The organism is Actinoalloteichus hymeniacidonis, from assembly GCF_014203365.1.
In the GTDB taxonomy this organism is placed as follows: domain Bacteria; phylum Actinomycetota; class Actinomycetes; order Mycobacteriales; family Pseudonocardiaceae; genus Actinoalloteichus_A; species Actinoalloteichus_A hymeniacidonis.
Genome location: NZ_JACHIS010000001.1, coordinates 2,008,394 through 2,066,064 on the forward strand (window position 1 = coordinate 2,008,394; position 57,671 = coordinate 2,066,064).

The 57,671-nt window shown below is 67.3% G+C and carries 48 protein-coding genes and 3 rRNA genes (2 of these 51 running past the window's edge); 38 read left to right on the forward strand and 13 right to left on the reverse strand.

Translation table 11 applies throughout. The features are described 5' to 3' along the window. The 6 genes from rplT to pheT form a co-directional block, all read left to right on the forward strand. A protein-coding gene (rplT, locus tag BKA25_RS09015; RefSeq protein WP_069850639.1) for a 50S ribosomal protein L20 crosses the window boundary here: on the forward strand, window positions 1–71 show its end. 313 nt of this gene lie to the left of the window's left edge; 71 of the gene's 384 nt are visible here — the last part of the coding sequence; the start codon falls outside the window, past its left edge; its stop codon occupies window positions 69–71. 41 nt (window positions 72–112) lie between these two features. Further along, window positions 113–925: a TrmH family RNA methyltransferase gene (locus BKA25_RS09020; RefSeq protein WP_069850637.1), complete on the forward strand. Its 813-nt coding sequence runs from the start codon at window positions 113–115 to the stop codon at window positions 923–925. Between the two features lie 106 nt (window positions 926–1,031). Beyond that, on the forward strand, window positions 1,032–1,535 hold the full coding sequence (locus BKA25_RS09025) for a serine hydrolase (protein ID WP_157421160.1): 504 nt from the start codon (window positions 1,032–1,034) through the stop codon (window positions 1,533–1,535). Beyond that, a complete protein-coding gene (locus BKA25_RS09030; protein WP_084643214.1) occupies window positions 1,427–2,302 on the forward strand; it encodes a serine hydrolase domain-containing protein in 876 nt (291 codons plus the stop codon). The genes BKA25_RS09025 and BKA25_RS09030 overlap by 109 nt, the downstream gene beginning before the upstream one ends. Before the next feature lie 355 nt (window positions 2,303–2,657). After that, window positions 2,658–3,725, forward strand: coding sequence for a phenylalanine--tRNA ligase subunit alpha (gene pheS, locus BKA25_RS09035; protein ID WP_069853860.1), 1,068 nt, complete (start codon window positions 2,658–2,660; stop codon window positions 3,723–3,725). 54 nt (window positions 3,726–3,779) lie between these two features. Then, the gene (pheT, locus tag BKA25_RS09040; protein WP_069850636.1) at window positions 3,780–6,365 is read left to right on the forward strand and encodes a phenylalanine--tRNA ligase subunit beta; all 2,586 of its coding nucleotides are present in this window, start codon (window positions 3,780–3,782) and stop codon (window positions 6,363–6,365) included. A gap of 77 nt (window positions 6,366–6,442) precedes the next feature. Here the strand turns inward: pheT and BKA25_RS09045 are convergent, their stop codons facing one another. Both BKA25_RS09045 and BKA25_RS09050 read right to left on the reverse strand, forming a co-directional pair. Then, a complete protein-coding gene (locus BKA25_RS09045; protein ID WP_084643213.1) occupies window positions 6,443–7,675 on the reverse strand; it encodes a YeiH family protein in 1,233 nt (410 codons plus the stop codon). Further along, window positions 7,675–7,818, reverse strand: coding sequence for a hypothetical protein (locus tag BKA25_RS09050; RefSeq protein WP_172803831.1), 144 nt, complete (start codon window positions 7,816–7,818; stop codon window positions 7,675–7,677). The genes BKA25_RS09045 and BKA25_RS09050 overlap by 1 nt, the downstream gene beginning before the upstream one ends. Before the next feature lie 359 nt (window positions 7,819–8,177). On the opposite strand from BKA25_RS09050, the gene BKA25_RS09055 reads away from it, so the two are divergent. Beyond that, window positions 8,178–8,699, forward strand: a complete 522-nt coding sequence (locus BKA25_RS09055; RefSeq protein WP_172803830.1) for an SgcJ/EcaC family oxidoreductase — start codon at window positions 8,178–8,180, stop codon at window positions 8,697–8,699. Window positions 8,700–8,732: 33 nt separating this feature from the next. Here BKA25_RS09055 and BKA25_RS09060 read toward each other — a convergent pair whose 3' ends face one another. Continuing rightward, a complete protein-coding gene (locus tag BKA25_RS09060) occupies window positions 8,733–9,605 on the reverse strand; it encodes an alpha/beta fold hydrolase (RefSeq protein ID WP_069853858.1) in 873 nt (290 codons plus the stop codon). A gap of 404 nt (window positions 9,606–10,009) precedes the next feature. On the opposite strand from BKA25_RS09060, the gene BKA25_RS09065 reads away from it, so the two are divergent. From BKA25_RS09065 to BKA25_RS09175, 23 genes are all read left to right on the forward strand, one after another. After that, on the forward strand, window positions 10,010–11,035 hold the full coding sequence (locus BKA25_RS09065) for a sigma-70 family RNA polymerase sigma factor (RefSeq protein ID WP_084643212.1): 1,026 nt from the start codon (window positions 10,010–10,012) through the stop codon (window positions 11,033–11,035). Window positions 11,036–11,254: 219 nt separating this feature from the next. Beyond that, complete coding sequence (gene argC, locus BKA25_RS09070; protein WP_069850632.1) at window positions 11,255–12,283, forward strand: N-acetyl-gamma-glutamyl-phosphate reductase; 1,029 nt, start codon at window positions 11,255–11,257, stop codon at window positions 12,281–12,283. Beyond that, entirely contained in the window at window positions 12,280–13,491 is a 1,212-nt protein-coding gene (argJ, locus tag BKA25_RS09075) for a bifunctional glutamate N-acetyltransferase/amino-acid acetyltransferase ArgJ (RefSeq protein WP_069850630.1), read from the forward strand. Before argC ends, argJ begins: the two co-directional genes overlap by 4 nt. Continuing rightward, the gene (argB, locus tag BKA25_RS09080) at window positions 13,488–14,405 is read left to right on the forward strand and encodes an acetylglutamate kinase (RefSeq protein WP_069850629.1); all 918 of its coding nucleotides are present in this window, start codon (window positions 13,488–13,490) and stop codon (window positions 14,403–14,405) included. The genes argJ and argB overlap by 4 nt, the downstream gene beginning before the upstream one ends. Further along, complete coding sequence (locus tag BKA25_RS09085) at window positions 14,402–15,622, forward strand: acetylornithine transaminase (protein WP_069850627.1); 1,221 nt, start codon at window positions 14,402–14,404, stop codon at window positions 15,620–15,622. Before argB ends, BKA25_RS09085 begins: the two co-directional genes overlap by 4 nt. After that, window positions 15,622–16,554: an ornithine carbamoyltransferase gene (gene argF, locus BKA25_RS09090; RefSeq protein WP_069850626.1), complete on the forward strand. Its 933-nt coding sequence runs from the start codon at window positions 15,622–15,624 to the stop codon at window positions 16,552–16,554. Before BKA25_RS09085 ends, argF begins: the two co-directional genes overlap by 1 nt. Then, window positions 16,551–17,138 (forward strand): arginine repressor, encoded by a 588-nt coding sequence (locus tag BKA25_RS09095; protein ID WP_084643211.1) that lies wholly within the window; start codon window positions 16,551–16,553, stop codon window positions 17,136–17,138. The genes argF and BKA25_RS09095 overlap by 4 nt, the downstream gene beginning before the upstream one ends. 362 nt (window positions 17,139–17,500) lie before the next feature. After that, the gene (gene argH, locus BKA25_RS09100; RefSeq protein ID WP_069850624.1) at window positions 17,501–18,934 is read left to right on the forward strand and encodes an argininosuccinate lyase; all 1,434 of its coding nucleotides are present in this window, start codon (window positions 17,501–17,503) and stop codon (window positions 18,932–18,934) included. After that, window positions 18,931–19,608 carry a DNA-3-methyladenine glycosylase gene (locus BKA25_RS09105; protein ID WP_069850623.1) on the forward strand — a complete coding sequence of 226 codons (678 nt, stop codon included), beginning with the start codon at window positions 18,931–18,933 and terminating at the stop codon, window positions 19,606–19,608. The genes argH and BKA25_RS09105 overlap by 4 nt, the downstream gene beginning before the upstream one ends. 38 nt (window positions 19,609–19,646) lie before the next feature. Beyond that, window positions 19,647–20,921: a tyrosine--tRNA ligase gene (tyrS, locus tag BKA25_RS09110; RefSeq protein WP_069850621.1), complete on the forward strand. Its 1,275-nt coding sequence runs from the start codon at window positions 19,647–19,649 to the stop codon at window positions 20,919–20,921. Window positions 20,922–21,845: 924 nt separating this feature from the next. After that, window positions 21,846–23,361: ribosomal RNA gene (locus BKA25_RS09115) — 16S ribosomal RNA — on the forward strand. Between the two features lie 380 nt (window positions 23,362–23,741). Next, window positions 23,742–26,853: ribosomal RNA gene (locus BKA25_RS09120) — 23S ribosomal RNA — on the forward strand. 148 nt (window positions 26,854–27,001) lie between these two features. Further along, a 5S ribosomal RNA gene (rrf, locus tag BKA25_RS09125) occupies window positions 27,002–27,118 on the forward strand. The 16S, 23S and 5S rRNA genes sit together here, the layout of an rRNA operon. Before the next feature lie 1,690 nt (window positions 27,119–28,808). Next, a complete protein-coding gene (locus BKA25_RS09130; RefSeq protein WP_184285082.1) occupies window positions 28,809–29,774 on the forward strand; it encodes a hypothetical protein in 966 nt (321 codons plus the stop codon). A 14-nt stretch (window positions 29,775–29,788) separates the two neighbouring features. Further along, on the forward strand, window positions 29,789–30,874 hold the full coding sequence (locus tag BKA25_RS09135; protein ID WP_069850617.1) for an HAD-IIA family hydrolase: 1,086 nt from the start codon (window positions 29,789–29,791) through the stop codon (window positions 30,872–30,874). 37 nt (window positions 30,875–30,911) lie between these two features. After that, window positions 30,912–31,124 (forward strand): hypothetical protein, encoded by a 213-nt coding sequence (locus BKA25_RS09140; RefSeq protein WP_069850615.1) that lies wholly within the window; start codon window positions 30,912–30,914, stop codon window positions 31,122–31,124. A 2-nt stretch (window positions 31,125–31,126) separates the two neighbouring features. Then, a complete protein-coding gene (locus tag BKA25_RS09145; RefSeq protein WP_069850614.1) occupies window positions 31,127–32,002 on the forward strand; it encodes a TlyA family RNA methyltransferase in 876 nt (291 codons plus the stop codon). Continuing rightward, window positions 31,999–32,892, forward strand: coding sequence for an NAD kinase (locus BKA25_RS09150; RefSeq protein ID WP_069850612.1), 894 nt, complete (start codon window positions 31,999–32,001; stop codon window positions 32,890–32,892). The genes BKA25_RS09145 and BKA25_RS09150 overlap by 4 nt, the downstream gene beginning before the upstream one ends. Window positions 32,893–33,003: 111 nt before the next feature. Continuing rightward, the gene (gene recN / locus BKA25_RS09155) at window positions 33,004–34,794 is read left to right on the forward strand and encodes a DNA repair protein RecN (protein WP_069850610.1); all 1,791 of its coding nucleotides are present in this window, start codon (window positions 33,004–33,006) and stop codon (window positions 34,792–34,794) included. A gap of 63 nt (window positions 34,795–34,857) precedes the next feature. Beyond that, on the forward strand, window positions 34,858–36,042 hold the full coding sequence (gene steA / locus BKA25_RS09160) for a putative cytokinetic ring protein SteA (protein ID WP_069850609.1): 1,185 nt from the start codon (window positions 34,858–34,860) through the stop codon (window positions 36,040–36,042). After that, entirely contained in the window at window positions 36,039–37,067 is a 1,029-nt protein-coding gene (locus tag BKA25_RS09165; RefSeq protein WP_069850607.1) for a copper transporter, read from the forward strand. Before steA ends, BKA25_RS09165 begins: the two co-directional genes overlap by 4 nt. Window positions 37,068–37,210: 143 nt before the next feature. Continuing rightward, window positions 37,211–38,920, forward strand: a complete 1,710-nt coding sequence (pyrG, locus tag BKA25_RS09170; RefSeq protein WP_375791849.1) for a CTP synthase — start codon at window positions 37,211–37,213, stop codon at window positions 38,918–38,920. Further along, window positions 38,917–39,576 carry an NUDIX domain-containing protein gene (locus tag BKA25_RS09175; protein ID WP_069850604.1) on the forward strand — a complete coding sequence of 220 codons (660 nt, stop codon included), beginning with the start codon at window positions 38,917–38,919 and terminating at the stop codon, window positions 39,574–39,576. The genes pyrG and BKA25_RS09175 overlap by 4 nt, the downstream gene beginning before the upstream one ends. A 73-nt stretch (window positions 39,577–39,649) precedes the next feature. On the opposite strand, the gene BKA25_RS09180 is transcribed toward BKA25_RS09175, so the two are convergent. The 6 genes from BKA25_RS09180 to BKA25_RS09205 form a co-directional block, all read right to left on the reverse strand. Next, a complete protein-coding gene (locus BKA25_RS09180) occupies window positions 39,650–40,216 on the reverse strand; it encodes a DUF1707 domain-containing protein (RefSeq protein ID WP_236750311.1) in 567 nt (188 codons plus the stop codon). A 10-nt stretch (window positions 40,217–40,226) separates the two neighbouring features. Further along, window positions 40,227–41,393: an acyltransferase family protein gene (locus BKA25_RS09185; RefSeq protein WP_069850602.1), complete on the reverse strand. Its 1,167-nt coding sequence runs from the start codon at window positions 41,391–41,393 to the stop codon at window positions 40,227–40,229. Then, a complete protein-coding gene (locus tag BKA25_RS09190) occupies window positions 41,390–42,538 on the reverse strand; it encodes an alpha/beta hydrolase (RefSeq protein ID WP_172803829.1) in 1,149 nt (382 codons plus the stop codon). The genes BKA25_RS09185 and BKA25_RS09190 overlap by 4 nt, the downstream gene beginning before the upstream one ends. Before the next feature lie 115 nt (window positions 42,539–42,653). Beyond that, complete coding sequence (locus BKA25_RS09195; protein WP_069850599.1) at window positions 42,654–43,349, reverse strand: response regulator transcription factor; 696 nt, start codon at window positions 43,347–43,349, stop codon at window positions 42,654–42,656. Continuing rightward, on the reverse strand, window positions 43,346–45,349 hold the full coding sequence (locus BKA25_RS09200) for a sensor histidine kinase (RefSeq protein WP_084643209.1): 2,004 nt from the start codon (window positions 45,347–45,349) through the stop codon (window positions 43,346–43,348). The genes BKA25_RS09195 and BKA25_RS09200 overlap by 4 nt, the downstream gene beginning before the upstream one ends. 98 nt (window positions 45,350–45,447) lie before the next feature. Continuing rightward, the gene (locus BKA25_RS09205) at window positions 45,448–46,053 is read right to left on the reverse strand and encodes a DUF1707 domain-containing protein (RefSeq protein ID WP_069850597.1); all 606 of its coding nucleotides are present in this window, start codon (window positions 46,051–46,053) and stop codon (window positions 45,448–45,450) included. A gap of 377 nt (window positions 46,054–46,430) precedes the next feature. Between BKA25_RS09205 and BKA25_RS09210 the strand changes: the two genes are divergently transcribed. From BKA25_RS09210 to BKA25_RS09245, 8 genes are all read left to right on the forward strand, one after another. Continuing rightward, window positions 46,431–47,411: a site-specific tyrosine recombinase XerD gene (locus tag BKA25_RS09210; RefSeq protein WP_236750988.1), complete on the forward strand. Its 981-nt coding sequence runs from the start codon at window positions 46,431–46,433 to the stop codon at window positions 47,409–47,411. Between the two features lie 93 nt (window positions 47,412–47,504). Then, on the forward strand, window positions 47,505–48,359 hold the full coding sequence (locus BKA25_RS09215) for an SDR family oxidoreductase (protein WP_069850595.1): 855 nt from the start codon (window positions 47,505–47,507) through the stop codon (window positions 48,357–48,359). Between the two features lie 242 nt (window positions 48,360–48,601). Then, on the forward strand, window positions 48,602–49,543 hold the full coding sequence (locus BKA25_RS09220; protein WP_069850593.1) for a ParA family protein: 942 nt from the start codon (window positions 48,602–48,604) through the stop codon (window positions 49,541–49,543). A gap of 12 nt (window positions 49,544–49,555) precedes the next feature. Beyond that, a complete protein-coding gene (locus tag BKA25_RS09225; RefSeq protein WP_084643208.1) occupies window positions 49,556–50,506 on the forward strand; it encodes a segregation and condensation protein A in 951 nt (316 codons plus the stop codon). Further along, window positions 50,503–51,339 (forward strand): SMC-Scp complex subunit ScpB, encoded by an 837-nt coding sequence (gene scpB / locus BKA25_RS09230; RefSeq protein ID WP_236750310.1) that lies wholly within the window; start codon window positions 50,503–50,505, stop codon window positions 51,337–51,339. Before BKA25_RS09225 ends, scpB begins: the two co-directional genes overlap by 4 nt. Continuing rightward, window positions 51,326–52,144, forward strand: coding sequence for a pseudouridine synthase (locus BKA25_RS09235; RefSeq protein ID WP_084643207.1), 819 nt, complete (start codon window positions 51,326–51,328; stop codon window positions 52,142–52,144). The genes scpB and BKA25_RS09235 overlap by 14 nt, the downstream gene beginning before the upstream one ends. Then, on the forward strand, window positions 52,141–52,749 hold the full coding sequence (locus tag BKA25_RS09240; protein WP_236750309.1) for a GNAT family N-acetyltransferase: 609 nt from the start codon (window positions 52,141–52,143) through the stop codon (window positions 52,747–52,749). Before BKA25_RS09235 ends, BKA25_RS09240 begins: the two co-directional genes overlap by 4 nt. A gap of 363 nt (window positions 52,750–53,112) precedes the next feature. After that, window positions 53,113–54,669: an aldehyde dehydrogenase family protein gene (locus tag BKA25_RS09245; protein WP_084643206.1), complete on the forward strand. Its 1,557-nt coding sequence runs from the start codon at window positions 53,113–53,115 to the stop codon at window positions 54,667–54,669. Between the two features lie 64 nt (window positions 54,670–54,733). Here BKA25_RS09245 and BKA25_RS09250 read toward each other — a convergent pair whose 3' ends face one another. The 4 genes from BKA25_RS09250 to BKA25_RS09265 form a co-directional block, all read right to left on the reverse strand. Beyond that, complete coding sequence (locus tag BKA25_RS09250; protein WP_069850591.1) at window positions 54,734–55,261, reverse strand: ArsR/SmtB family transcription factor; 528 nt, start codon at window positions 55,259–55,261, stop codon at window positions 54,734–54,736. A 4-nt stretch (window positions 55,262–55,265) separates the two neighbouring features. Continuing rightward, on the reverse strand, window positions 55,266–56,345 hold the full coding sequence (locus BKA25_RS09255; RefSeq protein ID WP_069850589.1) for a serine hydrolase: 1,080 nt from the start codon (window positions 56,343–56,345) through the stop codon (window positions 55,266–55,268). A gap of 172 nt (window positions 56,346–56,517) precedes the next feature. After that, entirely contained in the window at window positions 56,518–56,916 is a 399-nt protein-coding gene (locus BKA25_RS09260; RefSeq protein ID WP_069850587.1) for an HNH endonuclease, read from the reverse strand. Window positions 56,917–57,131: 215 nt separating this feature from the next. Then, window positions 57,132–57,671, reverse strand: the 3' portion of a protein-coding gene (locus tag BKA25_RS09265) for an MBL fold metallo-hydrolase (RefSeq protein WP_069850585.1). Its footprint extends 468 nt past the window's final position; the window shows 540 of its 1,008 coding nt (coding positions 469–1,008); its start codon lies beyond the right edge, outside the window; its stop codon occupies window positions 57,132–57,134.

The following is a 57,671-nucleotide window of genomic DNA, read 5'->3' on the forward strand; positions in this document are numbered from 1 at the left end:
CTTTCGCGGTGCTCGCGGAGGCTGCCAAGGCAGCACTGCCGATCGACGAGGACCAGGAGAACGCGGCCTGAGTGCCGACCAACGCACCACGCGACCCGGGGTCGTTCCGGACTTGTTCACGGAGCGAACGCCCCGGGTCGCTGCTGCGCGCCGACTGACGACTCGAAGCGGCCGCGACCGCGCGGACCGATTCCTGGCCGAGGGAGCCCAAGCGGTTCGAGAGGCCCTGGACTGGTCGGAACGCGGCGCGGGTCCGGTCTTCGAGTTGTTCGCGACGCCGATCGCCGCCGAACGGCATGCCGAGCTGTGGCAACGCGCCGCCGCTGCGGGAGTCACGACCAGCCTGATCACCGAGAAGGCCGCCGCCGGATTGTCCGAGACAGTGACTCCGCAAGGCTTGGTCGCGGTCTGTGGTCTCGTCGACATCCCGCTGTCCGCCGCATTGACCGGTCGTCCGACCTTGGTCGCGGTCCTGTCGGAGATCGCCGATCCGGGCAACGCGGGCACCGTGTTGCGGGTGGCCGACGCTGCGGGCGCAGACGCGGTGATCTTCGCGGGCTCGACGGTCGATCCGCACAACGGCAAGTGCGTCCGCGCCACCACCGGAAGCCTCTTCCACCTGCCGGTGACCCGGGAGCGCGACGTCGATGCCGTGCTCGCCGCCTGTCGCGCCGCCGGACTCCGCCTGGTCGCCGCCGACGGCTACGCCGACCAGAACCTGGACGCCGCCGATCGCGCGGGCGACCTTGCCCAACCCACCGCGTGGTTGTTCGGCAGCGAGGCCCACGGCCTTTCCGAACAGGTGCGCGCGCAAGCCGACACCGGCCTCGCGGTGCCCCTGTACGGCCGAGCGGAGAGCCTGAACCTGGCCACCGCCGCCGCCGTCTGCCTGTACGCCAGCGCCCGCGCGCAGCAGGCCCGCTGACGGGAGACCTCCCCTGCCTGTGCAGCACCTGCCCAGGCCGGCTACCTGGAATAGTCCGCCCTGCCAGCGAATCATTCGGAGAGAATTCGGTCTGAGGAGAAGGCCGTTGAGCGTTCGGGTGGCCGGAGCACCACAAACCCGTCGACGGGTGACGCTGACGGTCGTCGCCAGCCTGACAGTGCTGGCCACGGTGGCCGCCTGCACCGGGCCCGCTGACACCGAGACACCGCCGAATTCTGCACACGACCTCCCGGTTACACAGTTGACCGCGTTGTTGGACGACGCCATCACCGCGGGCGTGCCTGGGGGTGTGGTTCGCATCGACGACGGCTCCGGAGAACCGATCGAGATCGCGCGGCAGGCCGACTGGACCACCGACGATCACGGCCTTGCGGCCAGAGATCAATTCCGGATGGGATCGAACGCCAAGACCATGATCGGCGTGCTCGTGCAGCAGTTGGCCGCCGAACAACAGCTCGCTCTGACCGATCCGATCGAGAGATGGCTGCCCGGCGCGGTGCCCAACGGTTCCGAGATCACTCTGCACATGTTGCTGAACCACACGAGCGGCCTCGACGACTACATCTACGAGCCCGACGTACGGCACTGATCGCAGGTCACGGAACGCCGCCGCTGCCTGCCCGACTGCTCGAAACACCGGCGGGCCTTCCCGCATCGTCGGCCCCGGGGACCACCTACTCCTACAGCAACACCAATTACATCGCCCTGGGCATGGTGTTGGAGAAGGCAGGCGGCGAGAACCTGGAAACGTTGTTACAGCAACGAATTCTCCATCCGCTGAGGCTGGCTGACACCTACTTGGCCACCGACAGGGAGTCCCGCGACGGCGAGCGGTTGGCCGATGGATACGAACCGGACGCCGAGCACCTCGCACCCCTGCCGCCGTCCGGCACACCCGAGGACGCCGCCTTCGTAGGCGATGCCCGTGGTGATCACGTCCTGGTCACGTCGACCGACCCGTCTTGGGCATGGGCTGCGGGTGCGGTCGTATCCACTCCGCAGGACTGGCAGGAATTCCTACGCGCACTGCTGTCGGGCGAGGTGTTGCCAGACACGCAACTGGCCGAGATGAAGGAGACGGTCGCGGTGAATCCCGACGAACCTGCGGGCACCCGATATGGCCTGGGGCTCGAGCAGTACCAGAGCCCGTGCGGGGCGGTCTGGGGTCACACCGGCGGTATCACCGGCTATTCCAGCGTGAACTACGTCGATGAGGCGGGCACCCGATCGGTCACCGTTGTCACCACGACTCAGTTCGGTTTGCTCGATCCCGAGCGGCAGGCAGCCAACCGAGCGGTGGTCGACGGCGCCATCTGCACGATGCTGGGTCAGCCCCTACCTGCTGTGACCGAGTGAGAACGCCGGCCAGTCTCCTCGCGTGTCGGGCCTGCCTCGTGGTCGGCCACGATTCCTCTGGAACGCCCCGGTAACCGGGTGAAACCGGTTCCCTAACCCGACACCGAGCCTTCGCTCAATCAGCCCCGACTTCGGAACACCATCGGAGCTGGCCGAACCGCAGCGGTCGCCGGTTGCCGCCTGTCGTCGGAACCGCAGATCCGGGCGACGTCTCATCGAGTCCACGACTGCTTCGACGGCTGAGGTAATCAGGGTGCGGTCGGGTCTGGCTCGTCGGCTAAAATGGGCAGCTGCCTGCGGCATCGACGTTGCAGGTGCGATTCATCCTGTGACGACCCTGGGAGTGCCCGAGCTCATGTCCGGAGTCAATGACAGCTACGACCCGAAGGAGGTCGCCGCGCTCGCGCCGGAGACCCTGCAACTCGCGGTCGAAGCGGCCCGCGAGGCCTTCGCCAAGGCCGTCGACCTGGACGAACTCGGTGTCGCGAAGCCCGCCCACCTCGGTGATCGATCGCCGTTGTTGTTGGCGCGTCGCGAGATCGGCGCATTGCCGCCCGCCGCGCGATCCGAGGCGGGCAAGCGGGTCAACGAGGCGCGACAGGCGATCGAGGGGGCCTTCGAAGAGCGCAAGGCGGTGCTGTACGCCGAACGTGACGAGCGGGTCCTTCGAGAGGAGACCGTCGACGTCACGCTGCCGGTCGATCGACACACCGCGGGCGCCCGTCATCCCCTGACTGTGCTGGCCGAGCGGGTCGCCGATGTCTTCGTGGCCATGGGCTACGAGATCGCCGAGGGCCCGGAGCTGGAAGCCGAGTGGTTCAACTTCGATGCGTTGAACCTCGGCAAGGACCACCCGGCCCGCTCGATGCAGGACACCTTCCACGTCGCACCCGCAGAGTCCGGTCTGGTGCTGCGGACGCAGACCTCCCCGATGCAGATCAGGACGCTGCTGGCCCGTGATCTCCCGGTTTATGCGGTCGGTCCGGGTCGTACCTTCCGCAGCGACGAGTTGGACGCCACCCACACCCCGGTCTTCCACCAGACCGAGGGCATCGCGGTCGACAAGGGCCTGACCATGGCCCACCTCAAGGGCACCCTGGATGCTTTCGCGGCCGCGATGTTCGGCCCCGGAACGCGAACCCGGCTGCGGCCGTCGTTCTTCCCCTTCACCGAGCCCTCCGCCGAGGTCGACGTGTGGTTCGAGGAGCGCAAGGGCGGCGCGGGCTGGGTCGAATGGGGCGGCTGCGGCATGGTCAACCCCAACGTCCTTCGTGCCTGCGGCGTCGACCCCGAGGTGTACTCGGGGTTCGCGTTCGGAATGGGCCTGGAACGCACTCTGCAGTTCCGCAACGGCATCCCGGACATGCGTGACATGGTCGAGGGCGACGTCCGGTTCACCCTTCCCTTCGGTGTGCAACCGTGATCCGACGCCATCGATCAATCCGGACGACCCGGTCGACAAGAGAGGCCTGAGCAAGTGCGTATCCCGGTTTCCTGGTTGGTCCAGCATCTGGTGGAACCGCCAGCGGACATCACACCGGAGCAGTTGGCTGAGGCGTTCGTGCGGATCGGCCTGGAGGTCGAATCCGTCGACACGCTTGGTCCGGTCACCGGCCCGCTGGTCATTGGGCGGGTCGTCGAGATCGAGCAGTTGACCGAGTTCAAGAAGCCCATCCGGTTCTGCCGGGTCGAGGTCGGAAGCCTCGGGCAACCCGCCGGCGACGCGACTGCGGGCGGCGCGGACAACGACGCCGATCGGCCGTTCGAGGGCGACCCCAATCCCGCCGTTCGGGAATCGGGCGGCGAACCCGACATCCGAGGGATCGTCTGCGGCGCCAGCAACTTCGTCGAAGGCGACCTCGTCGTCGTCGCGCTGCCCGGAGCGGTGCTGCCGGGCGATTTCGTCATCAGCTCGCGCAAGACCTACGGTCGCATCAGCGATGGAATGATCTGCTCGGCCAAGGAACTGAACCTCGGCGACGACCACTCCGGAATCCTGGTGCTGCCCTCGGGCACGGCCGTTCCCGGCACCGACGCCGTGGAGAAGCTGGGACTCACCGATTCGGTCATCGAGTTGGCGATCACCCCGGACCGGGGTTACTGCTTCTCGCTGCGCGGCCTGGCCAGGGAGATGGCCTGCGCATTGGACCTGTCCTTCGCCGACCCCGCCGTGCTCGACCTCCCCGAGTCCGACGGCGATGCCTGGCCGGTGCGGATCGAGGACGAGACCGCCTGCTCCCGATTCGTCTTCCGCCGGATCACCGGCCTCGACCCCACGACGCCGACGCCCTGGGTGATCCGTCGTCGCCTCATGCTGTCGGGCATCCGGTCGATCTCGCTCACCGTCGACCTGACGAACTACGTGATGCTGGAGGTCGGCCAGCCGCTCCACGCCTACGACGCCTCGAAGGTGCGGGGCACGGTCGTGGTGCGCAAGGCGGTCGAGGGCGAGAAGTTGGAGACCCTCGACGGTCAGACCAGGACCTTGGACCCGGACGACATCGTGATCTGCGATGACACCGGACCGATAGGCCTTGCCGGGGTCATGGGCGGCGCTAAGACCGAGATCGGGCCCACGAGCACCGACATCCTGATCGAGGCGGCCTCGTTCGACGCGGCCAACGTGGCTCGGATGGTGCGCAGGCACAAGCTGCCCAGCGAGGCCGCGAAGCGTTTCGAGCGGGTCGTCGACCCGGCGCTGCCCGCCGTGGCCGCAGAACGAGTGGTCAAGACGCTGTTGCATTGGGCGGAAGGCGGCCTGCACCGGGGCCGGACCGATGTGGGCGACCCGCAGGTGCCCGCAGCGGTGACCATGCCGTTGGCATTGCCGGACGAGGTCGCGGGCGTGCGGTATGCGCGCGGCGTCACGGCGCGCAGGCTGCAGCAGATCGGCTGCCGGGTCGAGGTCGGAACCACCGATGACGGAACCGCCGTCGTCAAGGCGACCCCGCCCACCTGGCGATCGGATCTCGTTCAGGCCGCGGACCTGGTCGAGGAGGTGCTGCGGTTGGAGGGCTATCACACGATTCCCTCGATCCTGCCCTCCGTACCGGTGGGTCGTGGCCTCAGCGATGGCCAGCGTCGACGCCGTGCCGTCTCTCGCGCGATGGCCTCGGCCGGGTACACCGAGATCCTGCCGTTCCCCTTCGCGGGCAAGGCCGATTGGGACGCGTTGAACCTGCCCGCCGATGACGCGCGCAGGCGGACCATGCGGTTGGCCAACCCGTTGGAGGCCGACCGAGGCGAGATGGTCACCACGCTGCTGCCGGGTCTGTTGGACGCGGTGGTGCGCAACGTGGCTCGCGGACACCGCGACCTCGCGCTCTTCCACATCGGCCAGGTCGTGCAGCCCACCGAGGAGCAGGCTCCGATGCCGCAGGTGGGTGTGACGCAGCGGCCGTCCGATGAGCAGATCGCGGCGTTGTTCGCGGCGCTGCCCCCGCAACCGCTGCACGTCGCCTCGGTGTTGGCGGGCAAGCGTGAGCTGTCCGGTTGGTGGGGAGCGGGTCGCATCGCCGATTGGTCCGACGCCGTGTCGGTCGCCTTGCTCGTCGCGGAGACCGCCGGTGTCGAGCTGCAGGTGGCACCCGGCGACCTCGCACCCTGGCATCCGGGCCGTTGCGCCCGGTTCTCGGTCGATGGCACGGTCGTCGGTCATGCCGGTGAGCTGCACCCGAAGGTCGTCGAGGCTCTCGGATTGCCGAAGCGGACGTGTGCGATGGAGCTCGACCTCGATGCGATCCCGCTGACCGACCGCAGGCCGTCGCCGAAGATCTCCGCGTACCCGCCGGTGCTGCTGGATCTGGCGCTGGTCGTCGACTCGACGGTGCCTGCGGCAGCGGTGACCGATGCGGTTCGGGCAGGTGCGGGCGAGCTGATCGAGGATGTTCGGCTGTTCGACGTCTTCACCGGCGAGCAGGTGGGCGAGGGCAAGCGGTCGTTGGCCTTCTCGCTGCGGTTCCGGGCTCCGGATCGGACCTTGACCGTGGAGGAGGCGACTGCGGCTCGTGACGCGGCGGTGGCCGAGGCCACCAGCCGGGTAGGCGCGGAACTGCGGTCCTGACATCGCCAGATCGTCGGGTAGACCGGGGTGACTCCCGATCTACCCGACGATTTCTCGTTGGCCTGCTGCCGCGATGCTCAGACCGTCAACGAACTGAACAACAGGGTCGCCAGCCCGAGGCCTGCCAGCAGGTTCACCCCGGTCGCTGCTGCGAAGACGCCGATCGGCCGCCAGCCCGCCTCGCGTAGCGCACTGCCTCGGAACTCCAGGCCGATGCTGATGAAGGCCAGGATCAAAAACCACGCTCGCAGGTCGTTGACGACGCCGATCACGTCGCCCGACGTCGCCGGATCGGCCACCGACTGGTACCAGGTGGCGATGACCGAGGCGAGGATGAAGCCGAGCACGAACTTCGGGAAGCGTTCCCACAGTGCCGACAGACCGGGACGCGGTGCATCGGGATTCCGCTCCACCTTGAGGGTGAAGTAGGCGGTCAGCGCGACCGCGACCACTCCCATCAGCGCATTCTGGGTGACCTTGACGATGCTGGCGATCTGTAAAGCCTCCTCGCCTGTGAGGGTGCCCGCTGCGGTGACGGCCGCCGTCGTGTCGATGTTGCCGCCGATCCACGCGCCCGCCACGGCGGGGCTCAAGCCGAACGCCTCGGCGAGGATCGGCAGAAGGAAGATCGAGGGCAGCGCGAAGAAGATGACCAGGCTCGCCGTGTACGCCAGCTGCTCGCGCTTGGCCTGCACGGCTCCGGCCGCCGCGATCGCCGCGCTCACACCGCAGATGGACACCGCGGAGGCGAGCAACGCGCGAAGTCGGTCGTCCAGCCGAAGCCTCCCGCCCAACCACCAGGTGAATCCGAAGACCACGGTGATCAGCAGGACGGCCTGCGCGATAGCGGGGCCGGCCGCGCTGACGACCACCGCGAGATTGATCGATGCCCCGAGGAGAACCAGGCCGGTCTTGATGAAGAACTCGGTGCGGAAGGCACCGCTGAGTCGATCGCGGATCCCTGCTCTGGAGAGCACCAGATTCGCCAGCAGGCCAAGGAGGATCGCGTAAACGGGGTACTCGACGGCACCGAGGAACTCCTCGGCCGCAGTGCCCTCGACGGCCGCCGGTACCTGCTGTTCGAGGATCCGGACGAGGATCGCCAGCAGCACGACGACGATCAAGCCTGCCGCAGTCCAGGCGATCGTGGGTGTCGGATCCGGAGTGGACTCGTCGGTCCGCTCGGCCGGATCGGTGGTCGTCTCGATCGGGACAGCCGAGTCGGACTCGGTCGTCTCCGGCTTCGGCTCCGTAGGCGTCGAGGCGCTGGGGGAGTGGTGTGGTGGGCGTTCGATCCCCGGGTCGCTCATCACGGCACCAACCCGACCGGGATGACACCGAGCAGCGTCAGCACCAGAAGAAGTAGACCGAGGCCGGTCGCGGCCCAGTCCTCGTTGATCGTGAACCGGCGTTTCTCATCGTGGGGCGGGCCTGCATCGGCTACACCGCTCATGGGCTTCCCTCTTCGCCATTCAAGATGTGGGGTGCCGGTGAAACTACTGTCGAATCGGATGGCCGCCTAGATCGACGAGTCCCACGACCACATGGTGGAACCACTTTCCTCACCGACTGGCAACAAGCAGAATCGTCCGATGAGCTCGCCATGCGAAGGAGTGGTCACTAATCGCCCGTTGTGACGGTATTCGTTGCGGTATCCGCTAATCGAGTAATCCGAGAGTGCCGATCCACTTCGGTCGGAGGGTGTGGCGGCTTCTCTTGGGCACTCGTAGGCGGGTAAGGACAGGGTCGATCTCCGGGGGATGCCGGAGGCGGTCCGCCCGGTCAACCTGTTGAACTGGGAACATGACGGACATGTCGACCTTGCGGCGGCCCTGGGCCATCGACGGTGATAACGAGGAGGACCTCGCGGAGATCCGCGAGCTGTTGGCGGCAGCCACAACGGCATGGGCAGCGGGCAACGCCGTCGCCTACGCCGCGCTCTTCGCGCGCGATAGCGATCTGGTTGGGCCGGACGGAATTCTTCGCCGGGGCAGACTGGCGAATGAGCGATGGCATTCCCGACTGTTCTCCGGGAGCTTCCGAGGCACCGAATGGCTCAGCGACGTGGAATCCATTCGGTTTCTCGCCGCCGATGTCGCGGTGGCGCATGAACTCTCGGCGCTGGTATTGCCCTGGCGGCACCGGGCGCGGCCCAGGGCGGTGTCCCGAGGCACCTGGGTATTGATCAAACAGGACGGTCGATGGTGGGTGAGCGCCGTGCAGCACACGAGGTTGCGCACGACCGAGACGAGCGGCGGACGCAGCGTGACCTCGACGGTGGTGAACCTTCGAAACCGACTGGCCCGGCGGACTCGCCCCGGCCGTGCGGCCTGAGACCTATCGCCCTGTTCGACCGCGCGGCCGAGCTCAGGCCATGGCGGCCAGGATTCCGGCCAACTCCGGGGCACGGTGGAAGAATCCCACGTGGCTGGTCTTCATGGTGTGGACGTCGAACGGGTTGTCGGGAGTGAGCGCGTCGGCGTCGGCGATCATCCGATCCTGCATGGCCACGGGAATCGACATGTCCTCGGACAATCGGACGTAGCTGCGCGGGATCCGCCCCCAGGTCTCGGCCCGCACCTGGGATTCGGCCAGCGCGATGCTCATCGTCTCGTCCGGGTCCAGCGTGTCGAGCATGGCGCGGAACTGCTCATCGGTCGCATCGGCCGCCATGGCGGCTTTCAACGCCGCGAAGACCACGGCGTCATCGGTGCGCCAGTTGATGCGCATGGTCCCGATCCTCTCCGGATCGCCCACGGCCGGGATCGGCGCCGTGTCGAGCAGGTTCGACGCATGTTCCGGCAGTGCACTGCACTCGGCCAGGCTCGGGACGCTTGAAGGGCACCACGCCGACACATAGACGATGCGATGGATCAACTCGGGAACGGCGTTGCCGACCCCGCCGATCGTGGCGCCGCCCATGCTGGAGCCCACAAGGATCACCGGTCCGTGCTCGGCGACTCGGCGAACATTGGCGATGACGTGTTCGACCGTCTCCTCGTAGGTGACCTCGGCCATCGGTGACCGTTCGACGGCGATACTCGCCGCGTCGTGCGGATTCTGGTAGTAGGAGGCGGGGCTACCGGTGCCATGACCGGGCAGATCCAGCGCGAGGCTGCGATGACCGAGCAACGCCAGCTCGCGTTGCAGCGGACCCCAGCCCGCCGCGTTGCTCGATGCGCCATGCACGAGGACGTAGGTCGGCAGACCGGCGTTGGGGCCGACAGCAGTGGTGGACATAGACCATCCTTGTTCGCTTGATGGCAGGGTAGGCGGCGGATCTCGGCATCGATCGGCGCCGGGATCGGTCGCGATAGCGGTGCGGGTGCGTGAGAAGACGACATGGGCACCGGTGTGTTCGACGGTGCGGTCGATGGGATCGGGCCCGAGACTGCGCATCGATGACACACCGACGGCACGCGGCGTTATCCGAGGAGGGACCGGCCGATCGCGTCGAGCGGCACGACCGGGCACTGATTCCTAGAGACGCATATCACCACGCTAACAGTCCGTGCTGTTCGGTGTCGCAGGGTTTTCGCCGTGTCCGGGAACGGGAGATTGTCGGACCGATCCGATATACCTGGTCGACCTGGCGACTTCCTGCCGCCGCCTGAGCAGGCGACCACCCAGCAGAGGGCGACGCGATGACCATCCAGCTCGAGGACCCCGCGTGCGATCACCCCGAACCGGATCTGCTGAGCCGAATCGAGCCGTATCGCCGGGAACTGTTGGCGCACTGCTATCGGATGCTCGGCTCAGTGCACGACGCCGAGGACATCGTCCAGGAGACCTACCTGCGGGCCTGGCGCGCACAGGATGGCTTCGAGGGGCGGTCCAGCCTGCGGACCTGGCTGTATCGGATCGCCACCCGCGTGTGTCTGACGGCACTGGAGCAACGGAACCGACGACCACTGCCCGTCGGGCTCGACAATCGGCCTGCCGACCCGGCCGAGACGCTCATCAGCTCACCTGAGGTGCCGTGGCTGGAGCCGATCCCGGACGCCGCGTCCGTCGAGTACGCCGACCCGGCGGCGATCGTCGGGGCGCGCGCCGACATCCGATTGGCCTTCGTCGCCGCGCTGCAGTTCCTGCCGCCCCGACAGCGGGCCGTCCTCCTGCTGCGCGACGTGTTGTGCTGGCGCGCCGCCGAAGCCGCCGACCTGTTGGAATGCACGGTGGCCGCCGTCAACAGCAGCCTCCAGCGGGCTCGTGCCCGACTCGCCGCGCTCGATCTGCATGCGGAGGCCGAGCTGGTGCTCTCCGACGAGGACCAGCGGGCGGTCCTCGATCGCTACATCGCCGCCTTCGAGGCCAAGGACGTCCCGGCGATAGTCGATCTCCTGACCGCCGAAGTGGTGTGGGAGATGCCGCCGTTCGCGGCCTGGTATCGCGGCCCCGAGGATGTCGCTCGGCACCTGTCATTGCGGTGCCCCGGTGGTCCTGGGGAGTTCCGGCTCCTTCTCACCAGGGCTAACGGTTCTCCCTCGGTGGCGCTCTATCGGTGGGATCCGGCGGTCGGCCGCCATCGTCCGTTCGCGCTGCAGGCGTTGACCATCGCCGCCACGGGGATCGACCACGTGGTCACCTTCTTCGACCTTCGCCTGTTCGACGTCTTCGGGTTGCCCGCCGAGCCGCCGACGAGCGCCGAGACTGAGCCGTACCCCGTGTGACGCACGGGCTATGCGGTCCGCAGCCCGGGCCCTCTCCCCTCGAACAGGCTCACCGAGCGGTGCGCCGAGGTGTCGAGATGATGCTCACGGCGCACCCGTGAAGTCGATCTTTCCTGCTAGTCGGTCCGTCGGATGCCCGTGTCCGGCGGGCTGGTCTCGCGACGCCACCACCCGATAAGAGGATTGATTGAGTTTGCATTCTTGTGCATAATCATTCGCATGACGGTTCGGGTGGCGGTCGCGGGAGCCAGTGGGTACGCGGGCGGTGAGTTGCTTCGGCTGCTCCTCGCGCACCCCGAGATCGAGATCGGCGCGCTCAGCGCAGGCGGCAGCGCGGGCACGCCGCTGGGCAGACATCAACCGCACCTGACTCCACTCGCCGACCGGATCCTGGTCGACACCACCGCCGAAACGCTCGCGGGCCACGACGTGGTGTTCCTGGCGCTGCCGCATGGTCATTCCGCCGCGCTCGCCGACCAACTCGACGACCAGACCGTGGTGATCGACTGCGGTGCGGACTTCCGGTTGGCCGATTCCGATGATTGGCAGCGCTGGTACGGCAGCGAACACGCCGGTCAGTGGCCCTACGGGCTGCCGGAGCTGCCTGGTTTCCGCGAGGCACTGCTCGGCGCCCGCCGTATCGCGGTGCCCGGTTGCTTCCCGACCACCACGCTGCTCGCTGCCATCCCGGCCTTCGCTGCCGGCGTGGTTCAACCGGAGCTCGTCGTCGTCGGTGTCACCGGCACCTCCGGAGCAGGGCGGGCACTCAAACCGCACCTCATCGCGTCCGAGGTACTCGGCTCCGCCTCGGCTTACGGCGTCGGCGGAGTACACCGCCACACCCCGGAGCTGACGGCCAACCTCTCACGATCCGCGGGCACGCCGGTCCGGGTGTCCTTCACCCCGGTGCTCGCCCCGATGTCCCGGGGCATCCTGGCCACCTGCTCGGCCCCCATCGTCGGCGAGCTGGACACGGCCGCCGCCAGGGAGATCTACGAGCGCGCCTACCGCGACGAGCCCTTCGTGCAGCTCCTTCCCGAGGGCAGCTGGCCGACCACCGCCGCCACGGTGGGCTCCAACTCGGCGCAGCTTCAGGTCACGGTGGACCCCGACGCGGGCCGCCTCGTCATCGTCGCCGCATTGGACAACCTCACCAAGGGAACTGCAGGCGGCGCCGTACAGAGCATGAACCTCGCACTCGGCCTGCCGGAGACCACCGGCCTGAGCACCGTGGGAGTCGCACCGTGAGCACCACATTCTCCGCCGAACTCGGCGATCTTCCCCTCGACCGCGAGCTCGGCGTCACGGCCTCGAAGGGCTTCCGAGCCTCGGGGATCGCCGCAGGGATCAAAGCAGCGGGCGCCAAGGACCTCGCACTGGTCGTCAACGACGGCCCGGCCGACGTCGCCGCCGGGGTCTTCACGACCAACAAGGTGGCGGCCGCGCCGGTGCGCTGGTCCCAGCAGGTGCTCACTCAGCACCGGTTCCGCGCCGTGGTGCTGAACTCCGGTTGTGCCAACGCCTGCACCGGCCCCGAAGGCTTTCAGGACACCCATGCCACCGCCGAGGACGTCGCCGAGCAACTCGGCTTCGGCGCGATCGACATCGCGGTGTGCTCCACCGGGCTCATCGGCGAGCGGCTGCCCATGGACGCCGTGCGCGGCGGAATCCGCACCGCGGTGGACTCATTGGACGTCGACGCGGCGGCCGGGTTGGCCGCAGCCACGGCGGTGATGACCACCGACACGGTGCCCAAGCAGGTCGCCTACCGAGACCCGGCCGGGTGGAGCATCGGCGGTTTCGCCAAGGGCGCCGGGATGTGCGCCCCCAACATGGCCACGATGCTCGCGGTCATCACCACCGATGCGGTGGTCGATGCCCGCCTGCTCGACTTCGCCCTGCGCGCCGCCGTCGAGCGCACCTTCCACCGGCTCGACGTCGACGGTTCGACCTCCACCAACGACACCGTCCTGCTGTCCGCTTCCGGGGCCTCGCGGATCAACCCCGGCGCAGGAGCGTTCACCGGCGCCCTCACCGAGGTCTGCGCCGATCTTGTCGAGCAGTTGCAGATCGATGCGGAGGGCGCCACGAAACGAGTGCGCATCGAGGTGGCCGGAGCCGACAGCGAGGACTGCGCGACCAGGGTCGCCCGGACCGTCGCCGAGGATCACCTGGTGGGCACGGCACTGTTCGGTTCCGATCCGAACTGGGGCCGGATCGCGATGGCCGTCGGCCGTTCCGGAGCCAGGGTCGATCCGGATCGCCTCGACATCAGCATCAACGGAGTGCTGCTGTGCAAGAACGGCGCGAAGGCAGCCGAGCGTGATTCGGCGGATCTCTCCGGGCCGGAGATCGAGGTATACATCGATCTCCACCTCGGCGACGACAGCACCACGGTGCTGACCACCGATCTGTCCCATGCCTACGTCGAAGAGAACAGCGCGTACTCGTCATGACGGGCCCCAGCGATCCTCCGGCGACAGACCGGTCCGCCGACGCGGGCGAAAAAGCCGCCGTCCTGGTGGAGGCGCTGCCGTGGTTGCAGCGTTTCAGTGGAGCCACCGTCGTCGTCAAATACGGCGGCAACGCGATGATCGACGAGAAGCTGAAACGGACCTTCGCCCAGGACATGGTCTTCCTGCGGCTCGCGGGATTGCATCCCGTCGTCGTCCACGGTGGCGGCCCGCAGATCAGCGCGATGCTGGAACGACTCGGGATCCCGGGGGAGTTCCGGGGCGGGCTCCGGGTCACCACGCCCGAGACGATGGACGTGGTGCGGATGGTCTTGTTCGGCCAGGTCGGTCGCGAGTTGGTCGGTCTGATCAACGCGCACGGCCCATTCGCCGTCGGGATCTCGGGTGAGGACGCTCAACTCTTCACGGCAGCGCGCCGGGGTGCGGTGGTGGACGGCGAACCGGTCGACATCGGCCTGGTCGGCGACGTGGTGTCGGTCAATCCCGATGCGGTGCTCGACATCGTGCGGGCCGGTCGGATCCCGGTGGTGTCCACGATCGCTCCCGACGCCGACGGCGTGGTGCACAACGTCAACGCCGACACGGCCGCGGCCGCGCTGGCGGTGGCGCTGGAGGCCGCCAAGCTCGTGGTGCTGACCGATGTCGAGGGGCTCTATGCCAACTGGCCGGACCGCTCCTCCCTGATCGATCGGCTCGATGCCCAGGCGCTCGAGCAGTTGCTGCCCACCCTCGACAGCGGGATGCGTCCCAAGATGGAGGCATGCCTGCGTGCCGTGCGCGGCGGGGTCCCACGGGCGCACGTGATCGATGGCAGGTTGGCGCACTCCGTACTGCTGGAGGTCTTCACCAGCCAAGGCATAGGAACCATGGTGCTACCCGAGGAGGGCGACCGATGACCAGTCCTGAGTCCGGCAACGACGCAGGGGCACGGCGTTGGCGCGGTGCCCTGATGAACAACTACGGCACGCCCGCGATGACTCTGGAACGTGGCCAGGGCAGCCATGTCTGGGACGCCGACGGCACCAGGTATCTCGATCTCTTCGCGGGTATCGCGGTCAACGCGCTGGGACATGCGCATCCGGCGGTCGTCGAGGCGGTCACCCGACAGATCAACACCCTCGGTCACACCTCCAACTTCTTCAGCACGTCACCCGCCGTCGAGTTGGCCGAGACACTGCTGGAAATCACCGGTTTCGGCACGCAGGGCCGGGTGCTGCTGTGCAACTCGGGGACCGAGGCCGTGGAGGCCGCATTCAAGATCGCGCGGCGCACGGGCAGGCCGAAGATCATCGCAACCGAGAACTCCTTCCACGGCCGCACCATGGGGGCGCTGGCCCTCACCGGTCAACCGGCCAAGCGGACACCCTTCGAACCGTTGCCGTCCGGTGTCGTGCACATCCCCTTCGGCGATGTCGAGGCCATGCGGGCCGCCGTCGATGCCGACACGGCCGCCGTGGTGATCGAACCGGTGCAGGGCGAGGCCGGAGTGGTCCTGCCCCCCGACGGCTACCTGCGTGCGGTCCGGGAGATCACCGCCGAACACGGTGCGCTGCTGGTGATCGACGAGGTCCAGACCGGCATCGGCCGGACGGGCTCGTGGTTCGCCTACCAACAGGAGGGCATCGTGCCGGATGTCCTCACCCTGGCCAAGCAACTCGGCGGCGGCCTTCCGATCGGGGCCTGCATCGCGGTGGGCCCGGTCGCCGAGCTGCTCGGCCCCGGCCAGCACGGGACTACCTTCGGCGGGAACCCCGTCTGTTGCGCTGCGGCGTTGGCCGTGCTGCGCACCATTGCCCAGGACGGCCTGCTCGACCAGGTCAACCGGGTCGGCAAAGACCTGGTGACCGGTATCGAGCGCAGTGGTCATCCGCTGCTGGCGGGCGTTCGGGGCAGCGGGCTGCTCATCGGCGTTGCGCTCAACCGTCCGCTGGCCGCAGGCGTCGCCGATGCCGCCCGTAAGGCCGGTTATCTGATCAACCCGGCGCAGCCGGACGTCCTGCGGTTGGCCCCGCCGCTGATCCTGACCGACGACGAGGCTGCGGGCTTCGTCACCGACCTACCCGAGATGCTCGACGCGGTGACGGGTGCGGCCGAGAAAGAAAGTGGTGACTGATGCCTCGGCATTTCCTCCGGGACGACGACTTGAGCCCCGCCGAGCAGACCGAGGTGCTCGACCTCGCCGACCGGTTGAAGAAGGACCCGCTCGGTACCAAGGCGTTGGCGGGCCCCAAGACCATCGCGGTCATCTTCGAGAAGAACTCCACTCGAACCCGGCTCTCGTTCGAGGCGGGTATCGCGCAGCTCGGCGGTCACGCGATCACGGTCGACGGCCGCAGCATGCAACTCGGCAGGGAGGAGACCATCGAGGACACCTCCCGGGTGCTCTCCCGATATGCCGATGCGGTGGTGTGGCGGACCTTCGCCCAGGCCAGGATCGAGGCGATGGCCTCGGTGTCGACCGTGCCGGTGATCAATGCGCTCACCGACGACTTCCATCCCTGCCAGGTGTTGGCGGACCTGCAGACGATCCGGGAGCGTCTCGGATCGCTCGCCGGACGCACGATGACCTTCCTGGGCGATGGTGCCAACAACATGGCGCACTCGTTGATGCTCGGTGGCGTCACGGCGGGCATGCATGTCAAGGTCGCGGCACCCAAGGGCTTCGACCCGGCCCCGGCGGTCCTGGCCGCTGCCCGTCGCCGTGCCGAGGAGACGGGCGGGTCGGTCGAGGTCGTAGGCGACCCGGCGGCGGCTGTCGCGGGTGCGGAGGCCCTGGTCACCGATACCTGGAGCTCGATGGGACAGGAGAACGACGGCAAGGACCGCGTCGGCCCGTTCCGCCCGTACAGCATCGACGCTCAGCTGTTGGCCAAGGCTGCGCCCAACGCCATCGTGTTGCACTGTCTGCCCGCGCATCGCGGTTGGGAGATCACCGACGAGGTGATCGACGGCCCGGCCAGTGTGGTCTGGGACGAGGCTGAGAACCGCTTGCACGCGCAGAAGGCGTTGCTGTGCTGGCTACTCGCCGAGGAGAGACTGCGATGACGGAGTCGCGGGCGAGCACCGCCCCCACCCGCGTCGCCCGGCAGGCCCGGATCGTCGCGTTGGTCACCCAGCGTGCGGTGCGGAGTCAGGCCGAATTGGCGCGGCTGCTTGCGATCGAGGGCATCGAGGTCACGCAGGCGACGCTGTCCCGGGACCTGGACGAGCTGGGCGCGGTCAAACTGCGTGGTGCCGATGGTGGCGCCGCCGTCTATCTGATCCCCGAGGACGGGAGTCCGCTGCGGGGGGTGGAAGGCGGCACCTCGCGGCTGGGCAGGCTCCTCAACGAGCTGCTGGTCTCGGTCGATTCCTCGCAGAACCTGGCCGTGTTGCGCACCCCACCGGGGGCGGCTCAGTTCCTGGCCAGCGCCTTGGACCGGGCGGCCCTGCACGATGTGGTCGGCACCATCGCCGGGGACGACACGCTGTTGGTGGTAGCGCGGGAGCCGTTGAGCGGCGCCGAGCTTGCCCACCGGTTCGCCGAGTTGGCGGGCCGAGCCGACGTCGGCGCCGCATCGCCTGCGGAGGCCCGTCTGGCCGAGGAACTGCGCCACCGGACCGAGGACGGCGGGCCGAGCCCGGCCTGACGACCGTGGTCCGACGCCTACCCCGGGCCGGGCGTGATCCCGGCCGGGCGGCTTGGCCCCGGAGGTCGAATCCGGTCTCGAATGCGTCGGGAGAGCGTGCCCGGTTCATCGCGAGGCGACCCGGTCATCGCGGCATGGCGCGGCGAGACGAGGGCGGCCGGTGCCGATGCCGATCTTCACCCCGGGTCACCCTCCGTCACCGACATTGACGAGAATGCGAGTAACCGCAGCGGATTTCTGCGGTGTGGAGCCCAGAGAATGCGGCTCGTGGAGAAACGGCCCCCGGTGTTCGGCCGATGCCGAGCACTCGACCAATGATGTGTTCCGACCTGCGGACACGCAGCAGAAGACGAGGTATCCAGGTGAGTGACTCCAGTGGCGCGACGGCTCGGCTCTGGGGCGGTCGGTTCAGTTCCGGCCCCGCCGAGGCGATGGCCGCGCTGAGTGATTCGACCCACTTCGACTGGGCCCTCGCGCCGTACGACCTCGCGGGCTCCCGGGCGCATGCGCGAGTCCTGCACCGCGCGGGGCTGCTCAGCGCCGACGAGCTGACCAGAATGCACGAGGGACTGGACAGACTGGCCGCCGATGTCGAGGAAGGCACCTTCCTGCCGACCCGCGCCGATGAGGACGTGCACACCGCGTTGGAACGCGGCCTGCTGGAACGGGTCGGACCGGAGCTGGGCGGCAGACTCCGCGCGGGGCGTTCGCGCAACGACCAGGTCGCGACGCTGTTCCGGATGTGGTTGCGCGATGCGACGCGGCGGGTGGCGACCGGCACCCTCGACGTGGTGGCCGCACTGATCGACCAGGCCGCCGCCCACCCGGATGCGGTGATGCCGGGCCGTACCCATCTCCAGCACGCCCAGCCGGTGCTGCTGGCCCACCATCTGCTGGCCCACGGGCAGTCCCTGGTCCGCGACGTCGCACGTTTGCGGGATTGGGACGTCAGGACGGCGGTCTCGCCCTATGGATCCGGTGCGCTGGCGGGCTCCTCACTCGGCCTCGACCCGGCTGCGGTGGCGACGGAGCTCGGTTTCGACGCACCGGTGGAGAACTCGATCGACGGCACGGCGTCGCGTGATTTCGCGGCCGAGGCAGCCTTCGTGCTCGCGATGCTGGGTGTGAACCTCTCCCGGATCTCGGAAGAGGTGATCATCTGGACCACGGCCGAGTTCGGGTATGCGATGCTCGACGATGCCTGGTCGACAGGCAGTTCGATCATGCCGCAGAAGAAGAATCCGGACGTGGCCGAGCTGACCAGGGGCAAGTCCGGCCGGCTGATCGGGAATCTGACCGGATTGCTGGCGACCCTCAAGGCCCAGCCGCTCGCCTACAACCGGGACCTGCAGGAGGACAAGGAACCGCTGTTCGACTCGGTCGGCCAGTTGGAACTGCTGTTGCCTGCGGTTGCGGGAATGCTGGGCACGCTGACCTTCGACGTCGAGCGGATGGCCGCGCTGGCGCCTGCCGGGTTCACCTTGGCCACCGACGTCGCGGAATGGCTGGTGCGGGCAGGCGTGCCGTTCCGTGTCGCCCACGAGGCGGCGGGGGCCTGCGTGCGAGCGGCCGAGGCGCGCGGGGTCGGCCTGGACGACCTCACCGACGAGGAACTGGCCGAGATCTCGCCCGCGTTGACCCCCAAGGTCCGTGAGGTGTTGAACGTCGAGGGATCGATCGCCTCGCGAGACGCACACGGCGGCACCGCGCCGCAGCGGGTCGGCGAGCAGCGGACCCGGCTGTCCGAGGTGGTTGCCGAGCACCGCGAGTGGGCGGCGAGATCGGTGTTGGGATGAGCCTGCACATCGGCGTACCGGGAGCCCTGGCCACCAGGGACGAATTGGCGATCGATCCGGTGGTCGCGGCTACTCGGCTACTGGGCTGTGTCGTGGAGTCGCGGCTGCCGATGGTCGAGGGAACCGAGGAATCCGAGCCGGTCTCGGTGCGCCTGGTGGAGGTCGAGGCCTACCGGGGTGCGGACGATCCGGCCTCGCATTGCTACCGGGGCCGGACACCACGCAACGACGTGATGTTCGGCCCCGCCGGACACCTGTACGTCTACTTCGTCTACGGCATGCACTTCTGCGCCAACGTGGTGTGCCTGACCGATGGCGTGGCGGGTGCGGTCCTGCTGCGGGGCGCCGAGGTGGTCGGTGGCGTCGAGAAGGCACGCGAACGTCGACCCAGCGCGCGCAACGACGCCGAGTTAGCCAAGGGGCCTGCTCGGTTGACCTCGGTGCTGGGACTGCATCGGGACCACGATGGAATCGATCTGACCGATCCGGCCTCTCCGGTGCGCCTGCGCTGGGGCGCCGAGGTGCCCGCGAGTTCGGTGCGCACCGGGCCGAGAGTCGGGGTCGCCTCGGCGATCAGCACGCCATGGCGTTTCTGGCAGGACGGTTCCAGCGCGGTCAGCACCTATCGACGCGGTGGTCGGCGCAGGACACCTACGGCGGGCGGAACAGGGTGACGCCCTGATCGGCCTGCCGGGTGCGGCAGAATGAAGCCGTGAGCGAGCACATCATCGACGAGTTGACCTGGCGCGGTCTGATCGCGCAATCCACCGACTCCGCCGCCCTGCGGCGAGCTCTCGACGACGCGCCCCTCACCCTCTATTCGGGTTTCGACCCGACCGGACCGAGTCTGCACGCGGGCCATCTGGTGCCGCTGCTGACGTTGCGCCGATTCCAGCTGGCCGGGCACCGGCCGATCGTGCTGTCCGGTGGAGCGACCGGCATGATCGGTGATCCGCGTGATGTCGGCGAGCGGACGTTGAACAGCGTGGACACCGTCTCCGATTGGGTGGTGCGGCTGCGCGGTCAACTGGAACGTTTCGTCGACTTCGACGACCCGGTGACCGGCGCCCTGACCGAGAACAACCTGAACTGGACCGGCGAGATGACGGTCCTCGAGTTCCTCCGCGACGTCGGAAAGCACTTCCCGGTGAACACCCTGCTCTCCAGGGAGACGGTGAAGCGACGGTTGGAGGGCGATGGCATCTCCTACACGGAGTTCAGCTACCTCCTCCTGCAGTCCAACGACTACCTGGAGTTGTTCCGCAGGCATGGCTGCACGCTGCAGATCGGTGGCTCCGACCAGTGGGGCAACATCGTCGGCGGGGTGGACCTGATCCGCAGGGTCGCCTCCGCAAGCGCCCACGCGATGACGCTGCCCTTGGTCACCGACACCGAGGGCCGCAAGTTCGGCAAGTCCACCGGCGGCGGCAGTGTGTGGCTCGACCCGACCATGACCTCGCCGTACGCCTGGTACCAGTACTTCCTGAACACGTCCGATGCCCAGGTCGGGCAGTACCTGCGGCTCTTCACCTTCCTGTCCAGGGAGGAGATCGAGGAGCTGGAGCAGATCACGGCGGAGAAGCCAGCACTGCGACAGGGACAGCGGCGCCTCGCCGAGGAACTGACGACCCTGGTGCACGGGGCGGAGGAGACCCGACGGGTCACCGCAGCCAGCTCCGCGCTCTTCGGTCGCGGCGAGCTGCGCGACCTGGACGAGGGGACGCTTTCCGCTGCCATGGCCGAGCTCCCGGGCGCCGAGCGCAAGTTGGCCGACGATCTGACGATCGTCGAACTGCTGGTGGCCTCGGGGATCGTGGCGAGCAAGGGCGCTGCGCGTCGAACGGTGTCGGAGGGTGGTGCGTACGTGAACAACGTGCGGATCACCGATGAGCAGTGGATCCCCACGGGGGCCGATCTCTTGCCGGGTGGCTGGTTGGTCGTCCGTCGTGGCAAGCGTCACATGGCCGGGGTGCGCGCGATCTCCTGATCCTGCGATCGGCCACCGATTTCCGTGGGCGCTTTGACCTGCGCGTTCGCCTCGTCGGTGGCCGATCTTCCCGGGGATTTGACATTGCCGTCCGCGAGGCGTAACTTTCTTCGAGTCAGCGCAACAGTGACTCGGTAAGCCGCAAGGTTCTGAGTGTGTTGCCAACGGCCGGGTTGCGAACCAAGCTCCCATCGCAGGATGGTAGAGTGGGCGACCTCCGGAAAATCTGACCAAGCGGGACCGAGCGTCGAAAGACGCGATCGGCTGCGATGGCATGATCAACGGAAAGCTTGACAACTGATTTTGTGGTGCGTCGACTCCGGTCGGATGTGGGTTCTAGGACCCGCTGAAGTCTGGATATCGAGGTGCTGCTAGGTTTCATCGGCGCAACGCTGAGCACAGTTTCGGACTTTCGAGTTTGAGATTGAGAGATTCATCGAGAATCGGGTTTTGACTCGATTTTAGATGTGGTTTCGCGCTAGCTATAGAAGTCTTGAAATATGAATACGGTTCGGTCGTGGCCAGTGCCTTTCGGGTGTCGGTTTCGGGTGGGATCGGGTTGCGACTGCGAGGTTGCCCCCGATTTGACAGCGAAAATCGGAACTTGCTAAGGTTTCACCACAACGAGCCGAGAGAAACACCGAAAACCCCGGATTTGGGGTTACGGAGTGGCTCTGATAAGCTTCACCAGCACGACGAAGCCCACTCCGGTGGGTGGAACACAATAAATATGAATCAACACGAGGCGTTCACCGCTGAAACCACGACAGTGTGGTGTGGGTGGTGGTGCGCGTGTTCTTTGAGAACTCAACAGTGTGTCGAGATAATAGCCAGCAGAGCTTGTTTGGTTGTTTCAAAATCCTCCGTTGTAGAGGATTCCTTTGAGAAGATATAGATCAGTCATGGTCTGATTCTCATCATTCATTGATGGAGAGTTTGATCCTGGCTCAGGACGAACGCTGGCGGCGTGCTTAACACATGCAAGTCGAGCGGTAAGGCCCTTCGGGGTACACGAGCGGCGAACGGGTGAGTAACACGTGGGTAACCTGCCCTGCACTTTGGGATAACCTCGGGAAACCGGGGCTAATACCGGATATGACATGCCATCGCATGGTGGTGTGTGGAAAGTTCCGGCGGTGTGGGATGGGCCCGCGGCCTATCAGCTTGTTGGTGGGGTGATGGCCTACCAAGGCGACGACGGGTAGCCGGCCTGAGAGGGCGACCGGCCACACTGGGACTGAGACACGGCCCAGACTCCTACGGGAGGCAGCAGTGGGGAATATTGCGCAATGGGCGAAAGCCTGACGCAGCGACGCCGCGTGAGGGATGACGGCCTTCGGGTTGTAAACCTCTTTCAGCGCCGAAGAAGCGAAAGTGACGGTAGGCGCAGAAGAAGCACCGGCTAACTACGTGCCAGCAGCCGCGGTAATACGTAGGGTGCGAGCGTTGTCCGGAATTATTGGGCGTAAAGAGCTCGTAGGCGGTTTGTCGCGTCGGCTGTGAAAACCTGGGGCTTAACCCTGGGCGTGCAGTCGATACGGGCAGACTTGAGTTCGGCAGGGGAGACTGGAATTCCTGGTGTAGCGGTGAAATGCGCAGATATCAGGAGGAACACCGGTGGCGAAGGCGGGTCTCTGGGCCGATACTGACGCTGAGGAGCGAAAGCGTGGGGAGCGAACAGGATTAGATACCCTGGTAGTCCACGCCGTAAACGGTGGGCGCTAGGTGTGGGGGATTTCCACGTCCTCCGTGCCGTAGCTAACGCATTAAGCGCCCCGCCTGGGGAGTACGGCCGCAAGGCTAAAACTCAAAGGAATTGACGGGGGCCCGCACAAGCGGCGGAGCATGTGGATTAATTCGATGCAACGCGAAGAACCTTACCTGGGTTTGACATGCACCGGACAGCCTCGGAGACGGGGTTTCCGCAAGGTCGGTGTACAGGTGGTGCATGGCTGTCGTCAGCTCGTGTCGTGAGATGTTGGGTTAAGTCCCGCAACGAGCGCAACCCTTATTCCATGTTGCCAGCACGTAATGGTGGGGACTCATGGGAGACTGCCGGGGTCAACTCGGAGGAAGGTGGGGACGACGTCAAGTCATCATGCCCCTTATGTCCAGGGCTTCACACATGCTACAATGGCCGGTACAAAGGGCTGCTAAACCGTGAGGTGGAGCGAATCCCATAAAGCCGGTCTCAGTTCGGATCGGGGTCTGCAACTCGACCCCGTGAAGTCGGAGTCGCTAGTAATCGCAGATCAGCAACGCTGCGGTGAATACGTTCCCGGGCCTTGTACACACCGCCCGTCACGTCACGAAAGTCGGTAACACCCGAAGCCCATGGCCCAACCCGCAAGGGGGGGAGTGGTCGAAGGTGGGACTGGCGATTGGGACGAAGTCGTAACAAGGTAGCCGTACCGGAAGGTGCGGCTGGATCACCTCCTTTCTAAGGAGCACTTCTCACTCACAGCTTTGGTTGTGGTGGGGTTGTCGTCTGGTCTGCCCGAGTGTGGTGGACGGCGGCTGCTCAGTGGATGTGGACTGCTGGTTACCCCCGATGGGGTGTGGTTGTCGGTGGTGTGAGTACTGCTTGCTTCGGTGGGCGTGGAAAGCATTCTGGTGGTCATGTCTGGTTGGGGTCGACACACTGTTGGGTCCTGAGAGAACACGGGGCCCCCTTGAAGGGGGTTGGGTGTCTCTTGGTTGTGAACAGATGGGTCTGTCCGTGGTGTCTATACCGCTTCCGTTGGTGGGGGTGGGTGGGTACTGGGTGCGGGTGGGTTCGTTGTTCTTTGAGAACTACACAGTGGACGCGAGCATCTTTGTGGTCAAGTTATTAAGGGCATACGGTGGATGTCTAGGCATCAGGAGCCGATGAAGGACGTAGGAGACTGCGATAATCCTCGGGGAGCTGTCAACCGAGCTATGAGCCGAGGGTGTCCGAATGGGGAAACCCGGCACCCGTCATGGGGTGTCACCCGCATCTGAATATATAGGGTGTGTGGAGGGAACGCGGGGAAGTGAAACATCTCAGTACCCGTAGGAAGAGAAAACAACCGTGATTCCGTGAGTAGTGGCGAGCGAAAGCGGAAGAGGCTAAACCGTGCACGTGTGATACCTGGCAGGGGTTGCGTGTGCGGGGTCGTGGGACCGATCGGCCGGCGCTGCTGAGCTGGCAAGGAGTGAGAAAACGTTGTGGTTAGCGGAAGGTGTCTGGAAAGCACCGGCGTAGAGGGTGATACTCCCGTACGCGAAAACCTGGCGTCTCCTGGTCGTGTTCCCAAGTAGCAGCGAGCTCGTGAAATTTGCTGTGAATCTGGCGGGACCACCCGCTAAGCCTAAATACTTCCTGATGACCGATAGCGGACTAGTACCGTGAGGGAAAGATGAAAAGTACCCCGGGAGGGGAGTGAAATAGTACCTGAACCCGTATGCCTACAAGCCGTCAGAGCCTTTCGGGGTGATGGCGTGCCTTTTGAAGAATGAGCCTGCGAGTTAGTGATATGTGGCGAGGTTAACCCGGGTGGGGTAGCCGTAGCGAAAGCGAGTCCTAATAGGGCGGTTGAGTCGCGTGTCCTAGACCCGAAGCGGAGTGATCTACCCATGGCCAGGGTGAAGCGCGGGTAAGACCGTGTGGAGGCCCGAACCCACCAGGGTTGAAAACCTGGGGGATGAGCTGTGGGTAGGGGTGAAAGGCCAGTCAAACTCCGTGATAGCTGGTTCTCCCCGAAATGCATTTAGGTGCAGCGTCACGTGTTTCTCATCTGAGGTAGAGCACTGGATGGCTAATGGGCCCTACAAGGTTACTGACGTCAGCCAAACTCCGAATGCGGGTGAGTGAGAGCGTGGCAGTGAGACTGCGGGGGATAAGCTTCGTAGTCGAGAGGGAAACAGCCCAGAACACCAGCTAAGGCCCCTAAGTGTGCGCTAAGTGGGAAAGGATGTGGGGTCGCCCAGACAACCAGGAGGTTGGCTTAGAAGCAGCCATCCTTTAAAGAGTGCGTAATAGCTCACTGGTCAAGTGGTCCTGCGCCGATAATGTAGCGGGGCTCAAGCGCACCGCCGAAGCTGTGTCATTCACACGTGTGCTCGGCCTGGTTTTCGGATCAGGTCTAGGTGTGTGGATGGGTAGGGGAGCGTCGTGCATCGGGTGAAGCGGCCGTGGAAACGAGTCGTGGATGGTGTGCGAGTGAGAATGCAGGCATGAGTAGCGAAAGCAGAGTGAGAAACTCTGCCGCCGTATGACCAAGGGTTCCTGGGCCAGGTTATTCCGCCCAGGGTAAGTCGGGACCTAAGGCGAGGCCGACAGGCGTAGTCGATGGACAACGGGTTGATATTCCCGTACCCGTGTGGATGCGCCCATGGCGAGGCTGGTGATACTAACCGCCCGGATTATTGTTGCCCTTTCGGGGGTGGTGGTGGTCTGCGCGGGATCTGAGCTGGTAGTAGTCAAGTGATGGGGTGACGCAGGAGGGTAGCTCCGCCAGTGAGTGGTAGTACTGGTGTAAGCGTGTAGCCTGCTCTGATAGGTAAATCCGTTGGAGCGTGATGGGTGAGACGTGATGCGTAGCCGATTGAGGCGAAGTAGAGTGAGCCCATGCTGCCGAGAAAAGCCTCTAGCGAGTATCCAGGCGGCCCGTACCCCAAACCGACACAGGTGGTCAGGTAGAGTATACCGAGGCGATCGGGTGAACTGTGGTTAAGGAACTCGGCAAAATGCCCCCGTAACTTCGGGAGAAGGGGGGCCGTGTGGCGTGAAGCCTTTTTCGGGCTAGCGTTGTGTGGCCGCAGAGACCAGGGAGAAGCGACTGTTTATTAAAAACACAGGTCCGTGCGAAGTCGTAAGACGATGTATACGGACTGACGCCTGCCCGGTGCTGGAACGTTAAGGGGACCGCTTAGCTCCTTTGGGGGCGAAGGTGAGAACTTAAGCGCCAGTAAACGGCGGTGGTAACTATAACCATCCTAAGGTAGCGAAATTCCTTGTCGGGTAAGTTCCGACCTGCACGAATGGCGTAACGACTTCTCCGCTGTCTCAACCACAGGCCCGGCGAAATTGCACTACGAGTAAAGATGCTCGTTACGCGCGGCAGGACGGAAAGACCCCGGGACCTTTACTATAGCTTGGTATTGGTGTTCGGTTCGGCTTGTGTAGGATAGGTGGGAGACTGTGAAGCGATCACGCCAGTGGTTGTGGAGTCATCGTTGAAATACCACTCTGGTCGTACTGGATGTCTAACCTCGGACCCTGATCGGGTTCAGGGACAGTGCCTGGTGGGTAGTTTAACTGGGGCGGTTGCCTCCCAAAGGGTAACGGAGGCGCCCAAAGGTTCCCTCAGCCTGGTTGGCAATCAGGTGTTGAGTGTAAGTGCACAAGGGAGCTTGACTGTGAGACTGACGGGTCGAGCAGGGACGAAAGTCGGGACTAGTGATCCGGCACTGGCTGGTGGAAGCGGTGTCGCTCAACGGATAAAAGGTACCCCGGGGATAACAGGCTGATCTTGCCCAAGAGTCCATATCGACGGCATGGTTTGGCACCTCGATGTCGGCTCGTCGCATCCTGGGGCTGGAGTAGGTCCCAAGGGTTGGGCTGTTCGCCCATTAAAGCGGCACGCGAGCTGGGTTTAGAACGTCGTGAGACAGTTCGGTCCCTATCCGCCGCGCGCGTAGGATACTTGCGGAAGGCTGTCCCTAGTACGAGAGGACCGGGATGGACGAACCTCTGGTGTGCCAGTTGTACCGCCAGGTGCATGGCTGGTTGGCTACGTTCGGGAGGGATAACCGCTGAAAGCATCTAAGCGGGAAGCCTGTTCCTAGATGAGGTGTCCCACCCTTTGTGGGTTAAGGCCCCCAGTAGACCACTGGGTTGATAGGCTCGAGATGGAAGCTCGGTAACGGGTGGAGTTGACGGGTACTAATAGGCCGAGGACTTGCTCACGAAGGTGCTACGCGTCCACTGTGTGGTTCTGAAGGAACAACCCTGACCGGGTTGTGTCTCTTCGGGGTCTGGAGCATTCAGGTTTTTCCTGTGTGTTTCGGGTTCGGGGGAGGGACAGCGGGTGGTTGGGTTGTTTGTTCGCAGGTGTGTCGGTGGTCATAGCGGTGGGGAAACGCCCGGTCCCATTCCGAACCCGGAAGCTAAGCCCTCCAGCGCCGATGGTACTGCACCCGTGGGGGTGTGGGAGAGTAGGACGCCGCCGACCTTTACCTCAACCGATGGGTGGGGGAGAGACTGGTTGAAGCACCTTTGAATGGTGCTCCCGGTTTCTCCTCCACCCATTTTTTTGTGCTTGAAGACAGGTAGCCGACCTGCCCACGACATGATGTCGGAATCTGCGGCTACCGTGTTCATAGGTATGTCGTTTTCGTTCAGCATGTTGTTCAGCAGGAGGTCTCGTGTCCGGTTCAACAGAGCGGTCCGGCGGTAACAGCCACCGCTCGAATGGTCACTCTGGGTCTGGTCGTGGCCCTGGAGGTGGCGATCGGGCGCGAGACGGAAAGTACTCCGGTTCGCGTGGGGACTCCCGCGATCGCGGCGACCGTGGTCGTGACCGGGACGGTGGTCGTGACGACCGCCGTAGCCCACAGCGGTCCGGGGACAGCCGAGGGTCGCGGCCCGCAGGCGGTGGCGACAGAGGAAGGCGGAGCGATCCGCCGCGTGGCGGGGATCGTCGCGATGGGGACCGAGGCGGCGCCCCACGTCGAGACGGATTCTCCGGCCGAGACAACCGCGACAGCCGGGACAATCGCGACCGGCCTCGTCAGGGCGGATACGGCGCGCCGCGTGGTGACCGGGAGCGCTCCGGGTCGCAGGGCAATGATCGACGGGGCTACGGCGGCGACTCTCGGGACCGGGCGGGCTCCGGCGACAACCGGTCGCGCGGTGGCCAGGGTGATCGCGGGAGGTTCTCCGATCGCCGTGACGATCGAGGCTCCGCGACCCCGAGGGGCGCCGCTGACCGTCGGGCGTCTTCTGACAACCGCTCCGGTGGTTGGTCCCGTGGCTCGGACCGTTCGGACTCCGCAGGCGGCCGCGAACGCAGGTTCGATGGCAATAGCGGCCGGTCTGGTGGCGACGACCGTCCCCGTCGATACGACCGACCCGAGCGTCGGGACGACTCGTCCTCGGGCGGCTACCGCTCTGACCGAGGCGGCAGTGGCGGCCCTCGTCGAGACGACGACCGAGGCCCCCGCCGTTATGACGGGCCGAGGCGGTCCGACTTCACCGCAGGCCGAGGCGCCTCGAACCGTTCGGATCGACCTGCAGGTTCGCGTGACTCCCGGTCGGGCGGCTCGGCTCCGCGTCGAGACTTCGGTGGCAGCCGGGATTCGGGTAGCCGGGACTCCGGTGGCCGAGGCTTCGAGCGCCGTGATTCCCCTCGCCGCTCCGATGATCGGCGTCCCAGCGGCGGCTCGGATCGTCGTTCCTACGATCGCGGCCCGTCCCGCAGGCCGGACGGCGATCGACGCAACGATGATCGCCCCCGTTTCGACGACCGTCGGCCCAGCCGTGATGGAGACCGGCGCGATTCCTCCGCCAACCGGCCGGAGCGGTCCTTCAATCAGCGGTCGTCCGACGGTGACCGTCGGACCGGCGAATCGAGTGCACGCTCGGATCGGCCCGAGCGCTCCTACGACCGCAGGCCGCCTCGGGACGACGACCGCCGGGGCTCGTTCGCAGGCCGCTCGGATCGGTCTGAGCGCTCGTATGACCGTAGGCCGCCCCGTGACGACGATCGTCGCGGCGGCGGACAGGGTGGGCGTTCCGACCGGCCCGCCCGCTCCTTCGGCGACCGCGATCGCAGCTCGGGTGGACCCGCTCGCGATCGCTTCGCCTCGCGCGGCGACGACCGTCGGCCCTCGGATCGGCGTCGGGACGACCGGGCACCCTCGGTGCCCGAGCCACAGCTGCCCGAGGACATCGAGCTGACCGACCTCGACCCCGGTGCCCGGCGTGCGCTGGGTTCGCTGTCCATGAGCCTGGCCGAACTCGTCGGCCGCCACCTGGTGGCCGCAGGCCTGCTGGTGGACGAGGACCCGCAGGCCGCACTGGCCCACGCCCGTTTCGCTCGCTCGAAGGCGGGCCGGATCGGTCTGGTCCGCGAGGCGGCAGGCGTCAGTGCCTATCACGCCGAGGAATGGGCTGAGGCCCTCACCGAGCTGCGGGCCGCGCGGCGGATGAGCGGCGGTCCCGGCATGATCGCGGTCATGGCGGACTGCGAGCGGGCACTGGGCAGGCCGGAACGCGCCCTGGACCTGCTGCGGTCGCCGGAGGCCTCCGCATTGCCTGCTGCGGAAGCCATCGAGCTGCGCATCGTGGCCGCCGGTGCCCGGCGAGACCTCGGCGAGTTGAACGCCGCCGTGGTCGCCCTGCAGGGCCCGGATCTCGACCCGAAGCGCAAGCAGCCGTGGAGCGCGCGCCTGTTCTACGCCTACGCCGACAACCTCGCCGCTGCAGGACGGGGCGAGGAGGCGGTGCGGTGGTTCCTCAACGCCGCCGAGGCCGATGACGCGGACGAGACCGATGCGTCGGAGCGCGCGAGCGATCTCGCCGACGAGCTCGCGGGCCGCACCCCACCACGCCGTTACGAGCCGATTCAAGAACCGAAGGCGAGCGACGACTCCGCTGAGCAAGACCGCGTGACGAAGGACCGCGAGGCCGAGGACACCGAGGAAGTCGCCGCTACCGAGGCGGTTGCCGAGGAGACTCCCGAGGACCGGAGCGGCAGCGCCGAGGCTGCGGAGTCGGCCGAGGCTGTCGACGAGCAGGTGGATGCGGCTGCCACGACGGAGGAACCGAAGTCCGACTCCGCCGCCGACGAGGACTCGGCCAAGGCCGACCCGCCGGCGGAGCGTTGATCGAGGAGGCACCAATGGGCGGCACTCCCGCCACCCGGAAGCAGACCGAGAGCGGTCCGAGGCTGGTGGACCGATACGACGCATTGCTGCTCGATCTGGACGGCACCGTGTTCCGGGGTGGCGAGCCGGTGGGCGACGCGCGAGCGACCCTGTCTCGGGCTCGGGCGGCGGGAGTGGCCCTGCGCTACGTGACCAACAACGCATCGCGGGCACCGGAGGACGTGGCAGCCCATCTGCGTGGCCTCGGTTTCGACGCCGAGATCGCCGAGGTGAGTACTTCGGCGCAGGCAGGCGCCGCAGTGTTGGCGGCAAAGCTCGAACCCGGTACCGAGGTACTGGTCGTCGGGTCGGCGGCGCTGCGAACGGAGGTCGAACAGGTCGGCCTGCGACCCGTCGCGGCGGCCGAGGCCGAATCGCCCGCGAACTTCACCGCGGTCATTCAGGGACACTCGGTCGCCACCGCCTGGCCCGACCTGGCGGCCGCCTGCGAAGCGATTCGGGCCGGGGCCTGGTGGGTGGCCTGCAATCTCGACCCCACGGTTCCGACCGAGCGGGGACTCCTGCCTGGGAACGGCTCGATGGTGGCCGCACTGCGGGCGGCCACCGGACGTGGTCCCGATCTGGCGGGCAAACCACGCTCGCCGTTGTTCGAGCAGGCGGCGAGCGGGCTCGGCGCGGTTCGCCCCCTGGTCGTCGGCGATCGGTTGGACACCGACATCGAGGGCGCGGTGAACAGCTCGATGGACTCGCTCCTGGTCCTCTCCGGAGTGACCGATCCCGCCGGTCTCCTCGCCGCAGATCCGATTCACCGCCCGGTGTTTCTCGCCACGGACCTCGGTGCGGTCTTCGACGATGCCGAGGAACTGCGGATCATCGAACAGGACCGGTGGGAGATTCGGGCCGTTGAGGGCGGATTGACCGTTCGCGCGCTGGACACGGCGCGGGAATCCGACGGCCCGCCGCTGGATCTCCTGCGGGCGCTCTGCGCCGCGTGGTGGTCGGCCTCTGCTGTCGGCGCGCTCCCGCTGGTCTGGGCGCACGACGAAATGTCCGATACCTCGGTGCGCGCACTCGGTCTGGGAGTCATGGCAGAGTATTGAGGGTGACCAGTTGGCGATCACGAGATGAGCGAGCCGGATGAACCGTGATCAGGGCCCCACGCCGATGCTTCTCGCAGCGGGTCCCTCCCGTGACACCGGGCCGGACCCCGCGACGTCGATCGCCGAGGTGGAGGAATCGGTCCGACAGCTCGACGGCTTGGACGAGTTGGACACCTCGGAGCACGTCGCGCGGTTCGACGCGGTACACACCGCGCTCAGTGATGCCCTCAGCGGCATCGATCGGATCTGATCGTGGCGCGACGAGTACGGCTGGACGCCGAGCTGGTGCGCCGGGGCCTGGCCAGGTCCAGGGAACAAGCGGTGGAACTGGTCAACGCGGGCCGGGTCCTGGTTCGGGGAATGGTCGCCAGCAAACCCGCCACGGCGGTGGAGACCGACGCGCCGGTGTTGGTCCAGTCCGATGAGGACGATCCCGGCTGGGCTTCTCGCGGTGCACACAAACTGGTCGGTGCGCTGGATGCCTTCGAACCGGCCGGGTTGAGTGCGGCCGGTCGTCGTTGTCTCGACGCAGGCGCATCGACCGGTGGGTTCACCGATGTGTTGCTGCGCCGCGATGCCGTCGAGGTCGTGGCGGCCGACGTCGGCTACGGCCAGCTCGTGTGGCGGCTCCAGACCGACGACCGGGTGCATGTGCTGGATCGCACCAATGTCCGTGCGCTGACCCCGGAACTCATCGGCGGACCGGTTGATCTGGTGGTCGCCGATCTGTCGTTCATCTCGCTGCGCCTGGTGTTGCCCTCGTTGGCCTCCTGCGCCGCGCCGGGCGCCGATCTGCTGCCGATGGTCAAGCCGCAGTTCGAGGTGGGCCGGAACAGACTCGGTTCCGGTGGCGTTGTTCGTGATCCGGCGCTGCGGGTGGAGGCGGTCCTGGAGGTGATCCGGGTTGCGCAACAACACGATCTGGTGTTCCGGGGCGTGATCGCCAGCCCGTTGCCCGGCCCAGCAGGCAATGTGGAGTACTTCCTCTGGCTGACCAAGGCCGGAGCACCACCCGAGCAGGGCGGCGAGCAGCCGGATTCCACGGTGGAATCGGCCGTCGTCCCGAGCATGGAGGCAGCCGACGTGGAGCAGGCGGTCCGGGACGCGGTGCGGGAGGGCCCGCGATGACCCGCGAGGTACTCCTGGTGGTCCACACCGGCAGGGAGGCCAGCAGGCGCACCGCGCACGACGTCGCCGCGATGTTCGCCGAGGCCGATATCGCGCTGCGAGTGTTGGCCGACGAGGCCCCCGACCTCGACGCGGCTCGCTACGACCGGGTGGTGGAACCGGGGCCGGAGGCGGCGGCAGGCGTTGAACTGGTCTTCGTCCTCGGTGGTGACGGGACGTTGTTGCGTGCGGCCGAACTCGCCCGCCCCGCCAGGGTCCCCGTGCTGGGGGTGAACCTCGGACGGGTCGGTTTCCTGGCGGAAGCGGATGCCGAACACGTCGAGGAGGCCGTTCAGGCGGTCATCCGCCGGGACTATCAGGTCGACGAGCGGATGACGCTCAACGTCGTGGCCTATCACAACGGCGAGGTCATCGCGCAGGACTGGGCCCTCAACGAGGCCAGTATGGAGAAGAGCAGCCGGGAGCGAATCCTCGACGTCGTCGTGGAGGTCGACGGCAGGCCTGTGTCGGCTTTCGGTTGCGACGGGGTCCTGTGTGCCACGCCCACCGGTTCGACCGCGTACGCGTTCTCCGCGGGCGGCCCGGTGATCTGGCCGGAGGTGCCCGCGATGCTGGTGCTGCCCAGCAATGCGCACGCCCTGTTCTCCCGATCCCTGGTGGTGGCCTGGACGTCGGTGGTCGCCGTCGAGATCGATGCGGGCGGCCATCCTGCGGTGTTGTGCTGTGACGGCCGTCGCACCGTCGAGCTACCGGCGGGCGCCAGGGTCGAGGTGTTGGCAGGCGACCTACCGGTGGGCCTGGTGCGCCTGCGTCCCGCCCCGTTCACCGACCGGCTGACCCGCAAGTTCTCCCTACCGGTGCAGGGCTGGCGCGGACCCGTCGACGACTGAGCGTCCAGACACCCGACAGGCCCGGTTTCCCATGGTGCACCGGCCGTCGACGGGTGGGTGAGTGCGCCCGAGTATTCCCGGCTGTCTCGCCTCGGCGATAGGGTTCGGGGTGTGTTGGCCGAGATGCGAATCCAGGGCCTCGGCGTCATCGACGAGGCCACCCTCGAATTGCACCCCGGTTTGACCGTGGTGACGGGCGAGACGGGTGCGGGCAAGACGATGGTCGTCACCGGACTCCACCTGCTCAGTGGGGGACGTGCCGAGTCCTCTCGGGTGCGGTCGGGCGCCGAGCGGACGGTCGTCGAAGGACGATTCCGGATCGAGAGCACCGACGGCGCCGCGAAGGTGGCCGCCGATGTGGGCGCCGATCCCGATGAGGACGGCAGCCTGATCGCGGTACGAACCGTGAACGCCGACGGCAGATCCCGCGCCCACCTCGGTGGTCGGTCGGTACCGATCGGAGTGTTGGCGCAACTGGCCGAACAGGCTTTGGCCGTGCACGGCCAGAACGACCAGTTGCGATTGCTGCGCGGCAGCGAGCAACGCGCGGTGCTGGATCGCTTCGCGGGTGACCCGGTGCTGTCGCCGCTGGGCGACTATCGGCGGGTCCGGGCCGAGTGGCTCAGCGTCGCCGAGGAGCTCCGACTGCGTGCCGAGCAGGCCAAGGAGTTGGCGCGCGAGGCCAGCATCCTTCGACACGGTCTCACCGAGATCGAGGCGTTGGACCCGCAGCCCGGTGAGGACGAGGAACTCGTCGAGGAGGCGAAGCGGCTCGCCGACGCCGACCAGCTGCGGGCGGCTGCCTTCGGCGCCCAACTGGCCTTGACGGGTGCCGCCGATGGCGATCCCGACCAACCTGGCGCGCTGGGCATGCTCGGTGACGCCCGACGGCGACTCATCGGTGCCGACGACACCCAGCTGCGCGAACTCGAACCGAGGCTGGGCGAGGCGATCGCGCTCTTGGTCGATGTCGGCGCCGAGCTCGGGGCATATCTGGACCGGCTGGACGCCGATCCGGCGCGACTGGAACGGGTGTTGTCCCGACAGGCGGAATTGAAGGCGCTCACCAGGAAGTACGCCGCCGACATCGACGGTGTGCTGGCCTGGGCGGAGGATGCCAGGCAACGACTGTCTCTTGCGGACGGTTCCGACGGGGTGCTCGATGCGCTGGCCAAGCGGCGCGACGAGTTGGAGGAGGAACTGGTCGGGCATGCCGAACGGGTCGGGGCCGCCAGGGTGGCGGCGTCCAACGAGCTGGGCAAGGCCGTGTCGGCGGAGCTGGCAGGCTTGGCGATGTCCTCGGCACGCATCGAGGTCGCGGTGCTCCGCAAGCGGGCGGTGCCCACCGACGACGCCGTGCTGACCATGGACGGCCAGCGAGTCCAGGCCGGGCCGGACGGCGTCGACGATGTGGAGCTGCGGCTGATCGCCCACGAGGGGGCCCCGGCGCTGCCCGTGCAGAAGGGCGCTTCCGGCGGTGAGCTGTCCAGGGTGATGCTGGCCTTGGAGGTGGTCCTCGCCGACTCCGATCCGGTGCCCACCATGGTGTTCGACGAGGTCGACGCCGGAGTCGGTGGCCGTGCCGCAGTCGAGGTCGGACGCAGGCTGGCGCGGCTGGCCGTCTCCCATCAGGTCGTCGTCGTCACCCACCTGCCCCAGGTAGCGGCCTACGCCGACCGGCATCTGGTGGTGCATAAGGGATCGGGATCCGGGATTACCGCGAGCAGCGTCCGCACCGTCAGCGAGGCCGACCGGGTGGTGGAACTGGCCAGGATGCTGGCGGGGATGGACTCCACCGAGACTGGTCGGGCGCACGCCGAGGAGTTGCTCAGCGTGGCGGAGCGCGATCGAGGGTCATTCGGTTCAGGGAAGCGATCTGCCCGTCCGGGTGGGACTGCCTGAGGGGCCACTGATCCTGGGCGTGTCCGCACGCCGTAACCGCGCCCTCCTTGTCACCATCGCCGAATGAAGCTCACCGGTTTGTTGACTCGGCGTAAGCAATCCCTGCCGGGAGTGACCGGAACGGTTCGGGTCGAGCGGCACGGCGACGACCTGATCCGACGGATCTGTCCCGGTGACATCGCGGTGATCGATCAGACCGACCTGGATCGGCGCACTGCGGATGCCCTGGTGGCGGCGCGCGCCGCAGCGGTGCTCAACATGACGACCTCGATCTCCGGGCGCTTCCCCAATCTCGGCCCGGAACGACTGTTGGACGCCGGGATCCCGCTGATCGACGAGGTCGGCGACGATCTGCTGCTCACGGTCAAGGACGGGACGCGGGTGCGGTTGCACGGCGGCGTCCTGTACTCCGGTGACCTGGTGGTCGCCGAAGGTGTGGAGCTGACCCCCGACTCGGTGGCCGATCGACTGGTCGAGGCCAAGGAGGGCATGTCCGCGCAGCTGGTCGCCTTCTCCGCCGACACCATGGAGTTCCTTCGGTTGGAACGCGGCCTGCTGCTGGATGGCGCGGGCGTTCCCGATCTCGGGGTGGAACTGAGCGGACGACTCGTGGTGGTCGTGGCACCGGGACCGGATCACGAGGTGCAACTGCGTCGGCTGCATCGGTTCATCAAGGAATGGCGCCCGGTGCTGATCGGTGTCGACGAGGGCGCGGACACCATTCGCAGCCAGCGCCTGCGGCCGGACGTCATCGTCTGCGACCCGGATCGGATCCACATCGACACCCTGCGCTGTGGCGCGGAGGTGGTGGTGCCCGGTCTGCCGGACGGCGATGCTCCCGGCCTGGATCGCGCGCAGGACAACGGTGTCGCGGCGGTCGCCTTCAGATCCACGGCGAACCCGGAGGATCTCGCTCTGCTCCTGGCGGAGGACAACGGCGCCGATCTCGTGGTCGCCGTCGGCTGCGAGGCGACGCTGCACGAGTTCCTCGATCGTGGCCGAACCGGTTCCAACCCGTCGACGGTGCTGACCCGGCTTCGGTTGGGCGGCAGGTTGTTGGATTCCGAGGCGGTGGTGACGTTGCACCGCAGCCGGGTCACGTCCGGCGCGGTGGCCCTGCTTCTCGCGGCGGTGGCCATCGTGATGGTGGTCGCGGTCGCGGTGTCCGGTCTTGCCCCGCTCTACACCCAGCTCACTCTCGACGGCATCGCCGATTTCACCACCTGGTTGAGGGGTTTCTTCGCATGATCACCCTGCGTTATCACATTGTCGCCTTCGCCGCGATGTTCCTGGCGCTGGCCGTGGGCGTGGTGCTGGGCTCCACCGCCATCAGTGATCGGCTGCTCGCCAGCATGGGAACGGGCTCGTCCGCCGAGCTACCGGACCGGATCGCCGAGTTGGAGGCCGAACAGGCCGAGTTGACCGCGCGCGCGGGCCAGGCCGACACCTTCGCGGCCGAGGTCGCCGCCGGTGCGGTGGCGGGCAGGCTGACCGGGCTCAGCGTGACGATGGTCAGCACCTCGGCCGCCGAAAGCGAGGATCGCGATGCGACCCGCGACCTGATCGTCGAGGCGGGCGGAACCGTGGCCGGCGAGCTCGCACTCACCGACGGCTTCACCGATCCGGCGCGGGCCGATCAACTCCGCGACCTGGTGCGTGGCGTTCTGCCTGCGGGTGTGCAACTCCCGACCGCCGCCGATCCCGGGACCATGGCAGGCGGCCTGTTGGGCGCGCTGTTGTTGATCGACGAGGAGACCGGTCAACCCCAGGCCTCGCCGGAGGAGGGCGCGGCCGCGCTGGGCGGGCTGATCGACGGCGGCTTCGTTCAGGCGGGCGCCGATGCGAGCCCCGCCGAACTCGTCGTCGTGCTGGACGGCGGTGCGGACGACGTCGGTGACCGGGCCTCCGTGGTGGCCCGTTTCGCGGCTCAGCTGGACCGCGCGGGCGCAGGCGCGGTGTTGACGGGACACCGGGACGCCGCGGCGCGTACGGGATCGATCGGCCACGTCCGAGGCGACGCATCGGCGGCGAGCATCCTGTCCACGGTGGACAGCCTGGACCGTGCTGAGGCCCGTATCGCCGTGGTCCTCGCCTTGGGCGAACAACACGCGGGCGGCGCAGGCCATTACGGGTTCGCCGATGGGGCGGCTGGACTGCTGCCCGCCGATCCGGGTCTCCGGACCGTTGTGGTCGACACACCGGACGAGTCGGGCGGCACACCGGAGGAGACGGCGGCGGAGGACGTCGATCAGACATCCCTCGGCGGCGGATGACCTGCGTATCGCCCCCGTGAGTGGGCTGCGGGTGCCACGTGGTGTTACGTTAAGACCCCGTGGATCGGTATCACGCCGTCCTCCCAGAAGCTAGTCCGAACCGGTGACGGTCGGTGAATCGGGAACCACGGGGAGCCCTCTTGGTGCTGCAAGCACGCACGATCAAACACGTCTTCGTCACGGGAGGCGTCGCGTCCTCCCTTGGGAAAGGGCTGACGGCATCCAGTCTGGGGCAGCTGCTCACGGCGCGTGGCCTTCGGGTCACCATGCAGAAGCTCGACCCCTATCTCAATGTCGACCCCGGCACCATGAATCCGTTCCAGCACGGCGAGGTGTTCATCACCGAGGACGGCGCGGAGACCGACCTCGACGTCGGACACTACGAACGGTTCCTGGACCGCGACCTGTCCGGCCGGGCCAACGTGACCACCGGCCAGGTCTACTCCACGGTGATCGCCAAGGAACGCCGTGGCGAGTACCTCGGGGACACGGTGCAGGTCATCCCGCACATCACCGACGAGATCAAGTCGCGTATCCGGGCGATGGCCGAACCCGACGAGGACGGCATCACCCCGGATGTGGTGATCACCGAGGTCGGTGGCACCGTCGGTGATATCGAGTCGCTGCCGTTCCTGGAGGCTTGCCGCCAGGTGCGGCACGATCTCGGCCGGGACAACTGCTTCTTCCTGCATGTCTCGCTGGTGCCGTATCTGGCGCCCTCCGGCGAGCTCAAGACCAAGCCGACGCAGCACTCGGTGGCGGCCCTGCGCAACATCGGTATCCAGCCGGACGCGATCGTCTGCCGGTCGGACCGGGAGATCCCGGCATCGCTCAAGCGCAAGATCGCGCTGATGTGCGATGTCGACAACGACGGGGTCGTCGCGGCCCCGGACGCCCGCTCGATCTACGACATCCCCCGCGTTCTGCACACCGAGGGACTGGACGCCTTCATGGTGCGCAGGCTCGGCCTGCCGTTCCGGGACGTCGACTGGCAGGTCTGGAGCGACCTGCTGGACCGGGTTCATCAGCCCTCCGAGACGGTGCGCATCGCGTTGGTCGGCAAGTACGTCGATCTGCCCGACGCCTACCTCTCGGTCACCGAGGCACTGCGCGCGGGTGGATTCGCCCATCACGCGAAGGTGGAGATCGCCTGGGTGCCCTCCGACCAGTGCGACACCGACGAGGGCGCTGCCAGCGCATTGGCCGGGGTCGACGGCGTCCTGGTCCCCGGCGGGTTCGGCGTGCGGGGCATCGAGGGCAAGGTCGGTGCGATCCGCTACGCCCGTACCCATCAGATCCCGATCCTGGGATTGTGTCTCGGTCTGCAGTGCATGGTGATCGATGTGGCCAGGGACCTGGCCGGAATCACCGAGGCGAACTCCGCCGAATTCGGCGAGGACGGCCCGCATCCGGTGATCAGCACCATGGCCGATCAGAAGTCGGTCGTCGCAGGCGAGCGGGACATGGGCGGCACGATGCGGCTGGGTGCCTACCCGGCTCGACTGGCTGCGGGGACCGTGACGGCCAAGGCGTACGGCACCACCGAGGTCTCCGAACGGCACCGGCACCGCTACGAGGTGAACAACGCCTACCGGGACCGGCTCGCCGATGCGGGACTGGTGTTCGCGGGTCTGTCGCCGGACGAGCGGCTGGTGGAGTTCGTCGAGCTGCCCCAGGACGTGCACCCGTTCTTCGTGGGCACCCAGGCGCATCCCGAGCTCAAGAGCAGGCCGACTCGGCCGCACCCACTGTTCGCCGCGTTCGTGCGGGCCTCGGTCGATTACAAGGCGCAGGAGCGGCTTCCGGTGACGCTGCCGGACACCGCGCCGACCACGGCAGGGGCCTCTCGATGACCGAGTCGGAGCCGATCGAGCGCACGGCCGGCCGCCACGAGTTCCGCACGCTGGGCAGCGAGGACCTGTACCAGGGTGCCGTGATGGCGTTGCGAGCCGACGACATCGAGATGCCCGGCGGTGTCACGGGTCGCCGTGAGGTCGTGGAACATCCCGGTGCGGTGGCGATCGTCGCGATCGACGACGAAGGCCGGGTGGTGTTGATCCACCAGTACCGGCATCCACTGGGCCGACGGCTGTGGGAGTTGCCCGCCGGGCTGCTCGACCTGGCGGGGGAGCCGCCGGTGGAGACCGCTCGCCGGGAGCTGGCCGAAGAGGTGTCGCTGTCGGCCTCGCAGTGGTCGGTGCTGGCCGATGTGGCCGCGTCGCCGGGATTCACCGACGAGGTGGTCCGGGTGTTCCTCGCCACGGACCTGCACGAGGTCGAGACGATGGCGGCCGAAGGCAACGAGGAGGCGGACCTGGTGGTGCACCGGGTGCCCTTGGACGAGGCGGTGCGGATGGTCGTGGCAGGCGAGATCGTCAACGCGTCGACCGCGACCGGGTTGCTCGCGGCTCGCGCCGTGTTGACCGGGCTCGCCGAAGCCAGGGACGTCGATGCACCGTGGTCCGACCGCCCGATGCGTTGGGCGGCGCGGAAGGCAGGCCGGGACTGATCAGGTGCCGTGGTCTGTGCAGCCGCTTCGGCTACTTCGCAGACCACGGCCCCGCTCCGGCCGTGGCCGCCGATCAGTCGCGCAGCGGCCTGCCGTCCTTGTCTTTGGCGCCGTTGGCCAGCATCAGGATGCCGTCGATCCAGCACCAGAGGACGCCGATGCCGAATATCGGTGTCAACAGAAGTTGGGCGAGCCCGATGCCGACGTGGCCGGTGTAGAACCGACCGATCCCTAGGCTCGGAATGAGCTGAAGAACGCCAGCGGCAATCTTCGATTTGTGTGAATAGACCACCATATCGGCCTCGGCCACCGGAGCAGGCGGGCTCGACGGGTAGGCCGACGTTCCAGGCAGCTTCGGATGCGGTGCGGGCAAATCGGTGAACACCGCGAGCAACGCCTGCCGCGTCTTGGCGTCCATCGTCTCAGTGAGGCGCTGCTCGTATTCCTCTAGGCTCAGCCTGCCCTCGGATAGGTGGGTTGCGAGTGCTTCCACGGCTGCTTCTCGTTCTACGGTGCCGATTCGCAAGTCATTCGAGTTATCTGCGCCTGCCACTCGGCAACAATATCGTTCATGCCCGCTGCCGGTCGGCCTGCCCGGCCGGTGGGAAACGCCGATGTCGGTGACGATGAGCCGTTCCACGGCACCGGAATCACCCTTTATTCGACTGCTCTGACTCGACTGTCGCAGGGGTCGTCGGTCGCGGCTGCGGTGCTCCGGTTCGACCGCGTCCACCGACCAGTCGCGCAGACGTCGCCAACATCAGCAGGAGAACGGCGGCGAACACCGGCAACCACAACAGCCGGACGCCCACCCAACCCAGATCGGCGGGCACGGTGTGCAGACCGGGCAGCGTCGCGAACCGAATGGCGATCAGAGTCACCGCGATCAGCGCATTCTGATGCAGCAGGAAGATCGCCAACGCGTGTCGATCGACGCGGTGCACCACGGTGGCGATTAAGGAGCGCGCGGTGAGGGCGCGCAGCGGTCGCGCTGCGAGTAGCACCACCCCGACCTGGGCCACCGCGAGTGCGAGAACGACCGGTGACGGCGGCACGAGATTGGATCGGTCAGCGCCGGGCAGCCCGACGGCCGCCGCCGGATAGTCCAGTACCCGCACCAGGAACAGCAGCGCAGCAGCCCCCGCGATCGCCATCCAGAGACCGATGATCGGTCGGATCCGCCGCCCGCCGCCCAACGCGGTGCCGAGTTGCCACGGCACCCACCACACGGTGACGACAGTGGTGAGTCCGATGGCCTGGCCGAACCAACCGTCCGCCCACCTGGCGGTCGCCTCCGCGATCAGCGCGAGGACACCGGGAATGAGAACGGCGGCCAACCCGAAACGGCGATCCAGCCGCCGAGCGATCGGTGTCACCGCGAGCAACACCAGATAGACGACGAGGAACCACAACGGAGTGGTGAGCAACTGCGCTGCGGTCGCCACCGTCTGCTGCGGTGTGCCCTGCACGGCCAACACCACCAGCAGGACCAACCAGCAGGCGGACAGACCGAGCACCGGTACGGCACAACGGCGCAGCCGGGCGAGCCACCACCGTGCCGGGGTGATCCCCGACGCCTCCGCCGACCGGAGACCGCGCGCCGCGGCGAAGCCCCCGACGAAGAAGAACAAGCCCAGGGTCTGCAGGAACCAGCTCAGCGGCGTCAGCTCCGGCAGTGTCGTCAGTGGACTGGCCGCGATCACGCCGTTCGCCGTGGGAACCAATGGAGTCACCAGCCAATGGCCCAACACCACCCCGCACACCGCGACCACCCGGATGAGATCCAATAGCGGATCGCGGGCCTCCCGTCGGGTCATCGGTTCGTCTCCCGGTGTTGGGCGGCGCCCGCAGCAGGCGACTCCGCCTGCGGTCCGATGTGGCTGCCGACCACGACCTCGGCGACCGCCGCCAGCGAATCAGTGCCCGGCGCGAAATAGTCGTCGTGCGCGGTGACGTCCTCGGTCGGCAGGATGCGAGCGCCGAAGTCCGCGGCGGTCGGATCCGGGCCGTGGCCGAGGTCCCCGATGCGCCACCCCGGGATATGGGTGATCCAGTCCTCGTCGGCGCGACCGGCCCAGACCCGTGCCCTGGTGTGCAATTCGTCGACCGAATCCACCCGCACACCCGGGGCCGCCAGCAGCACCAGATCGTCGACGGCCGAGGTGACGAGGGCGGCCTGCCCGCAGACCACCGCGCCGTAGCTGTGGCAGATCAGACTGATCTGCCGACCGGGCAGCTGGACCCGCAAGCCATCGACGAAGTCGGCCAGCTCCGCCCCGCCCTGCCGCGCCAGGCTGCCGCTGATCGCATCCAACCCGAGACCCTCGGGAGTCTGATAGCCGAGCCACGCGATCACCGCCGTCTGCTTCGTCGGGTGCGCGGCGGTGAGTTCGGCGTGTAACGCCGTGGCCTTGCCCATCGGCTTGCGCAGCGGTGATTCGGCTTCGGCGAAGCGGGCGAGATCCACGTCCGATCCGGGTACCAACACGGTGATGTGCTCCGCCGTGTCCATGTCACCGAGCACGACGGCGATGCGTCCGCGTTCGCGCGGATCGAACAGGAGCAGCTCGTGGTCGCGTATCGCTGCCTCGGTCTCGACCGAGGCAGGCGCCGATTCCTCGGAGAGGCGCCGGTTCGCGGCGTAGCGCGCCCCGATCGGGGCGCCGTCCAGAGCACCCACGATCTCGGGATGGGTGCGGACGAGACGTCGCAGCTCGGCGGGCGGAGTCGCCGCGAAGAATCCCGCGATCTCGGCAGGCTCGTCGTGAGGGGACGGCAGCGATCGGTTCGTCGAGCGATCCGACTCCCAGGCGGTGACCACCGAGGCTTGCGGTGCGTAGCGATCGGCCGCCACCGAGGTGGGCGCGGCAAGCATTCCGAGCGTCGCGCCGAGCCCGATCACTCCCGCCAGCGGCCGCGCGATCGATCGAGCCCGCCGGGCTACCCGTGTCTTCCTGCGCATGGCCCTCGTCATCCCTCCTGCCGTCCCCGTTCGAGGTCGACACGACGGAAGTTATGAGGGTGAGGGGCCCGGAATCGTCCCCCGGCGGTAGCGGATCCGCGGTACTACTCGGGTATCAGGAACCGACCGCGACCAGCCCGCATTCGTATGCGGTGATCACTGCCTGCGCTCGATCACGCAACCCGAGTTTGGTCAGGATTCGGCTGACGTGGCTCTTCACGGTCTGCTCGGCCAGCACCAGCTTCCCCGCGATCTCGGTGTTGGACAGTCCGCGCGCGACCAGACCCAGTACCTCGGTCTCCCGTTCGGTGAGGACCTTGAGCGGATCCGGTCGCGCCCGGACGGTGTTCTCGATCGGCCGAGCTTGGACGAAGTCCTCGATGAGCCGTCGGGTCACCGAGGGAGCGAGCAGTGCGCCGCCTTCGGCGACCACCCGGACCGCCGCGAGCAGATCGGTGGCGGGTGCGTGCTTGAGTAGGAAACCGCTGGCGCCGGAGCGCAGCGCTTCGTACACGTAGTCGTCCAGATCGAAGGTGGTCAACACCAGTACCTTGGGCGGCTCGGTGTCGGCGGCGCGTGGTGCGTCCATCAGCAGTCGGGTGGCGGCGAGCCCGTCGAGCACCGGCATGCGGATGTCCATCAGCACCACGTCGGGCCCGGTGCCCGCCTCGATCAATCGACGGGTCTCGCTGACCGCCTCACGACCATCGGAGGCCGAGCCGACCACCTCGATATCGGTCTGTGCGGCCAGCAGCGCGGAGAAGCCCTCTCGCACCATCGCCTGGTCGTCGGCAACCAGGACGCGGATCATCGTTCCTCCCGGACATCATCGGTCTGCGCGGTGGCCCTCAACGGAAGCAGGGCTCGAACCTCGAAGCCGCCCGCGTCGGTCGGGCCGGTCCGCAATTTCCCGCCGTGCAGCGCGACCCGCTCACGCATCCCGGTCAGCCCGTGGCCACCGCCCGATCGTCGGGTGGCAGCGGCGGGTGGTCTGCTAGGTGGCTCGTTGCGCACCGCGACGATCAGGGTAGCCCCCTGTTCGGCGATCTCGATCTCGATCGGCGCATCGGGTGCGTAGCGGCCCGCGTTGGTCAGGGCTTCCTGGACGATGCGGTAGACCGTCAGACCGAGTGGCTCGGCAACCTGCGCGGCCAACTCGGCGGGCAGCCGAAGCGTCACGGGGATACCGGAGTCGCGGCCGGCCGAAACGAGGTCGTTCAGTTCGGCGAGCCCGGGCTGCGGCGCCTTGTCCGGTCGGTGATCCTTCTCCCGGAGCACCCCGAGCAGGCGTTGCATGTCCGACATCGCGGCGCGCGCCGCCGTGCCGATCTCGGCCAACTCGGTGCGACCGGATTCCGAGAGATCGGGAAGCCGGTAGGGCGCGGTCTCCGAGCGCACCGCGATCATCGACATGTGGTGCGCCACCACGTCGTGCATCTCCCTGGCGATCCGGTTCCGCTCGCTGAGTCGCACCTGTTCCGCCTGTGCTTCGGCGGCTCGCTGCTCCTCGGCGGCCAGGTCACGGCGGGCTCGACGGGCCGAGCCCAACGAATAGCCCAGCAGCAGGACGACGATCACCGAGAGCAGCACACCGCCGACGTTGATCCTGCCCCACGAATCGGTCGCCAGCACCGAACTGATCGCCACCACGGCGGCTGTCACCGTCCCGACCAGGATGGTGATGCGAGACGTATGCCGGTAGGACACCAGGAACAGCGTGACCATGACGATCAACCACAATCCCAACATCTGGCCGACGTATTCGGGAAGCGCGGCGAACGCGGTCACGATCCCCGGGAGGCTCAGCCGCCAGGCGAGCAGGGGGAGTGGCAGTGCCAGCAGGCAGATCACACCGCTGGTCAAGACGAGGAAGTCGGCCCAACCCGGTTGGTTGACGCTCCCGACCAGTCCCACGACTGTCGTGACGATCGCGATGAGAACGACGAGCACCACGATGAGCCTGCGTCGCCATCGGGTGGATGCCATGCGGCGCGGGGCCAGCGCCGAGTCGGTGCCGGTGATCAGTACGACCAGGCTGAGTGCTCCCGTCGCGCGGGCCTCGTCCCGAAGGTTGCGCCCGGTCTCCTCCAGGAATCGGTCACGCTCTTCTCGTTGGGAACGCTCGGCCTCATCCTCGGCCGGGCGGGGACGACGGCGCAGCAACCAGGTCTCGTAGCCACCGCCGACCGTTCGGCCGAGCAGTATCGCCGCGAACGCCGAGAACAGCAGAACGCCGATCGGCGGTACATCGAACGGCGAGTCGGCCACCAAGGGCAGCGCCACCAGCAACGCTGCGAGCCCCGCGAAGGTCGTCAAAGCCGAGATCCAGCGAACGTGCCGGGCCGGAACCAAGAAGAGGATCAGTAGGTAGTGCGCCCAGAACGGCCACAGATCGCCCAGCACCTGCTGGAAGATCAGCATCCAGCAGATCATCATGAAGGTCGCCAGGCGCCAGGCCACCAAGGGACGGAAGAACGCCAGCACACACGCCCCGGCCGACGCGAAGAGTGCGAACTGGGGGACGGGTGGTCCCAGAACCGGGACGATTCGATCTTGGTCGGGCCGTTCGGGCGCCGGCGTCATCGTGGGATCGAGCTCGATCACCCCGACAACGATGGTGGTGATGAGGAACGCCAGCACGAGTGCGGCGAGCAACAGCAACAGCGGGCGCGGGGATTTCGGCCTCGGCGGGCTGACCCGACGGTCCGGGTCGGTGAGGAGGACACCGATGACAATGCGGACCAACCTACGGAGCCGGGAACCCTCCCGGGTCGCTGCGTCGGTGGTTCGCGTCGGTGGCAGGGTCGTCACCGAGCCGATGCTATGGCGTCGATGCGGCTACGACATCGGACCAGGGAGTGAGACCGGTGCCCATACCCGGGTAGGGGGGTGTGCGAGGGCCGCCGCCGTCAGCGCAGGCTGCGGTGCTCGGCGTCCTCGCCGCCATGGGCCAGCAGGAGCACGCCGTCGACGAACGACCACACCAGGCCGACGATGGCGAACGATAGACAGAACTGAGCGATACCCATCCCGATATGCCCGGTGTAGAAGCGGCCCGCGCCGAAACTCGGGAAGATCTGCAGGACCCCGGCCAACACCCGATACCGCGAGGACTCACCCTGGGCGGGCGCGACCCGTTGGTTGACGGCGCGGTTGACCGACCGTCCGACGGACTCGGCGAGTTCGCCCGCAGACCGAATGATGGGTTCCAGCGCGGGACCCAAGCCGGCAGCGGGCCTGTTATCGCCGTCTCGGACTTCGGATTCTCGGAGCGACTGACTCGAATTCGGCGTCCCGACGTGGAAATCATCGGTGATTCTGTGATCGCCGGGGAGGTCGGCGAATAGGGCGATCAGATCGGATCGGGTTCGGGCTGCCGTCGCGCTCTCGGACCGATCCTCGAACTCCGCCATCGTCAGCCTGCCCTGCGAATAGTGGTCGCCGAGGAAGCGGATCGCTTCGCCGCGTTCGGCATCTCCGATGCGGAGCGGATGGGAATCGGCAGAGGTGGCCATGGACAGACGATATTGCGATCCGAACACGGTGGGGATCGGTGATATCCCTGAACTGGGGCCAGGGGAACCCGGATTCCTGCTGGGTACAGCTCTAATATCTGCTCAGGGTCGCACCCGAGCCTGTTTCGGCGGTCGGTGGGGACCGTGGGGCGCCCCTAACCTGGAGGCGACGAAAACGGACATCTCGACAGGCGGTGGCCGGGTTGGACCGGCCTGACGAAGGGACGGCGATGCAGAGCGGCTTGCCTCGACAGAGACCGGACCACGGCAGCCGAGGCGAGACGGAATCGGATGCCATCGGCGGTGTGGTGGTCGACCCGCCCCCGGTCGAGCCGCGAGCCGAGAGCGCGGCGGCCGACGACCGGCCGGCGCCGGAGTTGGCCGAACGACTGGACGAGTACCTCGCCCACCTCGCCGTCGAGCGCGGCATCGCCCGCAACACGCTGGACGCCTATGGGCGAGACCTCCGCCGCTACCTGCTGGGACTGACCCAGCGGGGTATCGGTGCGCTGCACGAGGTCGGACGTGCGGACGTCACCGCCTTCGTCCTGGCCCTGCGGGAGGGCGATGGCGATCGACCGCCGCTCGCCGCGGGCTCCGCGGCACGGGCACTGATCGCGGTGCGGGGCCTGCACCGTTTCGCCCACCGAGAGGGACGGGTGCCCGTCGACGTGGCCGCCGACGTCTCGCCGCCCGGAATACCCCGACGCCTGCCCAAGGCACTGCCCGTCCACGACGTGCTGCGGTTGGTCGAGGGAGCGGGCGGTTCCGACCCCCGAGGGCTGCGCGACCGCGCCATCGTGGAATTGCTCTACTCCACCGGGGCACGGATCTCCGAGGCTGTCGGCTTGGTGATCGACGATATCGACGCGCAGGCGCGCACCGTGTTGTTGGCGGGTAAGGGCGGTCGGCAGCGCGTCGTGCCCATCGGGCGTCCGGCGTTGGCCGCGGTGCAGGCTTATCTCGTTCGTGGGCGCCCCACCTTGTCCTCGGCAGGTCGAGGCGGACCGGCGTTGTTCCTCAACGCGCGCGGCGGCAGACTCTCCCGGCAGAGCGCCTGGCAGGTGCTCAAGTCGTCGGCGGCGGCCGTCGGGTTGTCCGACGCCGTGTCGCCGCACACCCTCCGGCATTCCTTCGCCACCCATCTCATGGAGGCCGGGGCCGATGTCCGTGTGGTGCAGGAGTTGCTCGGGCACGCCTCGGTGACCACGACCCAGGTCTACACCCTGGTCACCATCAATGCGCTACGCGAGGTCTATGCGCTGGCTCATCCACGTGCACTGGACGCCCCTCGACCTGGTCCTCCCCGGGAAAACCCGCCTTCGGTCGCCGAACACGGGCATGATCGAGAGGACTGAGAGCCGAGGTGATCGATCGGCGAGCGACGTCGGATGGATCTAGCGTGCGTGACGGGCGATCGCATCTCGCCGGCCGAGAGATAGGGAGAGACGATGATCGGGGTGACCGGGGCAACCGGGGCGGTGGGCGGTCGGGTTGCGGCGTTGCTGGCCACCCTGCGTACGCCGACTCGACTGGTCGTGCGTGATGCCGCTCGTGCACCGGAGCTCGCCGTCTCCTCGACGCGGGTCGCCGACTACGCCGACTCCGCCGCGATGCAGGCGGCTCTGGACGGCGTGCGCACGCTCTTCCTCGTCTCGGCGGACGCCGACCCGGCCCGGGTCCAGCAGCAGACGACAGCGGTGGACGCGGCCGTCGCTGCGGGCGTCGAACATCTGGTGTATCTGTCCTTCCTCGGGGCCGATCCCGACGCAACCTTCACCTTCGCCAGGGATCACTTCCGCACCGAGGAGCACATTCGCGCGACCGGAGTCGCCTTCACCTTCCTGCGTCCGAGTCTCTATCTGGACTCGGTACCCGAGTGGGTCGGCGAAGACGATGTCCTGCGGGGACCGGCGGGCGACGGCCAGGTGGCGTGGGTCTCGCGTGAGGACGTCGCGCAGACGGCCCGAGCCGTGTTGACCGGCGACGGTCACGCGGGTCGGGTCTACGACATCACCGGCCCGCAGTTGTTGACCTTGGCACAGACCGCGCAGGTGCTGGAAACGTTCGCCCATCGACCGATCGGGTATCAAAATCAAACACTCGCCGACGCGCGCGCTTCCCGTGCGGGCCAAGGCGAGTCGTGGGAGATCGAGGGCTGGATCACGTCTTATGCGGCGATCGCCACGGGTGAGATGGCCGTCCGCAACGATGTCGTCAAACGACTCACGGGCCGGGATCCGCTGTCACTGGCCGACTTCCTGCGTACCGATTCCGATACCGTTGGCCTGCCCGAACGGAGTTGATCCGCTCAATCGGCTGCGCACTCCACCTCGGAACGGCAAGCTAACGTTGCGGTCTCGGCGAGGCGCGTTGCCGCTGCTGCGCCTGCCGCTTAGAGTGCCGACAGGAGTGGGCTTGGCGATCAGGTCGTGTCCGACGGTGGTTGGATCGCAGGCAGAACGGTTCCGTTGCAGCGGAGGGACGTGAATCAGCGCCCGCGGGGTTGCACCACACAGGAACCTTTGGATGCGAGGAGCGAGCCACCATGTCGACACCGTCGCCTTCGGCCGGTAGGCCGCGTGGTGCGGCCGTCGACCTGGGTCTCACGCCCAGGGCGGCAGACCCCACCGAAGAAGAAGCGCTCGAAGCCCTGGAAGGCGGCATCGGACCGACGGGCAGGCCCCGCAGGCACGTCCCCGACCCGCCGTTACTGGATCGACACGGGCCCGCGACCGTGCTCGCGATGTGCAATCAGAAGGGCGGGGTCGGCAAGACCACCTCGACGATCAATCTCGGTGCGGCGCTGGCCGAGTGCGGTAGGCGGGTATTGCTCGTCGACTTCGACCCGCAGGGCGCCCTGTCTGTGGGTCTCGGGGTGTACCCGCATCATCTGGACACCACGATCTACAACGTGATCATGGAACGTCAGGTCTCCGTGCAGGATGTAGTGCAGGAGACCTCGACCGACGGCATGTTCCTGTTGCCCAGCAACATCGATCTGTCGGCGGCGGAGGTGCAACTGGTCGTCGAGGTCGGGCGTGAGCAGGCCCTGGCCCGTGTGCTGCGGCCGGTGTTGAACGATTACGACTACATCCTGGTCGATTGCCAGCCCTCGCTCGGCCTGCTGACGATCAATGCGTTGGCTGCCGCGCACGGGGTGTTGATTCCCTTGGAGTGCGAGTTCTTCAGTCTGCGTGGTGTTGCGCTGTTGATCGACACGATCGAGAAGGTCCGCGAGCGGTTGAATCCGGAGCTGGAGATCACCGGGATCCTCGCGACCATGTTCGATCCGCGCACCCTGCATTCTCGCGAGGTGATGGCCAGGGTGGTCGAGGCGTTCGGCGACATCGTGTTCGACACCGTGATCAATCGGACCGTGCGTTTCCCGGAGACGACGGTGGCGGGCGAACCGATCACCCGTTGGGCGCCGCGTTCGGCGGGTGCGAAGGCCTACCGTGCGTTGGCCCGCGAGGTGATCGCCCGATGAGTGCCGTGGCCGATGACCGATAGCGCGGCCGGGCCGGACCCCGGTCCCGCAGCAGTACCGACCGCCGATGCCGCTCCGCAGACGACTGCGACGATCCCGCAGGCGGAACCGAGTATCGGGGCCGAGGGCCCCGCCGTCGATCCTGCGGCCGGTGCGGCGGCGGATGGCCGATTCACCGTGCGGCTGCACAACTTCGAAGGCCCCTTCGACCTGCTGTTGCAACTGATCTCGCAACACCGCATGGACGTCACCGAGGTGGCCCTGCACCGGGTGACCGACGAATTCATCGCGCATATCCGCAGGCTGGGCGACGAATGGGATCTGGATGAGATCACCGAGTTCTTGGTGATCGCGGCGACCCTGCTCGACCTGAAGGCGGCTCGACTGCTACCGGCCGCGGAGGTCGAGGACGAGGAGGATCTGGCGCTGCTGGAGGCGAGGGATCTCCTGTTCGCCCGCTTGCTGCAGTACCGCGCCTACAAGCAGGTCGCCGGGTTGTTCAGTGAACTGGAAGCCGGCGCGCTACGGCGCTATCCCCGCTCGGTGGCTTTGGAGGAGCGGTTCGACGGCTTGTTGCCCGAGGTGTTGCTCGGCGTCGACGCGGACCGTTTCGCCGAGATCGCGGCGGCGGTGTTCCGGCCCCGACCACCACCGACGGTCTCGTTGGATCACATCCACATGGCGCGGGTCTCGGTCCGCGAGCACGCGGCTTTCCTGCGGGTCCTGCTGGCCGAACGCGGCGAGGCCTGGTTCGGGGAGCTGACCGAGGACTGTGGGACCACGGTCGAGGTGGTCGCGCGATTCCTGGCGCTGTTGGAGTTGTATCGGGAGATGTCGGTGTTGTTCGACCAGTCCGATCCGCTGGGTGATCTGCGGGTTCGGTGGGTCGGCGGCAGCGTCGAACATGCCAAGGCCGTCGCCGAGATAGATCGGACCGCCGTCGAGGACGAGGAGTACGGGTGATCCAGGAGACCGATCCGACGGCCGTGCAGCCCGGTGATCTGGACGCGGCATCGTCACCGAGCGGCGTCGGGACCAGTCCCGATGTGCCGACGCCTGACGTGCCCTCGCCGGGGTCGCCGTCTCCCGATGTCCCGTCCCCCGATGTGCCCGGCCCCGGTGTGCCGACCCCCGACGTGCCATCGCCCGATGTCCCCGCGCCGGAGATTCCCGACCCGGATGTTCCGTCCCCTCCTACCGCGTCCGCGCAGGCCGAGGGCGTCGGCGTCGCCCGAGACGAGGCTCCCGACCTGACCGAGGACGCCACCCTGGAGGCGGCGTTGGAGGCGCTGCTGCTGGTCGTCGACATCCCGGCGGGCGAGGAGCTGTTGGCGACCACCCTCGACCAGCCGGTGTCGCGGGTCTCCGGGGCCCTTCGACGCATCGCAGCCCGCTACGACCTTGGCGGACGCGGATTCGAACTCCGTCGCATCGGCGAGGGCTGGCGGCTGTACACCAGGGACAGGTTCGCCCCCTACGTCGAGCGATACCTGCTCGACGGGCAGCGGTCCAAGCTGACCAGGGCGGCGTTGGAGACCCTGGCGGTGATCGCTTATCGGCAGCCGACCACCAGATCCCGAGTCGCTGCGGTACGCGGGGTGAACGTCGATGGCGTCATCCGTACCCTGTTGGCTCGTGGCCTGGTCGAGGAGACCGGGACCGACCCGGAGACCGGCGGAATCCTCTACCGGACCACCGAGCTGTTCCTCGAACGCCTCGGGCTGTCCTCGCTGGAGCAGCTTCCGCCGATCGCCCCATTGCTACCCGAAGTGGATTCCATCGATGAGCAGCTCTGAGCACAGCAGTCGTTCGCCGCGTCGCGAGCGCCCCAACTCGACGGGGCGCGAGGGCTCCGTCCGCCCCGGTGACGATCACCCAGAGGGCATCCGGCTGCAGAAGGTGCTCTCCCGCGCGGGAGTCGCGTCCCGTCGGGCCGCCGAGGAGCTGATCGCGGAGGGGCGGGTCAGCGTCGACGGCAAGGTCGTCACCGAGATGGGACGACGCGTCGACCCCAAGACGGTCACGATCCACGTCGACGGCAGCCGCATCGTGGTCCGCGAGGACCTCGAATACCTGGCGTTGAACAAGCCCGTCGGCATGCACAGCACCATGTCCGACGACATGGGCAGGCCCTGCGTCGGTGACCTGATCACCACCCGCACCGAGAACCTGTTCCACGTCGGAAGGCTCGATGCCGACACCGAGGGCCTGCTGCTGCTCACCAACGACGGCGACCTCGCGCACCGACTCATGCACCCCTCGTACGAGGTCTCCAAGACCTACCTCGCCGAGATCGCGGCGCCGGTGGCCAGGGATGTCTCCAAGACACTCAAGGCAGGTGTCGAGCTGGAGGACGGGCCCGCCAGCGTGGACGGGTTCCGGGTGTTGGAGTCCTTCGGGGCCAAGGCGATGGTGGAGATCGTGCTGCATGAGGGCCGGAAGCACATCGTCCGCAGGCTCATGGACCACGTGGGGCATCCGGTTCAGCGATTGGTGCGCACCTCGATCGGCGAAGTGAAGCTGGGCGACCAGAGACCAGGCAGCCTACGAAAGCTCAACCATCCCGAGATCGGGTCGCTCTACCGCGCGGTAGGGCTGTGAATCGCGCCGCCGCCGACCCCCGGACGACCGCGTCGTCCGAGGCGTCGGCGGTACGGGCGCTCCCGATCGGGACGCCCAGGCTCGTGTTGGAACCGCTGCGCCTCGACCATGCCGAGCCGATGGCGCAGGCCCTGGCCGATCCGAGACTGCACTTCTTCATGGGCGGTAGCCCGGCGAGCTCGGAACAACTGCGAGTCCGCTATCGGCGGATCCTGGCGGGCTCCGGCGAATCCGGCGTCGACTGGTGCAACTGGGCATTGCGAACCAGGTCCGACGCCCGCATCATCGGCACGGTTCAGGCCACCGTCACCACGGGGCGACGGGGCAGGACGGCCGATATGGCCTGGGTTCTCGGCATGCCGTGGCAGGGCCGGGGATTGGCCAAAGAGGCAGCACTGGCACTGGTGGCCTGGCTGGCCGGGCAGGATGTGACCGTGGTGGAAGCACACATCCACCCCGAGCATCTCGCGTCCCAGGGGGTGGCCGAGGCCGTCGGTATGGCACCGACAGACCGTGAGGTCGACGAGGAGATCGTGTGGCGTGCCGTGCTCGCGGCCCCACCGATCGTGCCCGCAGGCCGAGAATCGGACGAGTCCGGCCGCTGATCTGATCTGGGCGGCAGAACGTCGCGGCTCAGCCCGGGCTCACGCTCTTGTCCCGGCCCGGCACGCAGGTCAGCGCCAGCATTGCTTAACCCACTCGCAGGCAGAAGCCGCGCTGCGTGTCTTCCGCATGCCACGGCGCTCCGGGCAGACTCGGACGATGACGAGGCGGTGCGGGGAGGTCCCCGGTTCGCCGACTCGACAGCGGTCCGGTCCGACGGGCAGGCTCTAGGGGCGGTAGCGGGTCGGCCGACGAGGCTCACCCCGCTTGCGCAGTGGGTCTGGTCCAGGCGGATCGAACCTGTCAGGACCGGCCGATGGTCGAGAACCGGCTGTCGGCTCGAGGAGAAACGAAGGAGCGCATCGGTGACATCCACCGCGAAGGTGATCAGTTCGGTGATCGACGGTCGGGAAGCGGAGTCGACGGGCGCCGAATACGTGTCCCGCAATCCGTCGCGACTCGACGACGTCGTCGCCACGGTGACGCTGGGCGGTCCGACGACCCTCGCGGATGCGGCCAGGTCGGCCAAGCGTGCCCAGCGTGAGTGGGCCGCGGTGCCCGCTCCGGTACGTGGCCGCGTCATCGCCTCGTTCGGCAGGCTCGTCGAGGCCAACAAACAGACCCTGGCCGAACTGGTGACCCGAGAGATCGGCAAGCCGCTTCCCGAGGCCCTGGGCGAGGTCCAGGAGATCATCGACACCGCTGACTTCTTCATCGGCGAGGGACGGCGGCTCTACGGGCAGACGGTGCCCTCGGAGATGCCCGACAAGCAGCTCTTCACCTTCCGCGTCCCCGTCGGGGTGGCGGCGGTCATCACGGCGGGCAACTTCCCGGTCGCCGTTCCGTCCTGGTACCTGGTGCCCGCGCTGCTGTGCGGCAACGCCGTGGTGTGGAAGCCTGCCGAGTACGCCTCGGCCAGCGCGCGTGCCCTGGCCGAGCTTGCCTGGCGGGCCGGGGTGCCCGCCGGGGTCCTCAACCTCGTGTACGCCGACGGGGAGAACACCTTCGCGGGCCTGGAGCAGGCCTTGACCGAGGGAACCGTGAACAAGATCGGTTTCACCGGTTCGAGCGCGGTCGGGGTCAAGGTCGGCGAACTGGCCGGACGCCACCTGCAGTCGGCGTGCCTGGAACTCGGCGGCAAGAACCCGATGGTCATCGCGCCCGATGCGGACCTCGACCTCGCGGTGGAAGGCGCGTTGTTCTCCGGTTTCGGCACGGCCGGGCAGCGTTGCACCTCGCTGGGCACCGTGATCGTCCACGAGGACGTGCACGACGAGTTCGTTCGTCGCCTCACCGCCGCCCTGGAGAACGCCGTCGTCGGCGACCCGACGTCCGATGTCCTCTACGGCCCGATGCTGGACCAGAAGTTCGCCGACAACTACGACCGGATGCTCGGCTGGATCGCCGACCACCACACGGTGCTCGGATCGACGGCGACGGGCCGCATCACCGATGCTGCCCCGCGCGCGGGATTCGTCGGTGATCACTCCGCCGGGCTGTTCTACCACCCGGTGCTGCTGGACGGAGTCCGTCCGGATGACAAGGTCTTCATGGAGGAGACCTTCGGGCCGCTGGTCGGTATCACGACCTACCGGACCTTCGACGAGGCCCTGGAACTGGCGGACCGGCCGGGCTACGGCCTGTCCGCGAGCGTGTACACCAGCGATGCGTCGACGGCCTTCCGGTTCCGGGCAGGCATCGGCGCGGGAATGGTCAGCGTCAACAACTCGACCTCCGGTGCCGAGGCGCACCTGCCCTTCGGCGGCAACGGTCGCTCCGGTAACGGCAGCAGGCAGTCGGGCATCTGGGTGCTGGACCAGTTCACCCGCTGGCAGTCGTTGAACTGGGACTTCTCCGGGAAGCTGCAGAAGGCTCAGATGGACGTCGCGACGATCGAGCCGGACATGGATTTCCGGCTCTGACTCTCTCAGCCGGCTGGTTGGTCGGCTGCTCTCCCGTTGAGCAGCCGACCGTGCCAGCCCGTTCTCATTGCAGCGCGCCTGCGATGTCGCTGGCGGCCAGGAGCAGCACCGACACCGGGATCAGCTTGGCCCCCGGGACGCGATACCTGCCGCGACCGTCCTGCTCGACCAGGCCTGCCGCGGTCAGGGTGCGCAGGTGGTGGTAGAGCTGGCCCGCCGAGTTGAGCGCGGCGCTCTCCTGGAGTTCCGCCGCCGTGGCCGGGGCGGTCAGCAGCGTGCGAACGATGGCCGCCCGACCCGGGTGCCCGATGGCGTTGAGCACCCCGGCGGCCGATGGCAGTGGAAGCGCCGCTATGCCTTCCGCCGCCCAGCGGATCTTCCATTGCACACCACCACCCCAGCTGGCGTTGCCCTGGTAGCCGATGGTGCCCTGCACCGGATCGGATTGCTGCTCGTCTATGTCGGGGGCCGCCTGCGGTGCTTCGACAGCGGGGCTTACCGATCCGGGTGACGAGGCCATAGCGGTAAGGCCCGCCTCTAGGCAGCGCACCTGGGCCTCCAGATCGGTGACCCGCTGCTCCAACTCGCTCATCCGATCATTCTGCGCCCACTGCGTTTCGTAGACGCGTGGCCGTCTCCGGGTCGGTCAACGCCTCGTGCAGCAAGGTTTGGTGGCTGAAGTCCATCACCGCTGTCAACCATGATTGCTGCGGCATGTCGTGGACCGCGAAGGTGATCGAGGCGAGTGTGCCGTCCGGGTTGCGCAGCGCCCAGCTCTCCGAGATCTGGCCGGGCATGCTGCCGCCCTTGGCGGTCAGGCCGTCCACTGCGGTCCAGCTCAGGTGTTCGATGGCGATCTCTCGCGCAATCGCTTCGCCGAGCCCGTCCTCGACGAGCTGCTTATGCAGTTCATGAAGATGCCGGGGTGCGACCAGCCCTGCTTCGTTGGCCCATTCGATCTGTCGATCCCAGCTGGGCAGGGGTTCGGTGAGCACCTGGTCGCGGAACTCGGCGTCCTCGCGGAAGCGCTCGGCCAAGACGTCGTGATCGGTCTCCGACTCGTTCGGCATGAGCAGCGAGATGAGTGAACCCAGCATGGACGGCAGCTCGGTCGGTTCCCAGCCGATTTGGGCCGCCGCCGCGTGCAGGCGGTCGTCGCCGAGGTGGTCGCGCACCAGGTCGGTGGCCGCATTGTCGCTGAACACGATCATCGAGTTGACCACGTCGTCGATGGGCACCTCGTGGTCCGCGTCGGCCGGGTCGATGCCGAGCGCCTCCAACGCCGCCGGGTGGGCGCCGCCGTCGGTGTCGGGGACGTACCAGCTCTGCCATTCCCGCAGGGTGACGGTGGACTCGGGGCCGACGGAACCATCGGCCACCCCGAGCGAGTACGCGGCAAGATGCAGGATCTTGCGGGTCGATGCGAACGGCACCGGCTCGTCGGCGCCGGTGGACCAGGCCGTTCCCCGGCCATCATCGAAGATCACCGAGACGTTGTCCTGGTCGGATTCCAGGTGGCCCAGCCAGTCGAACGGTTCGCCGGCCTCGGTCGAGTCGGAGGCGGACTCCACGGCGGCGGCCGGGCTCGGCTCGCCGGGCGGAGTCGCACTCGATGCATCGGCTCCGCAGCCGGTGACCAGCAGCAGACCCGAGAGTAAGAACGGTTGCCAGCGCATAGGCTCCCCAGGATTTCGTAATTACGGAATTCCGGATGAGCGTAACAGGAGGCTATGGCCCCTGCCGAAACCGGCCGGTGGCGGTTCGGCTCGATGACGGCACCCGCGGCGTTGCTGACCAGGGCATCAGGTCGCCGGCACGCCGATGCGGCAGGCGCTCGAACTGTCGTCGTCAGGCCGCCGAGGTGCGGCGGCGCATTCGGCGAAGTTGGGCCTGCAGATACGGCCGGGCTCGTCGTTGACCGCCACGTTCGAGCACGGCGTCCGCGAATGCGGTCAGCGCGCGGAGCACACGGTCCGCGTCGGGACGCCAGCCACGTCGTTCGCAATCGGCGAGCCAGTCCACCGGGCTGATGTGGCCCCTGGTCCGGTTGCAGCGCCTGCACGCCGCCACCTCGTTCTCCAACCAGGACGGGCCCCCTTTGACTCTGGGCACCAGATGGTCGGTGGTCGGAATGCGCACGGAGGAGAATTCGCGGCCGCACCAGATACAGGTGTGTCCGTCTCTGTCGAGAAGCCAACGCAGTCGGGTGGCTCGATTCGGTTGCTGCGCTCGCCCATTCGTCGTCATCGCCCGGTCGTCCTTCCTCGGTGTCGGCGTCTGTTGGTGGGTTCTACTCGCGGGTGTGTCCGGCGGGAGGCCTGTGGGGGAGACTCCGCCTGCATGATCAATATTTTTCACCCGATAGTGTCAGTGTCCATCGAATTCATTGCTCTACGAGTACAGGCCGACCGATCTACTGCGCGGCAGGTCGACGACTACGGAACCGGTTGATCGACCGGAGTTCAGCGTTCATCGGTCGGGGTCGCACCAGGTGACAGCCGGGACTCGCCGACCGGTCGGTCACCCCGCAGTATCCGGCTCTCACCGACCGCGAGGTCCCAGAGCCGTGACCGATCCCAGCCGGTGGCGTTCCAGGCTTGCCGCACTCGTTCGATCGGTTCGCACACCGGCTCGCTGCTCAGCGCGAACGTGCCCCAATGCATGGTCGCCAGCCGCCGTGCGCCGAGGTCGCCGAACGCCCGGACGGCCTCCTCGGGATTCAGGTGGGCATGCTGGGAGAGCCACTGTGGTGAATAGGCGCCGATGGGGAGCATGGCCACATCGATATCGGGGTGCCTGCTGCCGATCTCGGCGAACCAATGCCCGTATCCGGTATCGCCTGCGTGGTACAGGCGATGGCCCGAAGGTCCCTCGATCACCCAGCCGCCCCACAGGCTTCGGCAGGTGTCGAACAGGGTGCGCCGACTCCAATGGTGCGACGGAACGAACTCGAATCGGAGGCCGGCGACGTCGGTCGACTCCCACCAATCCAACTCGTCGAC

Excerpts from the sequence above, each read along its gene's own strand:
- BKA25_RS09250 (WP_069850591.1), bottom strand. The coding sequence starts at position 55,261 with ATGAGCGAGTTGGAGCAGCGGGTCACCGATCTGGAGGCCCAGGTGCGC.
- pheS (WP_069853860.1), top strand. The coding sequence starts at position 2,658 with ATGTCCGGAGTCAATGACAGCTACGACCCGAAGGAGGTCGCCGCGCTC.
- BKA25_RS09045 (WP_084643213.1), bottom strand. The coding sequence starts at position 7,675 with ATGAGCGACCCGGGGATCGAACGCCCACCACACCACTCCCCCAGCGCC.
- BKA25_RS09205 (WP_069850597.1), bottom strand. The coding sequence starts at position 46,053 with ATGGCCACCTCTGCCGATTCCCATCCGCTCCGCATCGGAGATGCCGAA.
- BKA25_RS09175 (WP_069850604.1), top strand. The coding sequence starts at position 38,917 with ATGACCGAGTCGGAGCCGATCGAGCGCACGGCCGGCCGCCACGAGTTC.
- BKA25_RS09260 (WP_069850587.1), bottom strand. The coding sequence starts at position 56,916 with ATGACGACGAATGGGCGAGCGCAGCAACCGAATCGAGCCACCCGACTG.
- BKA25_RS09135 (WP_069850617.1), top strand. The coding sequence starts at position 29,789 with ATGGGCGGCACTCCCGCCACCCGGAAGCAGACCGAGAGCGGTCCGAGG.
- BKA25_RS09215 (WP_069850595.1), top strand. The coding sequence starts at position 47,505 with ATGATCGGGGTGACCGGGGCAACCGGGGCGGTGGGCGGTCGGGTTGCG.
- BKA25_RS09165 (WP_069850607.1), top strand. The coding sequence starts at position 36,039 with ATGATCACCCTGCGTTATCACATTGTCGCCTTCGCCGCGATGTTCCTG.
- argC (WP_069850632.1), top strand. The coding sequence starts at position 11,255 with ATGACGGTTCGGGTGGCGGTCGCGGGAGCCAGTGGGTACGCGGGCGGT.
- BKA25_RS09095 (WP_084643211.1), top strand. The coding sequence starts at position 16,551 with ATGACGGAGTCGCGGGCGAGCACCGCCCCCACCCGCGTCGCCCGGCAG.
- BKA25_RS09060 (WP_069853858.1), bottom strand. The coding sequence starts at position 9,605 with ATGTCCACCACTGCTGTCGGCCCCAACGCCGGTCTGCCGACCTACGTC.
- BKA25_RS09195 (WP_069850599.1), bottom strand. The coding sequence starts at position 43,349 with ATGATCCGCGTCCTGGTTGCCGACGACCAGGCGATGGTGCGAGAGGGC.
- steA (WP_069850609.1), top strand. The coding sequence starts at position 34,858 with ATGAAGCTCACCGGTTTGTTGACTCGGCGTAAGCAATCCCTGCCGGGA.
- BKA25_RS09220 (WP_069850593.1), top strand. The coding sequence starts at position 48,602 with ATGTCGACACCGTCGCCTTCGGCCGGTAGGCCGCGTGGTGCGGCCGTC.
- BKA25_RS09140 (WP_069850615.1), top strand. The coding sequence starts at position 30,912 with ATGAACCGTGATCAGGGCCCCACGCCGATGCTTCTCGCAGCGGGTCCC.
- BKA25_RS09185 (WP_069850602.1), bottom strand. The coding sequence starts at position 41,393 with ATGACCCGACGGGAGGCCCGCGATCCGCTATTGGATCTCATCCGGGTG.
- BKA25_RS09105 (WP_069850623.1), top strand. The coding sequence starts at position 18,931 with ATGAGCCTGCACATCGGCGTACCGGGAGCCCTGGCCACCAGGGACGAA.
- argB (WP_069850629.1), top strand. The coding sequence starts at position 13,488 with ATGACGGGCCCCAGCGATCCTCCGGCGACAGACCGGTCCGCCGACGCG.
- BKA25_RS09225 (WP_084643208.1), top strand. The coding sequence starts at position 49,556 with ATGACCGATAGCGCGGCCGGGCCGGACCCCGGTCCCGCAGCAGTACCG.
- BKA25_RS09190 (WP_172803829.1), bottom strand. The coding sequence starts at position 42,538 with ATGCGCAGGAAGACACGGGTAGCCCGGCGGGCTCGATCGATCGCGCGG.
- BKA25_RS09065 (WP_084643212.1), top strand. The coding sequence starts at position 10,010 with ATGACCATCCAGCTCGAGGACCCCGCGTGCGATCACCCCGAACCGGAT.
- BKA25_RS09235 (WP_084643207.1), top strand. The coding sequence starts at position 51,326 with ATGAGCAGCTCTGAGCACAGCAGTCGTTCGCCGCGTCGCGAGCGCCCC.
- BKA25_RS09050 (WP_172803831.1), bottom strand. The coding sequence starts at position 7,818 with ATGAGCGGTGTAGCCGATGCAGGCCCGCCCCACGATGAGAAACGCCGG.
- BKA25_RS09150 (WP_069850612.1), top strand. The coding sequence starts at position 31,999 with ATGACCCGCGAGGTACTCCTGGTGGTCCACACCGGCAGGGAGGCCAGC.
- BKA25_RS09055 (WP_172803830.1), top strand. The coding sequence starts at position 8,178 with ATGTCGACCTTGCGGCGGCCCTGGGCCATCGACGGTGATAACGAGGAG.
- BKA25_RS09255 (WP_069850589.1), bottom strand. The coding sequence starts at position 56,345 with ATGCGCTGGCAACCGTTCTTACTCTCGGGTCTGCTGCTGGTCACCGGC.
- BKA25_RS09030 (WP_084643214.1), top strand. The coding sequence starts at position 1,427 with ATGGCTGCCCGGCGCGGTGCCCAACGGTTCCGAGATCACTCTGCACAT.
- BKA25_RS09085 (WP_069850627.1), top strand. The coding sequence starts at position 14,402 with ATGACCAGTCCTGAGTCCGGCAACGACGCAGGGGCACGGCGTTGGCGC.
- argF (WP_069850626.1), top strand. The coding sequence starts at position 15,622 with ATGCCTCGGCATTTCCTCCGGGACGACGACTTGAGCCCCGCCGAGCAG.